We start from the raw sequence: 57,248 nt of genomic DNA, 5'->3' as shown, positions 1-57,248 counted from the left end.
CGCGACGGCTTGAAGCCCGTGCACCGGCGTGTCCTCTACGCGATGAGCGAACTGGGTAACGACTGGAACAAGCCGTACAAGAAATCCGCCCGTGTGGTCGGTGACGTCATCGGTAAATACCACCCCCACGGTGACACTGCGGTCTACGACACCATCGTGCGTATGGCCCAGCCTTTCTCCCTGCGCTACCTGCTGGTAGACGGTCAGGGCAACTTCGGTTCGGTGGATGGCGACAACGCCGCCGCCATGCGATACACCGAAGTGCGCATGACCAAGCTGGCTCACGAACTGCTCTCGGATCTGCATAAAGAAACCGTCGACTGGGTGCCCAACTACGATGGCACCGAACAGATTCCGGCAGTCATGCCGACCCGTATTCCCAACCTGCTGGTCAACGGTTCCAGCGGTATCGCCGTGGGCATGGCGACCAACATTCCGCCGCACAACCTCGGTGAAGTCATCGATGGTTGCCTGGCCCTCATCGACAACAACAACCTGACCGTCGATGAGTTGATGCAATACATCCCCGGTCCTGATTTCCCGACCGCCGGCATCATCAACGGCCGCGCGGGGATCGTCGAAGCCTACAAGACCGGTCGTGGCCGCATCTATATGCGTGCCCGCTCCGTCGTCGAGGACATCGATAAGGTCGGTGGCCGCCAGCAGATTGTCGTCACCGAGCTGCCGTACCAGTTGAACAAGGCGCGGCTGATCGAGAAGATCGCCGAACTGGTCAAAGAGAAGAAGCTCGAAGGCATCACCGAACTGCGCGATGAGTCCGACAAGGACGGCATGCGCGTGGTGATCGAGTTGCGTCGAGGCGAAGTGCCTGAGGTCATCCTCAACAACCTCTACGCTCAGACCCAGCTGCAAAGCGTCTTCGGCATCAACATCGTCGCGTTGATCGATGGTCGCCCGCGCATCCTGAACCTGAAGGATCTGCTGGAAGCCTTCATTCGCCATCGCCGTGAAGTCGTCACCCGCCGGACCGTGTTCGAACTGCGCAAGGCGCGTGAGCGTGCGCATATTCTCGAAGGTCAGGCGGTGGCCCTGTCTAACATCGATCCGGTGATCGAGCTGATCAAGGCCTCGCCGACCCCGGCCGAAGCCAAGGAAGGGCTGATCAATACGCCTTGGGAGTCGAGCGCGGTGGTCGAGATGATCGAGCGCGCTGGCGCCGAATCGTCCCGTCCGGAAAACCTCGACCCGCAATACGGCCTGCGTGACGGCAAGTATTTCCTTTCACCTGAGCAGGCTCAGGCGATTCTGGAGCTGCGACTGCACCGCCTGACCGGGCTGGAACACGAGAAGCTGCTGACCGAATATCAGGAAATCTTGACCCAGATCGGCGAGCTGATCCGCATCCTCAACAGTTCCACGCGCCTGATGGAAGTCATCCGCGAGGAGCTGGAACTGATCCGTGCCGAATACGGCGACGCCCGCCGCACCGAAATCCTCGATGCGCGCCTGGACCTGACCCTCGGCGACATGATCCCGGAAGAAGAGCGCGTCGTGACCATCTCCCACGGGGGCTACGCCAAGACTCAGCCGCTGGCCGTCTATCAGGCCCAGCGCCGTGGCGGCAAAGGCAAGTCGGCCACCGGTATCAAGGACGAGGACTACATCGCCCATCTGCTGGTCGCCAACAGCCATACCACGCTGTTGATGTTCTCCAGCAAGGGCAAGGTGTATTGGCTCAAGACCTACGAGATTCCGGAGGCGTCACGCGCCGCCCGCGGTCGTCCGCTGGTCAACCTGTTGCCGCTGACCGAAGGTGAGTACATCACCACCATGCTGCCGGTCGATCTCGAAGCCATGCGCAAGCGGGCTGACGAGGAAGAGGCTGAAGGCGTGGACGTGGATGTCGAAGACATCGAGAACGCCAACGAGAGTGAAGAGGAACGCAAGGCGCGTCTCAAGGCCGCGGACAAGAAGAAGGCGCCGTTCATCTTCATGTCCACCGCCAACGGCACCGTCAAGAAGACGCCGCTGGTGGCCTTCAGCCGTCAGCGCAGCTCGGGCCTGATCGCGCTGGAGCTGGACGAAGGCGATATTCTGATTTCCGCCGCCATCACCGATGGCGAGCAGGAAATCATGCTGTTCTCCGACGGCGGCAAGGTGACGCGCTTCAAGGAATCCGAAGTGCGGGCCATGGGGCGTACCGCCCGCGGCGTGCGCGGCATGCGTCTCCAGGAAGGCCAGAAGCTGATCTCCATGTTGATTCCGGAAGAGGGCAGCCAGATCCTTACCGCCTCTGAGCGTGGCTACGGCAAGCGCACGGCGATCACCGAGTTCCCTGAGTACAAGCGTGGCGGACAGGGCGTGATCGCCATGGTCAGCAATGAGCGTAACGGTCGTCTGGTCGGCGCGGTTCAGGTGCAGGACGGTGAGGAGATCATGCTGATTTCCGATCAGGGCACGTTGGTCCGTACCCGTGTCGGCGAAGTGTCGAGCCTGGGGCGTAACACTCAAGGCGTGACCCTGATCAAGCTGGCCAAAGATGAAACGCTGGTGGGGCTGGAGCGGGTTCAGGAGCCGTCGGAAGTCGAGGGCGATGAGCTGGATGGCGAAGGCATCGATGGCGAGACGCTGGAAGGTGAGGCGATCGACCTGGCCGACGCCGACGAGGCCGGTGGTGATCTCCAAGCCGATGGCGCCGCCGACGAAGAAGAGTCGCAGGACTGATAGACGTTGTATGAGAGGGCCCTTCGCGGGCCCTCTTGGCTTTGGCCAGAGCTGCCGCCGCGCCGTGAAGGCCCAGGCTGCAGCCGTTTCGAATTCAACGAGTTGACGAGAGTGGATATGAGCAAGCGAGCCTTTAACTTCTGTGCCGGCCCTGCCGCGCTTCCTGACGCCGTCCTGCAGCGCGCCCAGGCCGAGATGCTGGATTGGCATGGCAAGGGCTTGTCAGTGATGGAGATGAGTCATCGCAGCGACGATTACACCGCCATCGCCGTGAAGGCCGAGCAGGATCTGCGCGAGCTGCTGTCCGTTCCCTCCAACTACCGGATTCTCTTCCTGCAAGGGGGGGCGAGCCAGCAGTTCGCCGAAATCCCGCTCAACCTGCTGCCGGAAAACGGCACGGCGGATTACATCGAAACCGGCATCTGGTCGAAAAAGGCCATCGAGGAAGCTCGCCGATTCGGTAACGTCAACGTGGCCGCCAGCGCCAAGCCCTACGATTACCTGGCGATTCCTGGCCAGAACGAATGGCAACTGACCCAAAACGCTGCCTACGTCCACTACGCCTCCAATGAAACCATCGGTGGCTTGCAATTCGACTGGGTCCCCGAGACGGGTGATGTTCCGTTGGTCGTCGACATGTCTTCGGACATCCTGTCACGCCCTATCGACGTCTCTCAATTCGGGCTGATCTATGCGGGCGCGCAGAAAAACATCGGTCCGAGCGGTCTGGTGGTGGTCATCGTGCGCGAAGACCTGCTAGGGCGAGCCCGCAGCAGTTGCCCGACCATGCTCGACTACAAGATCTCCGCCGACAACGGCTCGATGTACAACACCCCCGCCACCTATTCGTGGTACCTCTCGGGCCTAGTGTTCGAGTGGCTGAAAGAGCAGGGCGGTGTCGAAGCGATGGAGAAACGCAATCGAGCCAAGAAAGACCGCCTCTACGGGTTCATTGACGGCAGCGACTTTTACACCAACCCGATCAGCCCTAACGCCCGGTCCTGGATGAACGTGCCATTCCGTCTGGCGGACGAGCGATTGGACAAGCCGTTCCTGGCCGGTGCCGAGGCCCGCGATCTGCTCAATCTCAAGGGTCACCGCTCGGTCGGCGGCATGCGCGCGTCGATCTACAACGCTTTGGGCCTGGACGCCGTAGAGGCGCTGGTGGCCTACATGGCTGAATTCGAGAAGGAGCACGGCTGATGTCCGAGCAGGAACTCAAAGCGCTGCGGGTGCGCATCGACAGCCTGGACGAAAAGGTTCTGGAACTGATCAGCGAACGCGCTCGCTGCGCCCAGGAAGTGGCTCGGGTCAAGATGGCCGGCCTCGCAGAAGGTGAAGAGCCTGTGTTTTATCGCCCCGAACGTGAAGCGGCGGTGCTCAAGCGGGTCATGGAGCGCAATCGCGGCCCATTGAGCAATGAGGAAATGGCGCGCTTGTTCCGCGAGATCATGTCGTCATGCCTGGCGCTGGAGCAGCCGTTGAAGGTTGCGTATCTCGGTCCGGAAGGCACCTTCACCCAGGCCGCTGCGCTGAAACACTTTGGTCATGCCGTGATCAGCAAACCGATGGCGGCGATCGATGAAGTCTTCCGCGAAGTGGCAGCGGGGGCGGTCAATTTCGGTGTGGTCCCGGTGGAAAACTCCACTGAAGGTGCGGTCAACCACACGCTGGACAGCTTCCTCGAGCATGACATGGTCATCTGTGGCGAAGTCGAGCTGCGTATTCACCATCACTTGCTGGTGGGCGAAAACACCAAGACTGACAGCATCAGTCGAATTTACTCCCACGCCCAGTCGCTGGCCCAATGCCGCAAGTGGCTGGACGCGCATTACCCCAACGTGGAGCGCGTAGCGGTGTCGAGCAACGCCGAGGCCGCGAAGCGGGTCAAGGGCGAATGGAACTCTGCGGCGATCGCGGGTGACATGTCGGCCAGTCTCTACGGTCTGACCCGTATTGCCGAGAAGATCGAAGACCGCCCCGACAACTCGACTCGCTTCTTGATGATCGGCAATCAGGAAGTGCCTCCGACCGGCGATGACAAGACGTCGATCATCGTATCGATGAGCAACAAGCCGGGGGCGTTGCATGAACTGTTGGTGCCTTTCCATGAGAATGGAATCGACCTGACCCGCATCGAGACGCGTCCCTCGCGCAGTGGGAAATGGACCTACGTATTCTTCATCGATTTCGTCGGCCACCACCGTGACCCGTTGATCAAGGCCGTGTTGGAGCGTATCAGCCAGGAAGCTGTTGCCCTGAAGGTATTGGGCTCCTATCCCAAAGCGGTCCTCTGATCTCGGGTGTCGTTCGACAGGTCGGGGCATCTGGATCGAAACCTATGGGAGTGATGTGCTCGCGCTGCGTCAGACCGGCCTCCCAGCGGGTGGCTGACACACTGCGATCGCGAGCGCACCCTGACACGCTCACGGCGACGAACTGAGTCAATTTTTCATGAGGTACAGCGGTAAATGAGCGGCGACTTCCTCGCGCTGGCGCAGCCCGGCGTGCAAAAACTTTCGCCTTACGTTCCCGGCAAGCCGGTGGACGAACTGGCACGTGAGCTGAATATCGATCCGGCCAGCATCATCAAATTGGCCAGCAATGAGAACCCGATGGGCGCAAGCCCCAAGGCACTGCAGGCCATCCGCGATGCACTGGCCGAGTTGACCCGCTATCCCGATGGCAACGGCTTCGATCTCAAGCAGGCGTTGGCCGAGCGATGCGGCGTGCAAGCCAATCAAGTGACGTTGGGCAACGGTTCCAACGACATTCTGGAAATCGTCGCCCGGGCCTATCTGGCTCCGGGCCTGAATGCTGTCTTCAGCGAGCACGCGTTCGCCATTTACCCGATCGTCACGCAAGCCGTTGGCGCCAACGCGCGAGTGGCCAAAGCGAAGGCATGGGGGCATGACCTGCCCGCGATGCTCGCGGCCATCGACAGCAATACCCGCGTGGTATTCATCGCCAACCCGAACAACCCGACCGGCACCTGGTTCGGCCCGCAGGCACTGGCTGATTTCCTCGCCGATGTGCCGAAAGACGTATTGGTGGTGCTGGACGAAGCCTACATTGAATACGCCGAAGGCAGCGATCTGCCGGACGGCCTGGACTTCCTCGACACTTACCCGAATTTGCTGGTGTCGCGCACCTTCTCCAAAGCCTACGGCCTGGCATCGTTGCGTGTGGGTTACGGCCTGTCGTCGCCCGCAGTGGCCGATGTGCTGAACCGCGTGCGTCAGCCATTCAACGTCAACAGCCTCGCGTTGGCGGCGGCCTGCGCTGCGCTGGGCGATGCCGAATACGTAGCTGAAAGCCGTCGCCTGAACGAGGCCGGCATGCAGCAACTGGAAGAGGGCTTGCGTACACTGGGCTTGGGCTGGATCCCGTCGAAGGCCAACTTCATTGCAGTCGACGTCGGACGTGAAGCAGGGGCGGTTTACGATGCCTTGCTGCGTGAGGGTGTCATCGTGCGTCCGGTCGGCGGTTACGGCATGCCTCACCACCTGCGTGTCAGCATCGGCCTGCCTTCGGAGAACAACCGCTTCCTCGAAGCATTGAGCAAGGTCCTGGCGCGTGGTTGATGTCACAGCAGTGCAACCGATTGAACCTATGATCGGCCGCCTGGTGGTGGTCGGCCTCGGTCTGATCGGGGGTTCGTTCGCCAAGGGTTTGAAGCAAAGCGGTCTTTGCCGCGAAGTGGTCGGTGTCGACCTCGACCCGCAATCGCGCAGACTGGCTGTCGAACTGGGTGTTGTCGATCGTTGTGAAGAAGATATTGCTGCAGCCTGTGTCGGTGCCGATGTCATTCAGTTGGCAGTGCCGATCCTGGCCATGGAAAAATTGCTGGGCGTGCTCTCGACGCTCGACCTTGGGAATGCCGTGCTGACGGATGTGGGGAGCGCCAAGGGCAACGTCGTGCGCGCGGCGCGCGAAGCCTTCGGCGCGGTGCCCGTGCGTTTCGTACCGGGGCACCCCATCGCCGGGTCTGAGCAAAGCGGCGTCGAAGCGTCCAATGCCCAGTTGTTCCGCCGTCATAAGGTCATTCTCACGCCCCTGCCGGAAACGGATGCCGCTGCCCTGGCCGTGGTCGACCGCCTGTGGTCCGAACTGGGTGCCGATGTGGAGCATATGCAGGTCGAGCGGCATGACGAAGTGCTGGCTGCCACCAGTCACTTGCCCCACCTGCTTGCGTTCGGCCTGGTGGATTCTCTGGCCAAACGCAACGAGAATCTCGAGATATTCCGCTACGCGGCAGGTGGTTTCCGGGATTTCACCCGCATCGCCGGCAGTGATCCGGTGATGTGGCATGACATCTTCCTCGCCAACCGCGAGGCTGTTTTACGTACTCTCGATACCTTTCGCAGCGACCTGGATGCCCTGCGTGACGCCGTGGACGCTGGGGACGGCCATCAACTGCTCGGTGTCTTCACCCGGGCCCGTGTCGCGCGGGAACATTTCGGCAAGATTCTCGCCCGCCGTGCTTATGTCGACAGAGCCGCTGCGGGGGCTGTGACATTCGTTGCCCAGCCGGGCGGATGCGTCACCGGCCGGCTGCGCGTGCCTGGCGACAAATCGATGTCTCATCGGGCGATCATGCTGGGGTCGCTTGCAGATGGCACGACGGAAGTGGAAGGCTTTCTGGAAGGTGAAGACGCTTTGGCGACCTTGCAAGCGTTTCGCGACATGGGCGTGGTCATCGAGGGTCCGCATCATGGTCGTCTGTCCATCCATGGCGTGGGTCTTCACGGGCTCAAGCCCGCCCCAGGCCCGATCTACCTCGGCAACTCCGGTACCTCCATGCGTTTGTTGGCCGGTTTGCTGGCGGCGCAACGGTTCGACAGTGTCCTGACCGGCGACGCGTCGCTATCCAGGCGATCGATGGGGCGAGTCATCGAACCTCTGCGTGAGATGGGGGCGGTCATCGAAACCGCTGCCGACGGTCGGCCGCCATTGACGATCCGCGGCGGGCAGTCACTCAAGGGCATCGGTTATGTCCTGCCCATGGCCAGCGCCCAGGTGAAGTCCAGCCTGCTGCTGGCGGGGCTGTATGCCCAAGGAACTACAACCGTGACCGAGCCTGCGCCCACGCGCGATCACACCGAGCGTATGCTGCGCGGATTCGGTTACCCGGTCTCCGGCAACGGCGCCACGGCGTCGGTCCAGCCGGGTGGTTCTCTCAAGGCTACCCGCATCGAAGTCCCGGCGGACATTTCCTCGGCTGCCTTTTTCCTGGTCGCCGCGTCGCTCGCGGAGGGTTCGGATCTGCTGCTCGAACATGTCGGCGTCAACCCGACGCGAACGGGAGTCATCGACATCCTGCGTCTAATGGGTGCAGATATCTCGGTGCAGAACCTCCGGGAAGTGGGCGGCGAACCGGTCGCTGACTTGCGGGTTCGTCACGCCCGGCTCAAGGGCGTCGTCATTCCAGAAGCACTCGTGCCGCTGGCCATCGACGAATTTCCGGTGCTGTTTGTCGCGGCAGCCTGTGCCGAGGGGCGGACGGTGCTGCGAGGGGCGCAGGCGTTGCGCGTCAAGGAGTCCGATCGCATTCAGGCCATGGCCGACGGTCTGACAACGTTGGGCGTACCGGTTGAAGCCAGTGCCGATGGCCTCATTATTGAAGGCGCAAGCCTCAGTGGTGGTGAAGTCGACAGTCACGGCGATCATCGCATCGCCATGGCGTTCAGTATCGCGTCGCTGCGCGCGGCAGCCCCGATTCGTATTCGGGACTGCGCCAATGTGGCGACATCTTTTCCCAATTTCCTGGCGCTGTGTGGCCAGGCGGGTATTCGTGTAGCGCAAGAGGGGCAATCGTGAAAGCTCAAGCTCCGGTCATTACGATCGACGGACCAAGCGGTTCCGGAAAGGGGACGGTAGCCGGTTTGCTGGCCAAGCGTCTGGGGTGGTGCCTGCTGGATTCGGGCGCGCTGTACCGACTGCTTGCCTTCGCGGCGGGCAACCATGGTGTCGACCTGACCAACGAAGAGTCGCTGAAGCTGCTGGCTGCGCATCTGGATGTGCAGTTCGAGGCGGCGACCGATGACCACGGTCAGCGCATCATTCTCGAAGGCGAAGAGGTGACGATGGCCATCCGCAATGAGCGGGTCGGCAGCGGCGCGTCGCAGGTCGCATCCCTGCCCGCCGTCCGTGAAGCCCTGCTGCAGCGGCAGCGGGCATTTCAGGAGTTTCCGGGGTTGATCGCCGATGGGCGGGACATGGGCACCGTCGTGTTCCCGGCCGCGCCATTGAAGATTTTCCTGACCGCCAGCGCCGAGGAACGGGCCCGTCGCCGATATTTGCAGTTGAAGGCCAAAGGTGACGATGTTAGTCTGTCGAGTCTGCTAGATGAGATACGTGTCCGCGACGAGCGCGACACCCAGCGAGCGGTTGCCCCGCTCAAGCCGGCGCCTGACGCCATTCAGCTGGATTCCACCGAATTGTCCATCGAACAGGTGTTGGAACGCATCATGAGTGAAGTCGCGCTTCGCGACCTCGCCGGGTGATTTGAAAGCCATGTGGGAAGACCAGTCGAAGTCCCGCAGGCTTTCTTTCATATGAACGAAACCCACGTTGTCTGGAGCGTGGCAGATAGGCGGATACTTCGCCTTTATCAACAGGAATTAAAATGAGCGAAAGCTTTGCAGAACTCTTTGAAGAAAGCCTGAAAACCCTCAATCTTCAGCCGGGCGCTATCATCACCGGTATCGTTGTCGACATCGACGGCGACTGGGTTACCGTACACGCTGGCCTGAAGTCCGAGGGCGTCATCCCGCTCGAGCAGTTCTACAACGACGCTGGCGAGCTGACCATCAAGGTCGGTGACGAAGTTCACGTTGCGCTGGACGCGGTCGAAGATGGCTTTGGCGAAACCAAACTGTCCCGCGAAAAAGCCAAGCGCGCCGAGTGCTGGATCGTTCTGGAAGCCGCTTTCGCAGCCGAAGAAGTGGTCAAGGGCGTTATCAACGGTAAGGTTAAGGGCGGCTTCACTGTCGACGTTAACGGCATCCGTGCGTTCCTGCCAGGTTCTCTGGTTGACGTCCGTCCAGTGCGCGACACCACGCACCTGGAAGGCAAAGAGCTGGAATTCAAGGTCATCAAGCTGGACCAGAAGCGCAACAACGTTGTCGTTTCCCGTCGCAGTGTCCTGGAAGCCGAGAACAGCGCCGAGCGCGAAGCGCTGCTGGAATCGCTGCAGGAAGGCCAGCAAGTCAAGGGTATCGTCAAGAACCTCACCGACTACGGTGCATTCGTGGATCTGGGCGGCGTCGATGGCCTGCTGCACATCACCGACATGGCTTGGAAACGCATCAAGCATCCATCGGAAATCGTCAACGTTGGCGATGAGATCGATGTAAAAGTCCTGAAATACGATCGCGAGCGCAACCGTGTTTCCCTGGGCCTGAAGCAACTGGGTGAAGACCCATGGGTCGCTATCAAGGCACGTTACCCAGAAGGTACCCGCGTGACTGCGCGTGTCACCAACCTGACCGACTACGGCTGCTTCGCTGAGCTGGAAGAAGGCGTCGAAGGTCTGGTTCACGTTTCCGAAATGGACTGGACCAACAAGAACATCCACCCATCGAAAGTCGTTCAGGTTGGCGATGAAGTGGAAGTCATGGTTTTGGACATCGACGAAGAGCGTCGTCGTATCTCCCTGGGCATCAAACAGTGCAAGTCGAACCCATGGGAAGACTTCTCTGGCCAGTTCAACAAGGGCGACAAGATCTCCGGTACCATCAAGTCGATCACCGATTTCGGTATCTTCATCGGTCTGGACGGCGGCATCGACGGTCTGGTTCACCTGTCGGACATCTCTTGGAACGAAGTCGGCGAAGAAGCCGTACGTCGCTTCAAGAAGGGCGACGAGCTGGACACCGTCATCCTCTCTGTTGACCCAGAGCGTGAGCGCATCTCCCTGGGCATCAAGCAACTGGAAAGCGATCCGTTCTCCGAGTACGTCACTGTCAATGACAAGGGCGCAGTCGTTCGCGGTACCGTGAAAGAAGTTGATGCCAAAGGCGCGATCATCACCCTGGCCGACGACATCGAAGCGACTCTGAAAGCTTCCGAAATCAGCCGTGACCGCGTTGAAGACGCGCGTAACGTGTTGAAAGAAGGCGAAGAGATCGAAGCGAAGATCATCAGCGTTGACCGTAAGAGCCGCGTGATCAGCTTGTCCATCAAGTCGAAAGACGTTGAAGACGAGAAAGAAGCGATTCAGAGCCTGCGTAGCAAGCCTGACACCGCTGAGAACACCGGTCCTACCACGCTGGGTGACCTGTTGCGTGCGCAGATGGAAAAGCAGAACTGAGTTCTGATTAACCATTGAAGAAGGGCGACTTCGGTCGCCCTTTTTTGTGCGCGCTCGGTTTGTCAGAAGGAAGCTGGGCGTCGTATTCGGCCGGTGCAGTTGCCTGTAAGCCCCGGCTGGCTTGGGCTGCAAAAAATAATGGCCTCTTGCCTGGACTTCCCGTTCACATATGTGCATATACGGGCTGTTCAAATACCTTCCGGCGTGCTAAAACCTTCAAAGCGCTTAACCTAGCTGCTTGAAAAAGAAGGGAAAAATATGACGAAGTCGGAGTTGATCGAACGAATTGTCACCCATCAAGGACTGCTCTCATCCAAGGATGTGGAGTTGGCCATCAAGACCATGCTTGAACAGATGTCGCAATGCCTGGCCACAGGCGACCGTATTGAAATTCGGGGCTTTGGCAGCTTTTCTCTGCACTATCGCGCTCCACGTGTCGGGCGCAACCCCAAAACCGGGCAATCCGTCAGTCTCGATGGTAAATTCGTGCCTCACTTCAAACCGGGTAAAGAGCTTCGTGACCGAGTGAACGAAGAGGAGGAGCACGGGCTCCAATAGCCGTCCGAGGAGAACCCGATGCGTAATCTGAAACGTCTGCTGTTTTTTGTCGTCGTCGTGCTGATCGCTTCGGCGACGGTAGTCTTCATGCTGGAAAATCAGCAGCCCGCTACCTTGGTGCTGTTTGGCTGGTCGGCCCCCGAGCTCCCCGTGGCCGTGCCGGTGATTCTGGCTTTACTGGTGGGTTTGGCCATCGGTCCTGTGTTGGCTCTGTTTACACGCTCGCGCAAAAAAACAAAACCATCGCGCGTAGTGTGATCAACGCCTTTTCCAGCTGGCCGCTGGAAGAAAAATGTCCCCGAGTGTTTCCGAAAGATCTCGAAAAACTTAACGGCTGAACGCACTGTTCACTCCGGTTAAGCTGCGCCGCTTTCAGAAAGTGGTCGAGAGGGAACCTCATGAAATATCCAGAAGTCATCCATCATGGCGCCGGGGATGGCGTCACTGGATCCTGTCACGAACTGCGCGTTTGCGCCGACCATCGTCTGCTGATCGACTGTGGCGTGTTTCAAGGCGAGGAAGCGGCGTTGATAGGGCGCTTGGGTGGATCCGCCAGCGCAATCGATTTCGATGTATCGCTTCTCAAGCTGCTGATCATCACCCATGTCCATGCCGATCATATCGGTCGTATCCCCGAATTGCTGGCATCCGGATTCAAGGGGCCGATCCTGTGCAGTGAGCCCTCTGCCAAATTGCTGCCGGTCATGCTCGAGGATTCGCTGAGACTCAATCCCCGTTACGACAGTCAGTCCATTGAGCGCTGCCTCAAGCAAGTCGAGCGACGGGTCATCGCACTGCCGTTCGACACCTGGTTCGACGTCATCAAGGCGCCCGAAGCCCGTTGTCGAGTCCGCCTGCAACGCGCCGGTCATGTGCTGGGCTCGGCCTATGTCGAGTGCGATTTGATTTACACACACGCCGAGGCCCCTTATCGCGTCGTCTTTTCGGGGGATCTGGGGTCTTCCCACATGCCCATCCTACCCGAGCCGCGGTCGCCCGAGAGAGCAGATCTTCTGGTATTGGAAAGCACCTATGGGGATCGATTGCACGAGGATCGGGCCACGCGACAGGCACGTCTCGAGGCCGTCATTGACAGGGCTTTGCTCGATCACGGCACGGTGCTGATTCCCGCCTTCAGCATTGGCCGAACCCAGGAGTTGCTGTACGAGATCGAAGATATCCTCCATCAAAGAGCCTTGTCCTGCCGCGTCGAAGACGGCTGCGACGCGTCACTTCCGGTCAACTGGCCTCAGCTCCCGGTCATTCTGGACTCACCGTTGGCCGAGCAGTTGACCCGCATCTACCAGGCTTTCGACGAGCTGTGGGATGAGGAGGGTGCGGCGCGCGTGAAGGAGGGGCGCAAACCTCTGGGCTTCAGACAATTGATCACAGTGGACACCCATGCCAAGCACCTTCAGGTCGTGAATTATCTCGCGAGCACCGGGCGACCCGCCATCGTCATCGCCGGCCACGGTATGTGCGCGGGCGGCCGCGTGGTCAATTACCTCAAAGCGATGCTGGGGGACCCTCGACACAATGTGGTGTTCGTCGGCTACCAGGCGAAGGGGACGCCAGGCGCCGCCATTCAGAAATATGGCGCTGTTGGCGGTTACGTAGAGCTCGACAAGGAGCGCTATCCCATCAAGGCGGGCATCGAGACCCTTGGCGGCTATTCGGCACACGCCGATCAGCACGAGTTGGTGAAGTTCGTCACAGGCATGGCGCAGTGGCCAGCGCGCATTCGGCTGGTTCATGGGGAGAGCGAGGCGAGGAAAAAGCTGGGGCAGGTACTGGAGAGGCAATACCGCGCACAATCGAAAACAGTGAACATCGAATAAACAGAGGCGCTCCGTTGTTCGGCCCATCGCACGCGCTAAGCCGGGAGCGCTCTGGCTCGCAGTATCCCTGCGTGAGGCCGCCGTCTTTTTGGTATCATCCCGCAATTCCCAAGGCCTTCGTTGACCGGATGAACAGGGATCCGGAAGACGAAGAATTTTTATGGGCGCGCGGTTAACTAATCTTCGTTTTCACTGCCTAAACCCTCGCCTCAGCTTTACGCGAGGGTGCGCGCAGCCTGATGGCAGGTTGCTTCATTCTGAGCAAGGAAATCCCTGGATTTCTTTCGTCGCATAGGTTTCTACACATGAATTCCGTCTATCCCGCTATTCAGACACGCTGCTTCAAGGCTTATGACATCCGTGGTCAGGTTCCTGTCGATCTGGATGCCGACATCGCCTACCGCATTGGGCGGGCGATGGTGGTCGAGCTGAGCGCAACCAATATCGTGGTCGGCAGAGACATGCGTCTCGAAAGCCCGTCCTTGGCTCAAGCGCTGATTCAAGGTATTCAGGATGCCGGTGCGGATGTCATCGACATCGGCCTGTGCGGCACCGAAGAAGTCTATTTCGCGACCAGCCACTATGGGGCCTCCGGGGGGGTGATGGTGACAGCCAGCCACAACCCCAAGGGTTACAATGGCATGAAGCTGGTCCAGCGCGAGTCGCGGCCGATCAGCGGTGACACGGGGCTCGACGCGATTCGTCAGCGCGTGGATGCAGGTGATTTCGGCAGCCCCGCCGCGCAACCGGGCAGTGTCAAACAGGCACCCGACAAGTGTGCCTACATCGAGCATCTGCTGGGCTACGTAAAAGGGGCCGACCTTCGCCCACTGAAAATTCTCGCCGATCCTGGCAACGGCGCTGTCGGCCCTGCACTGGAAGCGATCAAATCCCGTTTGCCGTTCGAGTGGGTCATCATCAATGGCGAGCCAGACGGCAATTTCCCTAATGGCGTCCCAAATCCGCTGCTCCCCGAAAACCGCACCATCACGCGTGACGCGCTGATCAAGCATGGTTGCGATCTGGGGCTGGCGTGGGACGGCGACTTCGACCGTTGCTTCTTTTTCGACGAGAAAGGGCGTTTCGTCGAAGGCTATTACCTGGTCGGGCTTCTGGCAGAGATGCTGCTCAAGCAGCACCCAGGCTCCAAGATCATTCATGACCCACGGCTGACCTGGAATACCATCGACCAAGTGCGTCTGGCGGGCGGTACCCCCGTACTGTGCAAGACGGGCCATGCCTTCATCAAAGAACGCATGCGCAAAGAAGACGCGGTGTACGGTGGAGAGATGAGCGCCCACCATTATTTCCGCGATTTCGCCTATTGCGACAGCGGCATGATTCCATGGCTGCTCGTGACTGCCCTGATGTCTGTCTCCGGCAAGTCATTCTCCCAATTGGTCGATGAGCGCATGGCCGCCTATCCATGCAGTGGTGAAATCAACTACAAAGTGAATGACGTCAAAGCTGTCTTGAACAGGGTGCTGGAGCACTACTCCCCATCCTGCTCTAACATCGATAAAACCGATGGCATCAGCCTTGAGTTCGATCAATGGCGTTTCAACTTGCGCGGTTCGAACACCGAGCCGTTGTTGCGTTTGAATGTCGAGAGTCGGCGTGATCCTGAACTGGTGGCGTCGAAAGTCAGGGAAATCGAAGCATTGCTCAACAACCAGTAATCGCTTCTGACGGCACGGCCCTGAGTGCTTCACTCAGGGCCGTGTGCTTTTTGTTGAATGGATGGACTATGACCAGAAAGATCCTGGTGACAGGAAGTGCCGGGTGGGTCGGTCGCGCGCTCGTCGAGGCGCTGGCGGATCTGCCCCACACTCGTGTCGTTGCGGTCTCTAGAAACCGCGGCACGCCTCCTACGGTCCATGTGGATCAAGGCTTCGTGGGGGACATCGGTGCCGATACGCCGTGGCAACCCCTGCTTCAGAACATCGACTGCGTCGTTCATGCGGCCGCTCGAGTGCATGTCATGCAGGAAACGGCAGAAAACCCGCTCGCCTTGTTCCGAGAGGTCAATACTGCCGGGACGCTCAATCTCGCCAGGCAGGCCGCGGAAGCTGGCGTTCGGCGGTTTGTCTTCCTCAGTTCGATCAAGGTCAACGGGGAGTCAACCGAAAAAGGCCGTGCGTTCACGCCGGATGCCGAACCCAATCCCACCGATCCGTACGCCCTTTCAAAACATGAGGCGGAGCAGGGGTTGCTGGCGCTCGCAAGGCAAGGTGGCATGGAGGTCGTCATCATTCGTCCCGTGTTGGTTTACGGGCCGGGGGTGAAGGCTAACTTTGCCCAATTGATGCGGTGGGTGCATCGAGGCGTTCCCCTGCCGTTAGGCGCCATCGCCAACGCCCGCAGCCTGGTGTCGCTGGATAATCTCGTCGACTTCATTCGCGTCTGCATCGACCATCCGGCAGCGGCCAATGAAGTCTTTCTGGTCAGCGACGGCCGGGATTTGTCCACCACCGACCTGATCAAAGGGTTGAGGGCCCACATGCCCTCGTCTGGATGGCTGATACCCGTTCCGTCGGTGGTACTTCGAGTAGGAGCTGCACTGTTGAACCGGCGGGCGGCGGCTCAGCGTGTACTGGGGTCCCTGCAGGTGGATATTTCAAAAAACCAGGCTTTATTGCGCTGGCTGCCCCCTGTAACGGTCGAAGCTGGCCTTAAAAAAACCGTCGACCATTTTTTAGCTATGGATCGAAAATGAATCACTGGTGGTTGGCTGCGCCTCTATTAATCGGCTTTTCATTCGTTCTGACCTACGGTCTGCGCCGATACGCATTGCATAAAAGTCTGCTCGATATTCCAAACGGCAGAAGTTCGCATACGGTCCCAACACCCCGCGGGGGCGGGGTGGCGGTCGTCGTTGGTTACTTGGTGGTTCTGGCCGTGGCATTCGGGGTGGACGCGTTGCCGTTCTCCACGTTCTTGGGGCTGTTTGGCGCGGGCTCGTTTATCGCAGGCTTGGGTTTTCTCGACGATCATGGTCACATCGCCGCACGTTGGCGCTTGTTAGGGCATTTTGTTGCGGCTGGATGGGGACTCTACTGGCTGGGTGGTTTTCCAGCGGTCTCCGTATGGGGAATGACGATGGATCTGGGCATGGTGGGCAATGTGCTCGCCGTGTTTTATCTGGTGTGGCTGCTCAATCTCTACAACTTCATGGATGGCATCGACGGGATTGCCAGCGTCGAGGCGATCACCGTTTGCTTCGGGGCCTCGGTGCTGTACGCAGTTGAAGGCGCGTTCGGGCCTATTTGGCTATTGGTCCTACTGGCCGCTGCGGTGGCGGGGTTTCTGTTATGGAATTTCCCTCCCGCGAAAATCTTCATGGGTGATGCAGGCAGTGGCTTTCTAGGCATCGTTCTGGGGTTGCTGTCGCTTCAGGCTGCGTGGATTTCCTCGCAGTTGTTGTGGGCTTGGCTTATTCTTCTAGGCGTTTTCATCGTTGACGCTACCGTTACCCTCATTCGTCGGCTCGTTCGAGGCGACAAGGTCTATGAGGCTCACAGGAGTCACGCCTACCAATATGCCTCTCGAAGGTTCGGTCGGCATCTCCCTGTGACGTCTGCAGTCGGTGTAATCAATCTGTGCTGGCTTCTGCCAGTAGCGCTCTGCGTCATCCGTTTCGGGTTGGATGGCGCGATCGGCGTGGTCATTGCATATGTGCCGTTGGTCCTTCTTGCCATCAGGTTCAACGCAGGTCAGTTGGAACGGGTCCAGGCCTGACTATCGGGTTTGGGCAAGTGATCGGCTTTTCGCGGCGTTCGGGAATGAACCGGCGGGCTGCTGGTCGATAGAAGGGAGTTTTGAACGCGTGTTCGAGGGAAACATGGACAGATTGCGCGCATTGCTGCTGGGGCTGCCGCGCCGCAGAAAGCGGGTCATACAAGTCGCCACAGACATTTGCCTGGTGTGGCTCGCGCTGTGGATGGCGTTCGTTGTCCGGCTGGGGATCGATGACCTCATCAACCCGTTGGAAGTGCATACGTGGCTGTTCATCAGCGCGCCTATCGTTGCGATCCCTTTGTTCATCCGTATTGGCATGTACCGCGCGGTCATGCGTTATTTCGGCAACGACGCACTGATTGCCATCATCAAGGCGGTCAGCCTCTCCGCGCTGATTCTGGGCGTTGTCGTTTACCTTTACAGCAATCACCAGCATGTCGTGCCCCGCTCGGTCATGTTCAATTACTGGTGGCTCAGCCTGGTCATGATCGGTGGCCTGCGCCTGGCGATGCGTCAATACTTTCTCGGTGACTGGTTTTCCGCGGCACAGCACATGCCATTTGCCGCCCGTGATGACGGCTTGCCGAAAGTCGCGATCTACGGCGCTGGGGCGGCGGGCAATCAATTGGTCGCGGCACTGAGAATGGGCCGCGCAATGCGGCCGGTGGCGTTCATCGATGACGATGACTCGATTTCCAACCGGGTGATCTCCGGCTTGCAGGTCTACAAACCCAAGCACATCCAGCAGATGATCGATGTCACGGGGGCTCAGGAAATCCTCCTGGCGATACCCTCGTCTGCCCGAGCGCGGCGCCGCGAAATTCTCGGGTTCCTGGAGGGGTTCCCCCTGCACGTGCGCAGCGTGCCGAACTTTTCGGATCTGGCCGCCGGGCGGGTGAAAGTCGACGACCTTCAGGAAGTCGATATCGCCGACCTCCTCGGGCGGGACCCTGTGCCGGCGCAAGACGAATTGCTCGAGCGGTGCATCAAGAACCAATGCGTATTGGTGACCGGTGCGGGTGGGTCAATCGGTTCCGAGCTGTGCCGGCAAATCGTCTTGCTCAAGCCCACCACGCTGCTGTTGCTGGACCACAGCGAATTCAACCTCTACACCATTCTCACCGAGCTCGAGCGGCGAGTCGCCCGTGAGTCGCTGAAAGTGAAAGTACTGCCCATTCTGGGGTCGGTGCGTGATCACGGAAAATTGCTCGACGTGATGAAGACATGGCGGGTCGATACGGTTTACCACGCAGCAGCGTACAAGCACGTGCCGATGGTTGAGCACAACATCGAGGAAGGCGTCATCAACAACGTGATGGGCACCCTCCATGCCGCTCAGGCGGCGCTGCAGGCGGGTGTGGCCAACTTTGTGCTGATTTCAACGGACAAGGCCGTGCGCCCGACCAATGTCATGGGCAGCACCAAACGCCTTGCGGAGCTGATCCTGCAGGCGCTGAGTCGCGAAACCGCACCTGTGATGTTCGGCGATCGCGCCAACGTGCATCAGGTCAACAAAACCCGCTTCATCATGGTGCGTTTCGGGAACGTCCTGGGGTCGTCCGGTTCGGTGATTCCGCTGTTTCACCAGCAGATCAAGTCCGGTGGACCGCTGACCGTCACGCACCCGAAGATCACCCGTTATTTCATGACCATTCCTGAAGCCGCTCAACTGGTCATCCAGGCCGGTTCCATGGGGCAGGGGGGGGACGTCTTCGTACTGGATATGGGCGAGCCGGTCCGCATCATCGAATTGGCGGAGAAGATGGTGCATCTGTCCGGCCTGAGCATTCGCTCGGAAAAGAACCCTCACGGCGATATTTCCATCGAGTTCACCGGGTTGCGCCCGGGCGAAAAGCTCTACGAGGAATTGTTGATCGGCGATAACGTCTCCGAAACCCGCCACCCGATGATCATGAGCGCGCAGGAAGACTGCCTGAGCTGGGATGCGTTCAAACACAGCCTGTCCCGGCTGCTCAAAGCACTGGCTGAGGACGACTACGACAAGGTGCGCCAGATTCTCGGTGACACTGTCAGCGGCTATGCCCCCGATGGCGATATCGTGGATTGGATACATCAACAGCGCCGTCAGGAACCTTGATTGTCCAGGCTGCAATGTCCGCTTACGGAGTTTCGACAGTCGATTCCGCGGGCGTAAGCCCCTCGATTAGGCGCGATCCGGATCGGTACACATGCTGTCACCGAAGCCTTGATTGACGCGGCATCTCCATCGTCTAGGTTTGGGAAGCAGCTCAGGAATGCTGCTTTCCAAATCCACGATGTCATGGAGCATGAATCGATGCGTATGCCTTACCTCTCATCTTTGCTGTTTGCCCTTATCGCAAGTACGTCGATCGCTGCCACCGCCGCCCCCGCGGCCGTTCCGTCACAACCGCCTGCCGCCGCCACCACCGCTGCCGAGCAGTCCGGTAAGGTCAACCTCAACAGCGCTAATGCCGAAACGCTGCAGAAAGAACTCTCCGGGATCGGCGCCTCCAAAGCTGCCGCGATCGTTGCCTATCGCGAAGAGAACGGAGCTTTTACATCAGTAGACGAATTGATTGAGGTCAAGGGCATCGGAAAGGCGCTGTTGGACAAGAACCGCGACAAGCTTGCATTGGATTAACGACTCAAGGAGCCCAAAAAAGACCGATCACCTGATCGGTCTTTTTTTTGAACCCTTCGCCTCGCCCTTCACCTGATTTCTCCGCTTGACATAAAAAATGTCAGTCGACATATAATGAATATATTACGCTTGTAATACCTTGTCTCGCTTCTTTCATTGTCCTCGGAGAACTGCCTCATGAGCACCACCCACACCCTCGGTACCGCCCTTATCACCGGGGCTTCGTCTGGTATCGGCGCCACGTATGCCGACCGCCTGGCCAAGCGCGGCTATGACCTGCTTCTGGTGGCGCGGGATCAGGCGCGACTGGAAACGATCGCGGCTGACTTGCGTGGGAAGACATCGGTCAAGATCGAAGTGGTGAAGGCGGATCTGACCGTGGCATCGGACGTTTCATCGCTGGAGAAGCGCCTGCGTGACGACGCGTCGATCACATTATTGGTCAATAACGCAGGGGTGGCCCTCAGCACGCCACTGTCGGAAGCGAACCTGGGCGAGGTCGATCGGCTGATCCAACTGAACATCGTGGCATTGACCCACCTTGCGTCGGCCGGCGCCGCGGCGTTCGTGGCCCGAGGGAATGGCGCCATTGTGAACATCGCTTCGGTCGTGCCGATGCTTCCGGAACGCTTCAATGCGGTGTACACGGCCAGCAAGGCCTATGTACTTAGCCTGACGCAATCGCTTAGCGCCGAAGTCGGCGAGAAGGGCGTGCAGATCCAGGCGGTGATGCCAGGCGCCACTCGCACCGAGATCTGGGAGCGCTCAGGCATTGACATCGCTGCCTTCCCGCCGGAGATGGTCATGGACGTGAACGAGATGGTGGACGCCGCGCTGAGCGGTTTCGACCAGAAAGAGCAAGTGACCATTCCGTCGCTGCCCAATGCCGCGGATTGGCAGGCTTTCGTCGACGCGCGTCTGGCACTGGGGCCGAATCTTTCATTGCAGCATGCGGCAGCGCGTTACAAGACCACGGGCGCCTGAGCGGTGCGCGTGACAGTCCGGAAAGTGGAAAGGTGAAGGCATGAGCGAACGTCGCATTGTGGTGACGGGGATGGGTTTGGTAACGCCACTGGGCACCGGTGTCGAGGCGGTCTGGCAGCGTCTGCTGCAGGGCCGCTCGGGTATCGTGCAATTGCCCGAAGATACCGTCGCCGATCTGCCGGGCAAGGTCGGCGGCTTGGTCCCTTTATTGGCCGACGACCCGGAGGCGGGCTTCGATGCCGATCTGGCGGCACCACCCAAAGAGCAGAAGAAGATGGACCGCTTCATCCTGTTCGCGCTCGCGGCCGCCCAGCAAGCGATCGCCCAGGCGGGTTGGGCGCCATCCACCGAGGAGCAGCGCGAGCGCACGGCGACGATCATTGGTTCGGGAATCGGCGGTTTTGTGACCATTGCCGATGCGGTGCGCACCACGGATAGCCGCGGCCCGCGCAGGCTTTCGCCTTTCACGGTGCCGGCCTTTCTGGTCAATCTCGCCTCGGGCCATGTGTCGATTCAGCATGGCTTCAAGGGCCCACTCGGCGCGCCGGTCACGGCGTGTGCGGCGGGGGTGCAAGCCATCGGTGATGCCGCGCGACTGATTCGCGCCGGTGAAGCCGATATTGCCATCTGTGGTGGCGCGGAGGCCTGTGTGGACCGTGTTTCGTTGGGCGGTTTTGCCGCCGCTCGGGCGTTGTCCAGCGGCTTCAACGAAACGCCTGAGCGGGCTTCCCGTCCGTTCGATCGGGATCGTGACGGTTTCGTGATGGGGGAAGGGGCCGGTATCGTCGTGATCGAAACCCTGGAGCATGCCCTTGCGCGAGGCGCGACGCCCATCGTCGAACTGGTGGGCTACGGCACCAGCGCCGATGCCTATCACCTGACGGCAGGACCGGAAGACGGCAGCGGTGCCCGTCGTGCGATGCAGGCAGCGATTCGGCAGGCCGGGATCGAGCCCTCGGACATTCAGCACTTGAATGCTCATGCGACCTCGACCCCTGTCGGGGACAAAGGCGAAATGGCGGCGATCAAGACGGTGTTTGGCGATCAAAACAGGGTGGCCGTCACGGCGACCAAATCGGCTACGGGTCATTTGTTGGGCGCAGCAGGCGGGATCGAGGCCATCTTCACTGCGTTGGCGATCCGCGACCAGATCGCGCCCGCGACGTTGAACCTGGAACATCCCGATGAGGCTGCCGAAGGCATCGATCTCGTTCGCGGTCAGCCCCGGCCGATGACGATCGATTACGCGTTATCCAACGGTTTCGGGTTTGGAGGGGTTAACGCCAGCATCATCTTCCGTCGCTGGCAGGCATGATACGAAAACGCCCCTGACGTCAAGGGCGTTTCATTTCAGACGGGCGCAGGCGTATCAGACAAGCGCGATTTGCTGTTTGAGCTGTGCGCAGGTGGTCTCCAGAATACGTTCAGCCAGTGCGGGATCCTTTGTGCTGCGGGCGAGGGTGATCGCCCCCACCAGGCTGGACATGATCATCACGCACATGTCGCGATCTTGCTGTTCGCTGGTCTGGCGTCCAGCGGGCAGGCCAGCCTCCAGCTTGGCCAACATGCGGTGAATCACTTCGTCGGTGATCTCGCTGGGCTGACCACGCTGGCCCAGCTCCGAGGACATCGTCGGCAGAGGGCAGCCGTTTTCAGGGGCCGCGCAGTGCCCCGCGGACAGGTATTTCTCGATGAACGTTTCTGCCGGAAGGGGAGCCTTCTCAACGGCAGCCGACTGATCCGCCGCGCAACGCAGCGCCTTTTCGACCAGATCGTCCTTGGATTTGAAATGGGCATAGAACCCGCCATGGGTCAGGCCCAGTGCCTTCATCAGTGGCTGCAAACCGGTCGCGCCAATGCCGTCACGGCGGAAGCGAGCGGCCGCCTCGTGAAGGATGCGCTGATGGGTCTGGGCTTTGTGATCTTCGGCGTAACGCATTGAACGAGCCTCCCGACTTGGCTCTTGAAATGGTAGTCGACATTCTTACATGGATGACACGACTGTGCAGTATCCACGTTTGGAGCAAGGTTGCCATCGGTCAGAACGTCACAGGTGCGTCGCTTACTTGGGACCCATCATTTTCGCCAGCACATCCGGCCTGGGCGCACCCTGTTGTTGCTTCACATGACCGTTCACGTCCTTGTAGAAAATCGAGGGCGTGGCCGACAGTCCCATGTCGTCCATGAGTTTCATGTTGGCATCGAGTTTGGCCTGGATGTCCTTCGGAATTGTGGCCATGGCCTTGAGCGTGCTGCTTTTGCCTGCCTGTTCGTGTTTCTGCAGGGCGACCTCGGGATTGGCGTCGCTCAGCAGCGTGGCGGCTTTGGCGGCGCTGTCTTCACGGATGACGCCGACCATGATGTGGCGCAACTGCACTTTGCCTGCTTTGACCCACGGCCGGGCCTGCTCCCAGAACAGGTTGCAGTAAGGGCAATTGGCGTCGCTGAACAGATAGATGACCCGGGGTGCGGTCTTGGCGCCATCGGGGATCCAGGTGCTGTTCTCCATCTGGCTCCACATGGCTTGGGTCATGGGTTCATAGACGAGCTTTTGCAGCGGCGCTTCGCTGAGGTCTTCGCCCTTTTCGTCGAACAGGTTACCTGCCAGCACATGCTTGCCATCGGGAGTGAGGTAGAGCGCCATGCCCTGCTTCTGATACTCGGCGGCGTAGCCTTTGAGCCCACCGGGGGCATCGAAGGCTCCACGAATGGTTGCACCCTTGGCTTCCAGCGCCTTGATCGGCGCGGGCAGGTCTTCAGCCAAGGCGAGCGCGCTGCTCAGGGTCAGCAGACCTGCCACCGGGAACATGGAAAAGCGCGTGAAACTCATTGAATGCTCCTTGAGTATGAATCGGCCCACGATACCTCGGCAGCCATGGCGTAGCCGCCTGGATGAGCAGCAAGGCCGGCCGGTGAAAGACGTGGATCACCTGTCGAAGACCGTCCTTTGCATAAGAGGCTCGAGCGTGACGTGAGGCGATTAAGGCCTGATTAACCGCCTTCAGTACCTCGCCGGGTGGAGTCTGTGCATAATCGCGCCTTAATCCCGCATTGCTTCAATTGCCTTTTTTTCGGGGCCGCCCCATGCACGTACTGGTTTGTGAAGACGACGACCTGATCGCCAGCGGCATCGTTGCCGGGCTGGACGCGCAGGGGCTGACCGTGGACCGGGTGGCCACGGCGTCGGCTGCCCGCGCGATGCTGTCGGCAGCGCACTTCGATGTCATGGTGCTCGACCTGGGGCTGCCTGACGAAGACGGCCTGAAGCTCCTGAGGCAACTGCGTCAACAGGGGCATGACATCCCCGTGCTCATCCTGACGGCGCGCGACACCGTCACCGATCGCGTCGACGGGCTGCAGGCCGGGGCCGACGATTACCTGCTCAAACCCTTTGACCTGCGTGAGCTCAGCGCCCGTCTGCACACATTGGTCCGGCGCATGGCCGGGCGCAGTGTCAATGTCATCGAGCATGGTCTGCTCACCTATGATCCGAGCAGCCGCGAAACCCGCCTGGCCGGGCAGCCGGTCGATCTGTCACGACGCGAGCAGGCCCTGCTCCAGGCATTGCTGAACAATCAGGGACGGGTGCTCTCCAGCGAACAGCTCAAGGATTGCGTGTACGGCTTCGGGGACGAAGTGGAAAGCAACGCGTTGAATGTCCATATTCACCACCTGCGCCGCAAGCTCGGCGGGCGAATCATTGAAACCGTGCGCGGGCTTGGCTATCGCCTGGGGCCGGCAGGCGAGGCGTTGGAGCGTCGCCCATGATGAGTCTTCGAACCCGCCTGAGTCTGATCCTGGGTTCGGCCTTCATCGTGATCTGGGTATTGGCGGCGGCCTGGATGCTGCGCGACTTGCGCACCCAGATGATGCAATCGCTCGATCAGCGTCTGGAAGCATCGGCGCGCATGGTCGCCGGCCTGCTGGAGCAGATGCAGATGCCCGAGCGCCAGGGCGAAGGCCAGCCGCTCAGGGCTGCGGACCTGGGCATTCCCAATGGCATGGCTTGCCAACTCAGTTCATCGCGCGGGCAGGTCTTGGCGCGCACCGAAAGTTCGCCTGCCGAGCCGTTGAAAGCGGACTCCAGCGGCTTCGTCGATCAGATGATCAACGGCGAGCACTGGCGTGTGTACACCATGATGCACGGCAGTGTGCGGGTGAGTACCGCTGATCGGCAGATCGAACGCGATCTGCTAGGGCAGTCGGTATTGTTGGCGGCGTCCGTGCCGGTGCTGGTTGCATTGTTCGGCAGCCTGATCCTTGTCTGGTTCGGGATCGGTCGCGGCTTGGCGCCGCTGAACCGGATGCGTGATGCGCTGAACAGGCACAGCGCCGATTCGGTCGAGCCGCTGGACGTGCCCAATCTCCCCAGCGAACTGCAGCCGCTGCTGATCAGCCAGAACCAGCTGTTTGGGCGCATCGCTCAAACCCTGGAGCGCGAGCGTCGGCTGACCGGCGATGCGGCCCATGAGTTGCGCAGCCCATTGACCGCCATCAAGACTCACCTGCAAGTCGCGCGCATGACCGAGGGCGACAAGCGTGACCGGGCGCTGGCCCATGCCGAGGAAGGGGCTGATCGGATGCACCGGACCCTTGAACAGCTTTTGCTGCTTGCGCGCGTGGAAGGCAGCCTGTCGTTCGATGATGGGGTGCAATGTGACGCGCAGAAAGTTGCTCGCCTGGCCATCCACGATGCCAGTCATGGCGAAGAACACCGGATCGAGTTGAAGTTGGCCGCGCCGTTGTCCGCGGCACCTGTGGCAATGCCTGCGGCGCTGGCCGTGGCAGCGTTGCGTAACCTTCTGGACAACGCCCTGCGGCATACGCAGGCCGGAACACAGGTGGAACTGAGTGTCGCCACGGTCGACGGACATGCTCGTTTTTGCGTGCGGGATCACGGGCCAGGCATCGCGCACGCCGATCTGGACAAGCTCACCCAGCGTTTCTGGCGCAACGGCAAGAGCCCTGGCGCGGGACTGGGGCTGGCGATCGTTCAAGCGATCGTGCAACGCTGCGGCTGTTCGCTGACATTCGACAGCCTGGACGACGGCTTAAAAGTGGACCTGAGCATGCCGCTCCGGCCTAGGGTTTGAAGGGGCTACGAATTGAAGGAGCCCGAGTTGAAGGAGCAACGAGCTTTCAGTTGCCCCGAGCGCCCATGGTGCCGCGGCCCACGGGGGGCCGTGGCAGCATGGAGCTTATTCTCGACGCTGTTCAGCGTCAGCGCAGTGCTTCAAGGTTCAGTTGCCGTCGGCAACCTTTCTTTCGATCTCATCCGTCGCGCGCTGGAGCTCTTCCGCTTCCTGCTCTTTTGTGCGGATTGACGACGGCGTCACCGTCTCGTCGATGCCACGCGTCTTACCCGCGCGATCTGCCAGGTCTCTTTCCACGACATCGACAGGCTTGCCCGCTGCATCTTTGACAGGTGCATTGGCAGGGGGCGTGCTCGCGTGAGTCTTATGATCATCGTTCATTTCGGACCTCCATGGGTTTAACGCCGGTGATTTCAAGATTGGAGAGCCCGCGCCCCATCGAGTTCGCTCTTTCTGCGGGCGAAACAGCTCGATGGAACGGCAAAGCACCATTTGTCCGGTCGACGAAACGGGCCATCCCTGACCGTTACTAAGCATGCATATCGCTGCGGATTTGAACGATGGCCATTACTGCTCTGCTGGTCGAAGACGAAGAGGCACTCCGGACGCTCATTACCGAAGCGCTGACGCTGATCGAAGTTGAAACGGTCGAGTGCGTCAGTGCTGACGACGCGCTGCGCCTGCTCGGTCAGCCCCATGCTTTCAACCTAGTGATTACGGACATCTGCATGCCAGGCGCATGCGATGGTCTTGAGCTGGCCCGGACCATATGGGCGAAATGGCCGAACTTGCCGGTGATTCTTTCTTCCGGTAATCGCATCGTTCTCGATAGCCATCTCCCCGACAACGCCTCATTTCTACGCAAACCCTGGTCGCTCGATGATCTGCATCAGGTCGTTGGTTCACATTTGAAGCGTTGAACCTCTCATGCCGGGAAAGCGCCGTAGAAACGCTGCCCTGGCGGATAGAAAGAGTGGTCATGTTGGGGGCAGGTCCTTGAGAGCGCGAGGGCAGGCGCCCTGCGACGGATGAGGTCATCCTCAGCTGATACCGACTGCCCCTCGGTGTTTTCCGAGCCGAATGAATGGCTGTGATGCCGTACGAGGAAACGAAACGTGAAACAGCTTGAACGTCTAGAAACGGGAGTTCCTGGTCTTGATACGTTGCTCAAGGGAGGGCTCATTTCGGGGGCCTCCTACATCATTCAGGGGCGACCTGGGTCAGGGAAAACCATCCTCGCCAACCAGATTGGCTTCAACCATGTGAAGCGCGGTGGGCGTATGCTGTTCGCCTCTCTGCTCGCCGAGCCTCATGACCGTCTCTTTCAGTTCTTGTCCACGTTGACGTTTTTCGACAGTTGCGCATTGGGCGACAGCATCCAATTCGTCAGCGCCTTCGATACCTTGGAGAATGACGGGCTGGACGAAGTGGTCAAGTTGTTGCGCCGAGAAATTTCGCGCCAGAAGTCATCCCTGTTGATCCTCGACGGGCTCTTGAACGCTCGCTCCAAAGCCGAGGCCCCGATCGATACCAAGAAATTCATCGCCGCGTTGCAGGGGCATGCGGCTTTCGCGGGCTGCACCGTGCTCTTTCTTACCAGCTCGCAGCTCGACGAGGGCAGCCCTGAGCACACCATGGTCGATGGCGTCATCGAGATGAGTGAGGAGAGCATCAGCGCGGTGCCCATCAGGCGCTTAAAACTCAGAAAGACCCGCGGCAGTGGTGCCATTGCCGGGGCACACGAATTCGAAATCACCGATAAGGGAATAGCGATCTACCCACGTCTGGACAGCCAGGCGGCAACGTCATCAGTGGCAGCTGAGGTGCCGCTTGGGCGTGTCACGTCTGGCAGTGCCGCGCTCGATGTCAGCCTGGGTGGCGGCTTGATGGAGTCGTCCATCTCGCTACTGATTGGGCCGTCGGGTGCTGGCAAGACGTCGTTGGGGCTTCAGTTTCTGTCCGCCAGCACACCTGATGAGCCTGGCTTGCATTTCGGGTTTCATGAGTCCCCATACCGCCTCCGGATGAAGGCGACTGCGTTGGGCCTCGCGTCTGATCAGCTCGAATCCCGAGGCGCGTTGCATATGCTTTGGCGCCCGTCTGCGCCGGCGATTATTGATCGAGTCGCCTACGAGTTACTGGAAGCAGTCGAGCGTCACGGTATCAAGCGCGTCTTTCTGGACAGCTTGCGCGGGTTAGGCAAAGTCTCGGCTGATCCTGGCCGGGTGCAAGGCGTTACCGTGGCCTTGCTCGAAGCCCTTCGGGCCCAAGGGGTGACCGTTCTGGCCAGCTATGAACTCAGCCACATGGCAGTCACCGGCCCTCACTACCTGACTCCGGATTTCGCGAGTACTGCAGATAACCTGCTGCTCGTCGAGATCAGCCGCAGCCAGGCTGAACTCCAACGGCAACTGAGAATTCTCAAGGTCAGAGACAGCGCGTTCGACCCCTCGCTGCTAGAGGTGGTGATGTCCCGGGACGGGATCGAGGTTAAAAGGGTGTGAAGAAATGCGGGTAATAACAATGAACGGGCCTTCAGCGCTATTCGGAAAGTTTCCATGGCCTTTGAGCGCTCGTCGGCTATGAAGACCGTCTTGATCGTCGACGACGAATACCTGATTGCAGACATCCTGAGCTTCGCGCTGGAAGAGGAGGGTTTCCTGCCGGTCACTGCGGCAAGCGCGTTGAGGGCGCTGGATATCCTTGAACGGGAAAGGCCTGACCTCATCATCACGGATTTCATGATGCCTGGGATGACGGGCGTCGAATTCGCGGAGAAGGTCAAATCCACTCCGGGCTTCGAGAGGACCCCGATGATGCTTATGAGCGGCGCTCAAGCGCATTTGGGCATTGCCCGGCCTGACCTGTTTACCGCCGTGTTCTTGAAACCCTTCGATACACCGGCCGTGGTCCGACAGATCCGGCTGGCCCTCGATTCAAAACGCCCTTGATGCAGAGAGAGCAAAGTGCCCTCTCATTGTTGCCGCAGTGCAAGGCCGGTTCAGCGCTGCGCAGCGCGCCCTGAACGGCCTGCAGGGGTGAGGGTCGTTACGCGGGCACGCTCACTGAATCGTCAGGTTCCGTGAGCGGGATCGCACTGGTGCCGGGTGTCAGAATGACCTTTCGGCAATCCTCCTGTTTTTTGTCGAAGATCTTGTAGCCTTCGGCCGCCTGCTCCAGCGACATTCGATGCGTGATGATCGCCTCCGGGGCAAGGCGGCCGGCTTCGATGTGCTCGAGCAGTTCAGGAAGAAAGCGCTGCACATGGGTCTGGCCCATCTTGAACGTCAACCCTTTGTCGAAGGCATCGCCAAACATGAAGCCATGGATGAAACCGGCATACACCCCTGGCACGCTCACCGTGCCCCCACGCCGGACGGCGGCGATGCACTGACGCAGCGCCTTGCCGCTGCTGCCCTCCAGTTTCAACGTGGCGAGCACGGTTTCGGTGGTGCTGCCCTTGGCTTCGAAACCTACCGCGTCCACCACGCCGTCGACCCCACGCATCCCCGGTGTCTGCCGGATGATGGTGTCGGCCGGATCATCATCCTCATCGAAGTTGATCGGTATCACGCCGTAGGTCGCTTGTGCGTAGGCGAGGCGGTAGGGATGGTGATCGACCATGAAGACACGCTCGGCGCCCAGCATCCGCGCCACCGCCGCGCACAGTAGACCGACCGGGCCTGCGCCATAGATGGCGATACTCGACCCTTGTCCGATACCGGTGTTGGTGACTGCCTGATAGGCAGTGGGCAGGATGTCAGAGAGGAAGAGCACCTTCTCATCGGCGAGCGTGCCTGGCACTTTGAACGGGCCTGTGTTGGCCTTCGGCACCCTGACGTATTCGGCCTGTCCGCCCGGCACACCGCCGTACAGATGGCTGAAACCGAACAGCGCGGCGCCTGGCGGAATGGCCTTCTTATTGAGAATGGCGCCACGCCCGGTGTTGGTCGTCTCGCACGCGGCAAAGAGATCCTGGTGGCAGAAAAAACACTGCCCACAGGCGATCACGAAAGGAATCACAACGCGATCCCCCGGCTGCACGGCCGTCACTGCCGAGCCGGTTTCTTCGACGATGCCCATGAACTCATGCCCGAAGATGTCACCGTGTTCCACAGTTGGGATCTTGCCGCGGTAGAGGTGCAAGTCCGAGCCACAGATGGCCGTCGCAGTGACCCGCAGAACGATGTCGTCAGGCTGTTCGATCACCGGGTCGGGAACCGTATCCACCTTGACGTTGTGGGCGCCGTGATAAGTGAGTGCTCGCATGAAATATCTCCGCTGCTTTAGGGGGTGTACACAGCGGAGCCCCTGCGGCAGACGTTAGTTCAGGGCATTGTCCGCAGCGGGGACAAGCGGTGGGCAACGCGCCTTTCATGCTGCATGGGCGATGAAATCCGAGAGGAACGCAATCCGGTTCTGTCATACCCACAATCACGAAACCTATGGGATGAGGTGCCCGATGATCGTTGAAGAGACGGTGGAGTATTTGAACGAGCACGCATTGGTCGTGACTACGGCCGAGTCCTGCACGGCCGGCCGTATCGTCGCACTGCTCGCCGAGATTCCGGGAAGCGGCGCATTGGTCGAATGCGGGTACGTGGTGTATTCCCCGGAGGCGAAGCAGCGATTGCTCGGGGTACGTTCAACGACGATCAAGACCTTCAATCTGACCAGCGTCGAGGTTGCCAGAGAAATGGCCATCGGCGCGCTCCGGGACAGTCCGGCCAAGGTTGCGATTGCCACCACGGGCTTGTGTGGTAACGAGGATATGGACGGCATTCCGGCAGGGACAGTGTGTTTCGCGTGGGCCTTCATGAACGATGGACAGTTGAGCGTATTCACCCGACGGCACCGGTTCTTCGGCGACCGCACCGCCATGCAACAGGATGCTGCGCTCCACGCACTGGAGCATTTACCGGTGTTTCATCGGCGTGTGCTTGCAGGCGAGACCGCCTGAAGCGCCAGTTCCCGCATTCGGCGCTTGATGCTCCCCACTCGGCGGCTTCAGTGTTTGAACGGCACCAGGTGGATGAGCGCCGAAAAGCCCCCGAGGATGATCCACAGGGTTGAAAAGATCCACGGCGAACGCATGGAAAACTTAAGTGCGTCGCGGTACCCGCGCTGATTGGATTCCCGCTTGGCGAACAGCGGAGAATCGTCGTACACGTCGCCCATTCGCGGCTGGCTCTGCAACAGGTGGCTTTGTTTCAGGTACCAGTGATCGATGATTTCATAAGCGGCCTTGATGCCCGACCAGGCGTGCAGCGAGGTGATCAGCCCCAGCACGGAGAGCAGCACCGAAACGACCAGGGAAAACAGGCTACCCCAGTCCGGGTTGACGTTGGCCATGGAAGACGCGTACGCGATCACCAGAAACGACTGGGCACCCAAGTAGGCGTTGGTCCGGTTCGACAGCATGGTCGTTTCGTACTGGATTTCCTTGCGATAGAAATCCAGTCGGTCCTTGAGCGACCCGAACATGATCGCATCAGCAGCGTTCTGCGCATCGATATCAGAGCGCTGGGTGATGATAGTGGTCATGAGGTTCGAGTGACCGTAAGCACCACAGCGGCGATGCGCTCGGCGCTGACATAGGTTTCGGTATCCAGTTCCTCGCCGAATACGTCGGGGTCCATTTCGCGGTAGGACCAACTCAACCCAGGCTTGTCTACCAGTGGCCGCGCGTGTTCGAGGAACAGGTCGACGCCTTCGACCCACGGCGAACCGGTATAGAGCACCAGGCTCCCGCCCACTGTGAGACGTCCGATGGCCTGCTCGACGATCCGCACCGACAGTTCCGAACCCAGTCGCTCACCGCCGTGGCGATAGGCGCGCTTCTGGGTGTCTTGCATGTAAGGCGGGTTGGCGACGATCAGGTCGAACTCGCCAGAGGCACTGGCAAGCAGGTCGCTGTGCCATGCCGACACGTTATCCACTTCGGCCAGCGCGGCATTGACGGCGGTGAATCGCAGGGCAGTGGGATTGATATCGAGTGCCAGGACCTGCGCATCATGTCGCGCCTTGGCAATCAGGATGGCCCCCGCGCCACTGCCACAACCGATGTCGACGGCCGTCCGAATCGGATGGGTCGAGGTGCGCAGATGTTCTTCAATGGCTTGAGCAAACCGATACGTATCAGGACCGAAGAACACCGAGTCGTTTGACACAGTGGGAAACGCGGAATGCACGAACAGATGGTCATGCAGGCTGGACCACCGCACTTCGCTGATCCACAGCCCGGCATGGGCGCGGATGATGGCGTGGGAAAGCAGCGCCTGAAGTTCGGCTTCGGGAAGCAGGTCGCTGGCGAAGGGCCGATTCCAGCCAAAGATATCTCGCAAGCTCTGGGCCTGATGGTTTCGCTCGCGCGCATTGTTGCGCTGGTGGGTGAGGGGCGTGACGGTGGTGAATTGATACTGATCCGCCTGAAGGCGCCTGCCCAACTGCACGAGAGCCAGGTCATGGGTCCGATCGTCAGGGTTGACCGTTTCAATCGGCCGAGAAGGAAGAGTGGCTTGGCTCATCGGACTTAAAATCCTTTTACGAGTTGACGGGAAAAGAGTCGGGTGGCCTTCAGGCCTTCAGGCGTGGCATGCAGCGCAGGCGACAACAGCGCGATGAGGTGCTCGCCCGCGACGGGTCCATTGCTGTCCGTGGGCACAGTCGCGGCTGCGGTGCGCCTGCGAAAATGCGCCCGGAAAGGGTCGTGCGTTTCTCCCGATTGCCAGTCACCCGCGATCCAGTCCCCGAGCAGCTGCATTTCGTAGCCGCTGAACACGCCGAACATGACGGCCTTGGGGCCAGCGATGAGCTGCCAGAACCGGCTTTCTTCAGGAGGGTGATTGCGCTTGATCCAACCCCGGTTTTCTAGGGCGGTCAGGAAGTCCTTGCTGCGGCCCGGTTCGCTGAGCCACTCGTTGACGGTCAGACCTTCGAGGCGGCAGTAGTCGGAGTGCATGTATTGGCCGAACGTACGTTTGCGCTCGAGCATGGCGACGACGGCTTTTTCCAGATCGAAATCCGCAATCACTGCCTGAGTGCCTTTGCCCAATTCGTTCAGCCGGTAGCCAGCCTTGACGCGTTCGATGAACTCAGCGCGGGAGGCGTCCTTTGGCATGAGGTTCAGCACGGTCTCAACCGCCTTGTGCGCATGCCCGCTACTGGCGTTGTCTACGGTCACATGGAGCGTGAAGTAATAGGGATCGATGCGCAGCTCGTTGAGTTCGAACGCGGTGATAAGCAGATGCAGCGGGAGCTGTTCGTAACCGAGGTTGTAGCCGAGCAGCTCGGGAAGAAATTCGTCAGCCATGCAGCCGAGCGTCAACTGAATCGCACCTTGGACGTACAGCGCGTCTTCAAGCTGTTCGGTGGGCGCGCAGTCGTGATCCGCCAGCAGTTGTTGGTAGAGCACCACGTGGTTGAGCGTGGGATCACCGTCGCCCAATTCCTCCAAATACGTGCGAATAAGGTGGTGGTAGCGCCAGTCACCCACGTGGTTCAGCGCTCCGTATAGCCAGGCGCCGTCAACCAGCTTGGTCGGAGAGACCTGCTGCAAAAAGTTCAGCGCATGGGCCTTGCTGCTGAAGAAACGCCTTCCGGCCCCGGCGCGGCGCTGTTCCAGATACGCCCGATAGGCTCCCGCAACCGTGCTCGCGTTGCGCTCGATCCAGTCGGCAAGATCGTTCAGATTTTCTGGAAGATCGACCTGCACCGTGCTGGCCTGCTTCAGACGTTCAATGAGAAAGCGGCGAAGTTGATCGCGATCGACTTGATCGGGCGCATGCAATAACGCTCGATACAACGAGGCGGCGTCGGTGACGAGGGGCTGGTCGGGAGTCAGGCGGTCGGTAAGGTTTCGCAGAGAGGTCATGGGCAGCCTACATATTCTTGGTTATGCAGGTGAGAGGCGGGCCGAGCGGGATAAATTCAACCTAATTGCGCTGCGTCGGATAAGTGACCTCCGGCGGTTCACGATACCCGTGCGGGCGCCGATGGATGGCCCGCAAAACCCGTCGCCATGGCGACGGGTGGTATCGGCGGCCGGGCGGCCCGAGTTTCCAGCAGCGGCCAGCCCATGCATCAATTGGCGGCGTCACCACCATGGGCTTTGGCCAAGGCTTTGGCCTGCTCCAGATGCGCTTTCAGTTTGGGCAAGGTTTCCTGGGCAAGCGCCTTGAGCTCCGCGTCCTTGCCGTCGGTGGCTTCCTTCTCGAACAGTTCAATAGTGGCTTCGTGCGCCTTCACCTGATTGTTGGCGTAGGCCTGGTCGAAGGATTTGGCGCTGCGCAGTTCAAGAATCATCGATTTGGCCTTGTCCAGCAGTTCGGCGCTGTCGGAGACCTCCAATTTCTTGGCGTCTGCGATGGATTTGAGTTTGGCGTTCGCAGCGGTATGGTCTTTGACCATCATGTCAGCAAAGCTTTTCACATCCGCGGCCGTGCCCTTTTCCTGGGCGAGCTTACCGGCTTCGACTTCGGCAACGCCTTTCGCCGAGGCATCTTCCACAAAGTCGTCGTTGTCCTGTGCTGCAAAAGCGCCTTGCGCGCCCAATCCCACAAGCAGACTCAGTGCACATACGTTAACGAACTTGGCCATATCCATTTCCTCATTATTTTCAATTGGGCATTAGCGCCCAACCTATACGAAATAGCGCCTTGAGAAACGTTCAATGATATTGGCCAGTTGGTCATTTAAAACGCGGAGCGCTACCACCTGTCGGGCGGCTTGCAGATCGGGAAGAACCGTCGCCGCCTGCACCCGGTCGAGTACATAGCAACGCGCATTACCCACTGCTTTTATCAACCGGACGCCACGAGGCGAGGATTAGAAACATGGCCAGAAAAACGGTAGATGATCTTTTCATTCATGAACTTTCCGATGTCTACAGTGCGGAAAAACAAATTACCAAGGCGTTGCCAAGGCTGGCCCGTGCTGCGACCAATCCGAAACTCGCCGAGGCATTCTCGGCTCACCTGGAGGAAACCCAGGGGCAGATCGAGCGCATCGACCAATTGGTGGAGCAAGCAGGGTTGAAGCTCAAACGGATGAAATGCGTGGCCATGGAAGGGCTGGTGGAAGAGAGCAAGGAGCTGCTCGATGAAATCGAGAAGGGCGAAGTGCTGGACGCCGCGTTGATCGGGGCCTGCCAGAAGGTAGAGCACTACGAGATCGCTGCCTACGGCACGCTGATCGCGATGGCCAAGCACTTGGGAATGACCGATGCCGCTGACCTTCTGGCGCAAACGCTGACCGAGGAAAAGTCCGCGGACGAAAAGCTGAGTGCAATCGCTGAGCAAGGGGGCAACCAGGCCGCGACCTTGGCCAAGAAATAAGTTGCCGCCTGTTCGAACATCCCTTTTTTGCCGCCGTTCAGGATTTAAATGATCGTCTGTAACAAGGGCCGCTGACCAACGTAATGATGCTTATTCATTTGAATGATGGCTGGCTCAGTAGGCCTATTCAATTGGATTTGTCTGGAAAGTTTGGTCCAGTCGCTAACTTGCAGTGAAGTATTGGCGTAAACAGCAACTTACCAACGAAGCAAACCGTGAGTAATGGCAGGGTTTGGCTTGCTGTTGCCTAAAAATAGCCAGAAGTGGGAGTCACACTATGTTTCTGCACAATAAACGTCTGCAATATACCGTTCGAGTCGCTGAACCGAATCCGGGGTTGGCCAATTTGCTACTGGAGCAGTTTGGGGGTGCCCAAGGCGAACTTGCTGCCGCTACGCGTTATTTCACCCAGGCATTGAGCGAGGAAGATTCAGGGCGCAAGGACCTGCTTCTGGATGTCGCCACCGAAGAATTGAGCCACCTCGAGATCATCGGTTCGATCATCGTCATGCTCAACAAAGGGGCGAAGGGCAAGGTGGCCGAGGGCGTTCAGGAGGAGGGCGAGCTTTACAGGGACATCAATGGTGCAGGGAACGATTCGCACATCACCAGCCTGCTGTATGGCGGCGGTGCACCGCTGGTTAATTCTGCCGGGGTGCCCTGGACGGCAGCGTACATCGACACGATCGGCGAGCCCACGGCGGACTTTCGCTCGAACATCGCTGCCGAGGCGCGGGCCAAGATCGTCTATGAGCGCCTGATGAACGTGACCACGGACCCTGGGGTGAAAGACGCGTTGGGCTTCCTGATGACCCGAGAGATCGCGCATCAGATTTCCTTCGAAAAAGCCCTGCATTCGATCCAGCCTAACTTCCCGCAGGGCAAATTGCCGGGCATGCCGGAATTCAGCCGCACCTACTACAGCATGTCCAGCGGCGAGCCGAACGTTCGTGGCCCGTGGAACAGCGACGAAGAGTTCGAGTACGTGGAGAACCCGACGCCTGCGGTGGATGGCGGCGACGGGACTGCCTCGGTGACCCTCAACGAGCAGGATTCGGTCACCCTGACCATGATGAAAGAGCGTACACAGTCCGATCTGACGGTCGACCCGGTGACCGGTGCAGACTTGGGTTCGGGCTTGGCGCAGGGCACACCCGAGTGACAGGCGACCTTGAGGCTTCCTTTCTGGAAGCCTCTTCATCGAACCCGAAACAGGAGACAGACATGAGCCGATCATCGAGTCATCAGACACCGCGCGGAGCGCTTGCGCCTGTGGAAACGCTGAGCCAGTACGTACAGCGTTTCGAAGCTGAAGCGGCGGTGTTGGGAAAAGGGATGAAAACAGCGTTATTCATTCAGCAGTTTCGCGCAGGCCTGCTGCACAAGATCAATCCACGAGCGTTGGATATCCACTAGATAGCGTCGCGCGGATGAGCGGTCTCCGGGCGTTGAGCTGACCCCGGCCCGCGCGTCTCGACCTTGATTCATCTCCTTTAGCCCGCCTCGTTCGCGGGCTTTTTTTCAGGCTGATTCAGAGCCAACCGCCTTCGACCTTACCTCAACCATGGATGCGCGGCATGATAGGACGCCTCGAATTCCCGAATCTGCGCCGCGCGTTGCAGCGTGCTTCCAATCGCATCCAGGCCTTGCATCAGTGACTGCTTGCGCAAGGCGTCAATGGTGAAGTCGATCTGCGAGCCGTCGCCTAGTCGTATCTGCTGACGGGGCAGGTCGACGCTGATGGTCGGGTTTTGTTCGCTGACGGTGCCAGCGAGCTGGCGCCACTCGCGTTCTGGCAGCTCGATGGCCAGCACTCCATTGCGCTGGCAGTTGTCGAAGAAGATGCCGGCGAAGTGCGTGCCGATGAGCGCACGGATGCCCAATTGCTTCAAGCCCCATACGGCATGCTCCCGGCTGGAGCCGCAGCCGAAGTTCGGCCCGGTTACCAGGAAACGGGCGTCGTGCCATTGCGGCTGGTTGAGCACGAAATCGGGGTTCGGCGCACCCGATTTCAAGAACCGCATGTCAAAGAACACCCCGTTGTCCAGGCCGCTGCGATCAATGCCTTTCAAAAACTGCTTGGGCATGATCACGTCGGTGTCGATGTTCGCGGCGAGCAGCGGGGCAGCGGCGCCAGTGACGGTGTCAAACGGTTGCATGTTCAGGCCTCCTCGGCGAGCAGACGGACGTCGGTCAAGCGACCGCGGATGGCGGCGGCCGCGACCATGGCAGGGCTCATCAGATGCGTGCGTGCGCCCGCGCCCTGGCGGCCTTCGAAATTCCGGTTGGTACTCGATGCGCAGCGATCGCCTGGAGCAAGCACGTCGTCGTTCATCGCCAGGCACATCGAACATCCCGACTGGCGCCATTCGAACCCTGCGTCGATGAAGATGCGTGCCAGTCCTTCTTCTTCCGCCTGAGTGCGGACGAGGGTCGACCCCGGAACGATCATCGCGCGCACCGTCGGCGCGACTTTACGGCCCCTCACGACGCGGGCGACATCCCGTAGGTCCTCGATGCGTGCATTGGTGCATGAACCGATGAACGCATGGCTGATCTCCACTTCGCTCAAGGGCTGCCCGGCTGTCAGGCCCATATAGGTCAGCGCGCGCTGCATACCCTGGCGCAGGATCGGGTCTTCGACCGAGGCCGGATCGGGGACGGTACCGCCCACCGGCGCAGCCTGATCCGGGCTCGTGCCCCAGGTCACCATGGGCGTCAGGGCACTGACGTCGATCTGCACTTCGCGGTCGAACACCGCCTCCTCATCAGTGAACAATTCCCGCCATTTCGTTTCGGCGGCTTCCCAGACGGCCCCTTGAGGAGCCCGTGGGCGGGACTTGAGGTAGGCAAAGACCTTTTCATCAGGTGCCATGAACGCACCTCGCGCGCCGGCTTCCACCGCCATGTTGCACAGGGTCATCCGTGCCTCGACGCTCAGGGCATCGATGACCGGACCGGCGAACTCCATGGCGTACCCGGTCGCCCCGGATGCGCCAATCCTTTCAATCAGCGCCATGATGACGTCCTTTGACGTCACCCCATCACCCAACTTGCCTGTCACCGTCACGCGCAGCGTTTTGAGGCGCTTGTAGACCAGCGTCTGCGTGGCGAGCAGGTGTTCGATTTCGGACGTCCCGATGCCGAAGCCAAACGCGCCCAAGGCGCCATAGGTCGTGGTGTGGCTGTCGCCCGCCGCGACCACCATGCCGGGAAGAATGAAACCTTGTTCAGGGGCGACCACATGCTCGATGCCTTGGCGCTTGTCCAACACGTCGAACAGCTCGATCCCGAAGTCACGGCAGTTCTCTTCGAAATAGGACACCTGCAGCGCGCCGCCGGCATCGGGCATCTCGGCAACGCGGTCAGGTGCGGTCGGGTTGACGTGGTCGACCACGGCAAGGGTCGAAGCGGGGCGCCACACGCTTCGACCGGCTTCCCGCAGGCCGCTGAACGCCTGGGGGCTGGTGTATTCGTTGGCCACTTGGCGATCGATGTAGAGCAACACATGCCCCTGATCGTCCAGTGTGCAGACGGTGTGGCTATCGATGTGTTTCTGGTAAAGGGTCCGAGGGCAGGTCATCGCAGGTCACTGTGCTCATTGTGGGGTGCAGAATCACGGATTGAGGCCCACAGGATAGGTCGCAGCGAAACCCCATCAACGGCTGGCGAGTGATTGCACAAGCCACGTTTCGTGGTCGATGAAGAACGCCTCAGTGCACCTGCGATGCGCTATGAAAAAGGCCAGGCAATCCTCGGCAGCATGGGATACCCTCGAAATCAGTCCTCACCTCGAACCTCTTTCGCTGTCATGAAGAAAATCGTGCGCCTGGATGACCTTCAGGTTTTCGTCACCACCGTCAAGTTGGGCAGCTTTTCAGCGGCCGCCCGGTTTCTGGACACATCGCCGGCATTCGCCAGCGCAGCCATACAACGACTGGAAGGGAGTCTGGGCGTTCGACTGTTCGTCCGTTCGACGCGGCGACTGCGCGTTTCGGACGATGGCGAACGCTACCTTCCACACGCTGAAGCGGCGTTGAACGCACTGACGAACGGCGAAACGGTGTTGGATGAGGGACGGCACGACCTGGCAGGGCCGATCCGTTTATCCATGCCCTCGGACCTTGGCCGCAATGTCCTGCTGCCATGGCTGAACGAGTTTCAGCAGCTTCATCCCGGGGTCCAGTTGCAGTTGCGGATCAGCGACCAGATGGCCGACTTTTTCACGGACCAGATCGACGTCAGCATTCGTTACGGCCAACTGGCCGATTCGAGTCTGATTTCCCTGCCCCTGGCGCCGCTGAACACCCGCACCGTGTGTGCGTCGCCCGATTACATCGCCCGGCACGGCATGCCCGAAGTGCTGGAGGACCTGGCCAACCACAATTGCCTCCGGTTCGTGATGAGCGAACAGACATACGAACGTTGGACCTTCCACACGCCCGAAGGCATCAAGACGGTGGCGGTCACCGGCGACCGCATCAGCGATGACGCGGATATCGTCCGCCGCTGGGGCGTGGCAGGGGCAGGGATCGTCTACAAATCGAGGATCGATGTCACCGCCGATCTCAGGGCCGGAAACCTCGTGGAGCTTTTTCCGGCCGGAGTCGGCCAGCCGGCGCCGTTGCAGATGGTCTGTGCCCACCGTCACTTTCTGACGCCGGCCATTCACAAGCTGCGCAGCTACTTGGCGGCCAGATGCGATGAGATGGTGTTGGCGGCCCCGAAACACCAGGCCGTTTGATACAGGGCGGCCGCGAATCGACTCAAGGCATGAATGCAAACGCCAGGCAATGTGCCTGGCGTTCGGTATCACGCAGAGGGATCAGCCGACAGGGATGGGATTGTCGACCACTGACTGGTTGAAACCGTGGATAAGGGCGTGTTCCTTGGACCCCGGATTGTCCCTGAGTGGACGAATGGCCTCCACGACCACCTCGTGCGCATCGGTGGCCAGGCCTGCCATCGTTTCCTCGATGAAGGCATCGAGCGGCATGGCGCGCGGATCGTCGCCCTTGTGGATCAGGTCGGTATTGACCCACGGTGGCGCGATTTCCTGAACCGTCACCGAGGTGTCGCGCAGCATGAAGCGCTGGGACAGGCTGTAGGAATGCAATGCCGCCTTGGTGGCTGAGTAGACCGCATTGCCCGCGAGCGGGACATAGGCCAGTACTGACGTGTTATTGATGATCACCGAACGAGGCTGGGCCTTCAGATGGTCGATCAAGGCTGAGGTCATTCGAATCGGGCCGTACAGGTTGGTGGTGACCGTGCTAATCATGGTCGCTTCATCGATTTCACCGGCCGCGTCGTCGAAGGGCATGATCCCTGCGTTGTTGATCAGCACGTTGAGTGCCGGATAACGCGCGATCAGCGTCTTGGCGACATTCTGGATGCTCACCGGGTCATTGATGTCCAGTTCAATCGACTCGATGCCAGGGTTGGCTGCCACGACCTCCTCGAGGACTGCTTTGCGACGGCCGGCGATGATGACCTTGTTGCCCAGCTTGTGGAACGCCTCGGCCAAACCGCGGCCGATACCAGACCCGCCGCCTGTGATGAAGATTGTATTGTCGGTGACTTGCATGACCGGTTTCCTCTGAATTCAAGGTCGCATTGAGTTCTCGTGAAGACACGAGAGCGTGGCTTGAAAGGTCGCCGAGTCCCGCGAACCGGTCAATTTATACGATAGGTTAGGTCGGCCGTTTCAACGGCGCTTGCCATTGAGGCGTCAAGGGCCTCACGCAGGACGGGGCGATCTTCCTCGTTGCGCAGAAAGCCTTGCCGCACTCGCTGTTTTTCTGCCTCGCCGGCCCGGTCACGCCTTGGACCATTCGACGTTTGAGATGCCGCACCGCTCCGCCTTGGGCTTGGTGAACCGTTCGACCGGATCGCTGCGGTACTTGGGGATCTGGCCGAACCCAGCATCCACCGCCGCCCAGTGCCAAGCTTCGGCGTTGTCCATTTTCGACGTGCGGATGAAGAAGGTCTTGTAAGCGCCGTCGAGCAAATAATCGATTCGGTAATGATGTTCCTGCGCCATAAACCAGCTCCTTGTGTGGTGAACGTCCACATCAAAGATGCTGCTGAAATGAAAAGATTCCATTTTTAAAACAGTGGGTTGCGACAACTGGTCAATTGACCGTCACCTTCCCGGCGGGACCACTCAACCGAGTGTCCCGCAAGTGCAGGATTGCAGGCGGCCGGCCCAGGTTTCAGGCGATGCCGCTCGGTCCGTCCAGCACTTGCCTGACTTTGCGCGCCAGGTCTTCGGGCATGCACGGCTTGGAAATCACGTCGAACTCGGAGCCACCCATGTCTGTGCGCTCGATGGAGTTTTCGGCGTAGCCAGTGGTGAGCAGCACGCGGATTTTCGGATGCCGCCGGCGCACTTCGCGAGCGAGCATCACGCCATTCATGCCGCCCGGCATGATCAGGTCGGTAAACAGCAAGTCGTACCGTTCGCCGCTTTCGAACTTCTTCAACGCTTCCCGGCCATTGAGCACGATGTCCGCCACATAGCCATAATCCTCCAAGACCATTTTTGCCAGTTCCGCGACGTCCGGCCGATCCTCGACGATCAGTATCCGTTCGCTGCCCGCACGGCTGGCTGGCACACGCGGCTTGTCTATCTGAGTGACACCCGCGTCGTCGACCGGGAAGTACAGCCGAAGCGTGGTGCCTACGCCTTCTTCGGTGTAAATGCGCACGGCGCCACCTGACTGCTTGGCGAAACCGTACACCATCGACAGGCCCAGGCCAGATCCCTTGCCTTCTTCCTTGGTGGTGAAAAACGGGTCCATTACGCGGTCTTTGATGCTGGCGGGCATGCCGATCCCGTTGTCGGTAATGGCGATGCTGACGTAACGGCCAGGCAGCAACCCGTCGTAGGACACGGTGGCGTAGTCATTCACCACCACATTTCGCGTCTCGATCGAAATGGTCGGGTTGGGCCGACCGATCAGGGCGTCTCGTGCGTTGATGAATACATTGAGCAGGGCAACTTCCGCCTGCGTGGGATCGATACGGCAGTTGTTGAGACTGGGTTCCAGGTCAGTGCGAATCGTGATGTCGGGGCCGAACGTGCGCTCGGCCAACGAATAGGATTCATGCACCAGCACATTAAGGTTGAGCACCCGGCCCTGCAGCTTTTGCTTGCGCGAGAAGGCCAGCAGTTGCTTGGTCAGGGTGCTGGCGCGATCCACAGCGGATTTGGCGTGGTGAACGCTTCGCTGCAACCGGTCGCGATCGACCACCGGCTTGTCCAGGCCCGTGCCGATCAGGTTGATATAGCCGCCCATCACCTGCAACAGGTTGTTGAAATCATGGGCGATGCCTCCAGTCAGTTGCCCCAGCGCTTCCATTTTCTGAGCTTGCCTGAGTGCGTCCTCGGCATCGCGTCGACGGCTGACATCCAGCTGGGAGGCAAAGAAATAGATCAGTTCGCCGTCGTCATTCAGGATCGGCGAGATGAAGAGCGCGTTCCAGAAAGACGAGCCGTCTTTGCGATAATTCAGAATTTCGGTCGACACGTCGACGCGTTCTTCAATGCTCCGGCGGATCTCGGCGACCACCGACCGGTCCGTGTCCGGCCCCTGCAGGAAGCGACAGTTATGGCCGAGGATCTCGTCTTGTTCATACCCAGTCATCTCCAGAAACGCCCGGTTGGCAAAGATGATCGGGTTATCGTCCCTGTTCGGATCGGTCACGATCATGGGCATGCGGGTGGTTTCGACCGCTGCGAAAAAGATGTTTTTCCCCGAATGGCTGATGTCGCCGGTGGCGGCGTTATCGACTCGGGCTTTTTCTTTCGACATGCTCATGGTCACTCAAAACATTGATGGGATTAAGCCGCTGACCGGCAGCGAATCATTCGCACCGAGTAGGTGGCGTCATGCTGGGAGCTGTAGGGCAAGTCTCGCGCGACCTCGCCTTCGAATCCCTACCCATGAGCCTTTCAACCCGTGCAGTACTGGCACGAAAGCTATGACCGAGTCGGTTGTGCCGGGTTCACCCGAGGTATGAGCAGCCCGGTTACCGAGAAAAGACAGGCTCTGTTCGACGTCCTCGACGACGAGGGATAACACCCGCCCTTGTGGTGAGCGGGGATGGTAGACGGCGCAGCGCAGGGGCCGTTCCGACCGAGGCTGTGCGGCCGTCAGCCAGGGTTTGCTCTCGGCGCAGAGGGGGGCGGCGCCCGCCCGTGCAGGCCGTGGCAGTCGACGCCACCCCGGCGCTGTTTCGTTAACGTGATGGTTTACCACTGAGCGTGGTCGTCGTAAGGCATCCCTGGGGGGAGCTGGGCGGAGGAATCAGACGACTCGTCTTCCATCTCAACCGCGGGTCCAAGCAAGTGGTAATAGCGCATATGAAAGTCGGCTTCGCTTGTTTTGCCTTCCAGCTTCGCTCGCAAAGCCATGCTCAAATGCCAGTCGCGGGCGTGCCGTAAACTTTCCTGTTGACGTCGTGACCTCGTGTTCAACTTTTCGGTCTCCATTTCCGAAGGAATTGAGTAGATGGTCAGTTTTATCCACCGCGAATGTGTCGGCAAGCGTCAGCCGAATGGATCACATTGATCGGAAGTTGCCAAATGGAGGGTAGTTCAACTGTCGTGCTGTGGTTTCATTTAACAGCACTTTCCGCGCGCTCCGAATTAACTGTGAATTCCGTAGCTCACGCAGGCGGCGTTTATCTGGGGCAGTTCGATACCCTGTATCATCCCGCTGCGCAATGCCTGGTGCGGGTCGAGTATGCGGGGCGATGCCTTCAGGTAAGTTTCGGTTTCAAGCGATTCCTGCCCTCCGGACGTTCGCTCAGCCACAATCCGCGCATAGAGCATCAGGTCATAGTCCAGACTCATTGCATATTCTGACATTCGGGAATGGTCGATCGAACCGTTCAGATGCCAATGGAAAGGATGGAATAGAAACTTGCTGTGCAGACAGGCTGTGCGTCGCTCGCCGCCAAGGAACATGATATTGCCCATCGATTCCACGGTCCCCAGGTTGTGGGTGTGCACGGGGATAGGCAATGAAAGCAGAAAGTTGTAGAAAGTGAATCCATAGCTGCATTCTCCTCCCATGGTGGCAATGTTCAGCACCAGAGAAGATGCATTGCGTTCAATGGCCAGCGATGCTTTTTCAATCACTTGGCCGCATGTGGACGAATTGATAAGGCCGGTGAAGTTGATGATATGAACAGTCATGCGTGCCTCCTGTTCACGACGACAAGTCAGGACGGCAAGGTCAGGGCCTGAATGACGTTGGCGTATTGATTGGGTCGGATGATATGACGGGCGGATCGGACATCGAACAGCACTCAAAAAATGCCGCAACGAACCTCCAGGTGCGTCTGGCGTCGTCGCGGCATCTCGTCAATTCAGCGTACAAGAGACTATGGCTCTCCTGCGCATGAATCAGGAGTCACTGCGCCCGCCGCCGTGGCTATGCTGTCCGCCTTTTCTCCCTGCTTCAGATGCCTTTTCACGATCGTTGGCGAAATTTCCTCCAGATGCCTGACCTCCCTTGCGGCCGGCTTCAGACGCTTTCTGACGATCGTTAGCGAAGTTGCCTGGATTCTTGTTACTGGTAGTCATCATAGACCCCTCATGCTGTTTAGGTTTTATTTGTCATCCATCACGCACGATGGATACTGTTTCCGATAACAGCGGAAGCGAAATGACGTTTATAAACTTTGAAAAGGCCGATGAACGGTGATTATCATTTAAAAGTTGTACAAATAGCCTATTCGATTGGCGGCTTTGTATAAGTTTTTCCAAGATTTTGAATGGTTGTATATCGCCATGTTGTGTAAGTATCCAGTGCCAAGTGAGTGTGCTAACTATTCCGCGGTCTGTTTATTGGCAGGCCAGGTTCGTCAGGAGACATGTTGCGCTGAGTTGGCGAACGAACGTCGCTCGTTGAAGGGCATGTTTGAAAGGACTGGTCGATAGGCCGAACGGTAATGTCCGCGTGCGCTGAATCAGAGGCCTGAGTCGCCTGGCCCACCTTCACTGTGATTGTGTGTCTCGGCGCAAGCCGCCTCCACCAAGCGGCTCCCTGTTCTGCATCACGTCGCCATCAATCGAGCGTTAGCCGCACTCCGCCCGAGCAGAGTGCGGTTGGCGTGACGCGGTTCAGTCCGCCGGCGCCCCTCGCGAGACCATCGCCCGCCAAGTCTGAACGCTGGGACGCTCCTGTACCTTGGCGTGCCATGCCCGTAACGCTTGGCATTCCTCAGGGATCGGCAGCTTCACCAGCGAAGCGAAAATCATCCCGCCCAGCAACGCGATATCCGCCATCGAGAAAGTAGGCCCGGCCACATAAGCCTGAGTCTGCAGCAAGCCGTCGAAATAGCGCATGCCCCTGACGGCTTTTTCCTTCATTTTCTCGCCCCATTCGGCATTCTGGTAAAGCTCGACTTTAGGGCCCAGTCCAGGTGTAGCGTGATGGAAATAGACGCTCACCGCATCCAACACTTCGATCTCGGCGCGTTTGGTCATCATGTGGATCAACCCTTTTTCCAGGGGGGTTGCGCCGGTGAGCGTGGGGTTGCCGTCCAAGGCATCCAAGTATTGGGTAATGGCGGTGCACTCCGCGATCAGCGTGCCGTCTCCCAAAGCCAGGACGGGCAGGGTGCCGGAGTAATTGATCGCAAGAAATTCCGGCGTCTTGTGCTCGCCCGTCCACAGGTTGATCGAGACGAACCGAGTGTTCGATAACAGCCCTTTTTCCGCCAGGGCGATGCGTACTCGTGCCGGGTAAGGGCCGTCGAACCAGTCGTAGATGGTGAGCAGAGAAGCGTTCGATGCTTCCAGAGAGGGTGATGAGGATGTCATGGGGTGGTACCTGCCTGTCAATTGGTAGGTAGCAGAGTGCGCATTTAAATTGCCCGCGTCAATACCCTACCTGTCAATTGGCAGGTAAATCATTTTCCCGTAGACTCGCGTCAATTCAACCAGTCATGCATGAGGGGGGCCTGTGAGCGAAAACGCCCGAGAAGCCATCTTGGCTGCCGCAAAATCAGCGGCGCAGTTACACGGCTACAGTGGGATCAATTTCCGTAGCATTGCCGATGAGGTCGGCATCAAGAACGCCAGCATCTACTACCACTTCCCCAGCAAGGCCGAATTGGGTGCTGCCGTGGCGCAGCGTTACTGGCAAGACACTCAGGCAGCGCTAGAGGCCATCGGGGCCGATGAAGCGGATCCTTACCAGTGTTTGCAGCGCTACCCTTCGGTCTTCCGCAAAACGCTGAAGGACGAGAACAGGCTGTGCCTGTCCAGCTTCATGGCGGCGGAACATGAAGACCTGCCTGAACAGGTTTCCAAGGAGGTCCAGGCGTTTGCAGAAGTGAACGTGAAGTGGCTTGCCGAGGTGCTGGCGCGAGCCGGTTTGGGCGACCCCCAGCAATGCGCGCGACGCGCCAGGGCCATCTACACGGCGGTGGCCGGAGCGCAATTGATTGCGCGCACACAAGCGAATGTCGAGGTGTTCGACGATCTGATCCTGAGCTACCAGGAAGCGGGCCTGATTCCCGTTGGCCCCTCCGCGTAGGCGCCCAGGCGCTCACGGCCCTCGCTGCGCTTCGGCCACTGCCGTGGCGCGAGCCGTAACCTGCAACTGACTGCTCAGGGGGAAGGCGACGCAGCCGAAGGGGCCGGCGCTGCCTGGGCGGGCTGGGCTTCGCCGCGCACGACCAGCCAGATGCCCACCGCGCTTATCGCCATGCCGGACGCCATTTGCCAGGACAATGCTTCATCGAACATCGCCCAGGCCCACAGCAAGGTGATCGAAGGGCTGAGGTACAGCACGCTGGCGACGCGAGTCGCCGTGCTGCGGCGCAGGCAGACCCAGTACAGTCCGTAGCCGCCGAAGGTCGCCAGGACGACTGTCCATAGCACGCTGAGCGCAAAACCCGCGGTGGGAATGGGGGCCAGGCTGCCCTGACTGCCCTGAATGGCGGCAAAGGCGAAACTGGAGACGAAACATTGCCACCAGAGATTAGGCAGCAAACCCATCGACAGCGATGTGCCCGCTTTTTTCTGCCATAAGGTCGCAATCGCCAACGACAGCATGCCGGCCACTGGCAATCCGTAGGCCCACAACGGCGCATCGCCCAACGCCAAGGCACCCTGGGTGACCCAGATCACGCCGGCCAATCCGATGATCAGGCCCAGCCAAACCTGACGCACCAGTCGCTCGCCGAGAAACACGGCAGCCAGCACCGCCATCCCCAGCGGTAACAGGTCCGCGCACAGTGCCGCCAGACCTGCGGGAACGCCGAGCTGGATCCCCTGCGTCACGCCGGTCAGGTAACCGGCCATCGCCAGCAGGCCGATCCCCGCATTGCACAGCAGCACCCGCGGTGGGGTGTTCAGCAGCGCTTTGTAGACGAAGGGCAGCAGCACCAGGCACACGACGATGCAACGCCAGAACACCACGAGTAACGCCGGGGCGTAATCGATGGAAAATCGTGCGCCGATGAACCCGGAGCTCCAAGTCAGCAGAAGCCCAGCCTCTAACAGAGGCAGGGGCAGCCGCCGGTGCTTGGGTGGAGGGGTGAGATCGTCGTGTCGTGCTTGTGGGAATGTGTTCATTTCCACAGGCTACAAAACAGGCGTAATCTAATAAATCAAAATATCATGCAGAAGTTATTTAAGGATATTGAATCATGACAGCCATCCTCGACATCGATCTGCTGCGTACCTTTCATGCGGTCGTGCGCATCGGGAAATTCAGCGCCGCGGCCGAGCACCTGCATAAAAGCGCGGCGGCGGTCAGCGTTCACATCCAGCGCCTTGAGGCGGTTGCAGGGGGACGGCTGCTCAATCGTGACAATCAGTCGGTTTCCCTGACCGTACTCGGCAAACGTCTGCTGCTCTCGACGACTGAACTGTTGCGCACCCATGACCAGGCCGTGGCCGAGCTGCACGGCACCCGCCTCGCGGGACGGATCACACTGGGCGTCCCGGACGAATACGCCGCCCATGTCATTCGGGACATCCTGCCAGCGTTCAACGCCGCTTGGCCGAACGTGGTCCTGGAGCTGCAGACTGGCCCGAGTTCCGCATTGCGAGACAGGGTCCGGCGGGGCAAATTGCAAGCGGCTGTCGTCGCGCAGCCCAAGGCAACGCTGGAGGCTGACAGCGTGCATCTGACATCGACCACACCCGTCTGGGTGGGGCCGACGCATTCCGCCCTGACGCTTATCGACCCATTACCCCTGGCAGTTCACGCTGTGGATTGTCCTTATCGCGAAGCGATGACCGACGCGCTGAAAATGTCGGGTCGATCATCGCGGATCGTTCTCGAAAGTCATTCGAATCAGGCGGTGAAAGCCTGCGTCGAAGCGGGTTTGGCGATCAGCCTGATCGACCGGGCCAAGGTGACTTCGCACATGCAGATTCTCGAGGGCCTGCCACCCATTCCCGATTACGACATCGTTTTCGTGCGCCATCCTGGCTGCCGAGAGGACGAAGCGGTGGGGTTACTTTCGCGCGCCATGCAACAGTCATTTAGGTTGTAACGGATGGAACCGTTCTACGAATCCGCCTGCGTGCTCAATCCCCAGTGCGACCGGTTTGGCGACGCCATCCTCGATCCACTACCATTGATGCTCATGTGCGATCAAAAGAGCCGAGCAGCGGGTGAGCATCCACTTTGATTTGAACGACCTCGTGGCGTTTCGCGGCGTCGTGGAACAAGGCAGTTTCCGACGGGCCGCCGATTCGATTGGGATCACCCAATCCGCGCTGAGCCGACGCGTCGAGAAGCTTGAGTCGGCCTTGGGCGTCAAGCTGTTCGAAAGAACCACGCGCAAGGTCTCGTTGACCAACGTCGGACGGGCTTTTCTGCCACAGGTGGAACGCCTGCTGGACGATCTCGATCTGGCACTGTTGAGTGTGGGGGAGGGCGCTGCGTTGCGCACCGGAACGCTGACCATCGCTTGCGTGCCTTCCGCCGCGTATTACTTCATGCCCCATGCGATTCGCAGCTTCAATGCGCAGTACCCGAAGATCAAGCTCAAGCTGATCGACGCCTCTGCAAATGAGGTGAGCGCGGCCGTGACATCGGGCGAGGCGGATCTGGGCGTGAGTTTCACCGGCAATCTCGCGCCCGAGGTGGAATTCGACCTGCTGATGGAAGAGCGGTACGTCATCGCCTGTCGCAATGATCATCCCTTGGCGGGGCGAACGTCGGTCACCTGGGCCGAGGCCTACCAGCACGACTACATCACGCTCGATCGTTCGTCGGGAAACCGGCTGGTGATGGACCGCGCGTTGCCCGGCCTGAGGGCCGCGAAGGAGAGTATCTGCGAAGCACGGCATGTGACCACGGTGCTGGGACTGGTCGAGGCGGGTCTGGGCGTGGCGGCAGTGCCGTCGATTGCGATGCCCGTTTCCCCTCACCCCATACTCGCCAGTGTGGCGCTGACCGAGCCGGAAGTGGTGCGTCAGATGGGCTTGTTGAAACGCCGCGGGCGTACGCTGACACCCGCGGCGCTGGAGCTGGAACGCTTGATTCGGGAACTGCCCGAGCGGTTAGCGAGGCACTGAGTCCAGGCCGGTGGCGCGCACGGTGGCTTGCGCTTCAGGGGAGGCCAGGTAAGCCAGCAGCTTTTTCGCCTCGGCCGGATGCTCGGCGTTTTTCGGGATGCCCGCCGCGTAGCGAGTCACCGACTGAACGTCTTCCGGAATCTTGCCAACGAAGGTGATACCTGGAATCGGGAGCAATTCGGCGACCTGCTGGAAGCCGATTTCGTAATCACCCTTGGCCACGACAGAGGCGACCGGGATGCGTTCGATCATGCTGCTCTTGGGCGCCAGTTGTGCCTCGACCCCCAGCTTTTTGAACAACTGGTTCTGGATGTAGACGCCGCTCGCGCTGTCGGAATAAGCGACGGATTTGGCAGACAGCAGCACCTGTTTGAGTTCTGCATCCGTTGCGATCGAAGGCTTCTGAGCCCCGGCTTTGACGGCCATGCCGATCCGCGAATCCGCGAGTTCGACGCGGGAAGCCGGGTCGACCTTGCCTTGCTTGATCAACTCATCCAGCGCGTATCCAACCATGATCACTACGTCGGCGTGCTCGCCCCGAGCCAGGCGATTCGGGATGGCTTCCTGCGCCTTGCCCATGGACGGGCCCAGAACGGTCTTGAGGGTGTCGCCAGTGGTTTTCGCGTACTGCGGCGCTAGCCCCTGGTAGGCCGCGGTAAAGCCTCCCGAGGTCATGACGGTCAATTCTTCTGCCTGCGCTGCGGCACTGAATACGCCTGCCATCAGCAAGGCAGTGAGGGGTTTCATCAACGGTTTCATAACGACTTCCTTCATTTCAAACAGGGGTCATGCAGCGACGGGAGAACGGGTCGCCAGGCGGCGGTAGAGCACCAGCGTTGCTGCGAGCGCGCAGGCGGCGGCGAAGATCATCCAGTACGCAGGCGCGGCTTTATCGCCGGTGGTGTGGATGAGCCAAGTGGAGACGGCGGGGGTGAAGCCCCCAAACACCGCGGTCGCCAGGCTGTATGCGAGCGAGAAGCCCGCGACCCGGACTTCGGCAGGCATGATTTCCGTCAGGGCTGGAATCATCGCGCCGTTGTACAGGCCGTAGAGGAACGAAAACCACAACAGCACCTCCAGCATGTGCGAGAAGCTGGGGGCTTGCGCGAGAAACGAGAGGGCTGGATAGGCCGTCAGCAAGGTCAACAGCGACATGGCCATCAGCAAGGGTTTGCGGCCGAAGCGGTCACTTAAGGCGCCGCCGATTGGCAGCCAGAAGAAATTGGAAACGCCCACCAGCAGGGTGACGATCAGCGCGTCACTGGTCGAGAGTTGCAAGACCGATTTGCCGAACGTCGGCGCGTAGACGGTGATCATGTAGAACGCAGTGGTGGTCATCGCCACCATCAGCATGCCCAGGATCACGATGGCGGCATTGCTGTAGAGCGTAGCGAACACGGCTTTCATCGTCGGTCGATGGGTGCGGGCTTCGAATGCTTCGGTTTCCTGCAGGCTGCGGCGCAAAAGAAAGATGAACGGGATGATCAGGCACCCGACGGCGAACGGAATCCGCCAGCCCCACTCAGACAGGGCCGCGGGTGCCAGCCACAGGTTGAGCATGTAACCGAGGGCCGCCGCTGCGACGATGGCGACTTGTTGGCTCGCGGACTGCCAACTGGCGAAGAAGCCCTTGCGGCCTGGCGTCGCCATTTCGGCCAGGTAGACCGACACGCCGCCCATTTCCGCTCCCGCGGAGAAGCCCTGGAGCAACCGCCCCAGCAACACGAGCGCGGGTGCCCAGAGGCCGATGGTCGAGTACCCCGGCACCAACACGATAAGTAAAGTGCCACTGGCCATGATCGCCAGCGTGACGATCAAGCCTTTGCGACGGCCGACGTCATCGATGTACGCCCCGAGGATCACCGCGCCGAGCGGGCGCATCAGGAACCCGGCTCCGAACACCGCGAAGGTCATCATCAGCGAGGCAAATTCGTTGGTCGCCGGAAAGAAGGCGGCGGCGATCTGCGTGGCGTAGAAGCCGAAGAGGAAGAAGTCGAACTGTTCGAGGAAGTTGCCAGACGTGACCCGAAAGACCATTCCGGCCTTGGACGTCCCTTTAGCAGATAGGCTTGGGTGAGACATATTGTTCTCCAGCGTTTTTTAGAGTGTTTTGTAAGCGCTTGTAACCGGAGATTTTCATGGAAAAAGAGCCCAGCGATAAACGTTGATTTTTCATCGATTGATGCGCATCTGCGATCAATTGTCGCAGGTGCTTGGAAAGGGCAGCCTCCTCCCAAGCCCACGTCATGGATTAAATTGGCCGCTTGCCCAGAACATGCCACGCCCAGCAAGCACGATGACCGTTGCTCCGACAAGCCTTTGATTCTGCACGCCAATCCCGGACAATCGCGCCCCTTTCCCTGTAGAGAACCGGTCAGGAGCGCTGACTGCCGAGCTTTTCGACGCGCTTTTGACCTTGTAGCTATCACCGGCAACGGAGAAATCGACCGGATGAACGATCAGGCCAACAGCGTCGAGCCACGCCTCGACACCGCGCCCGAGTGCGTAACGACGAGCACCCCCCAATGGCAGCGCCAGGACACCACCTGGATGCTTGGTCTGTTCGGGACCGCCATCGGCGCAGGCACGCTGTTTCTGCCCATCAATGCAGGCATCGGTGGCTTCTGGCCGTTGTTGATCCTGGCGGTGCTGGCATTCCCCATGACGTTTTATGCCCACCGTGGCCTGACCCGTTTCGTGCTGTCCGGTCGGGAAGGCGCGGACATCACCGAGGTGGTGGAGCAGCATTTCGGCAAAAAGGCCGGCGCCCTGATCACCCTGCTGTACTTCTTCGCGGTGTTTCCGATTCTGCTCATCTACAGCGTGGCGCTGACCAACACCGTCAGCAGTTTTCTGGAGCATCAATTGCACATCCAGCCCCCGCCTCGCGCGCTGCTGGCCTTCTTGCTGATCATGGGGCTGCTGACTGTCGTGCGATGCGGCGAGCAGATGATCGTCAAGGCGATGAGCCTGATGGTCTATCCCTTCATCGCCGCTTTGTTGTTCCTGGCACTGTTCCTCGTTCCCCACTGGACCGGCGGTATCCTCGCCACGGCCACCCACATCCCAGCGCCCTCGGCCTTCGTGCACACGCTGTGGCTGGCGATCCCGGTCATGGTGTTCTCTTTCAACCATTCTCCGATCATTTCGGCGTTTGCGGTCGATCAGAAGCGTCAGTACGGCGCGCAGGCCGACACGCGCAGCGCGCAGATCCTGGCACGTGCCCATCTGCTGATGGTGGTCATGGTGTTGTTCTTCGTCTTCAGTTGCGTGTTGACCCTGTCACCCGACCAACTGGCGCAAGCCAAGGCGCAGAATCTGTCGATCCTGTCCTACCTGGCCAATCACTTCAGTAACCCGACCATCGCCTTCGCCGCGCCACTGATTGCCTTCGTGGCGATCACCAAGTCGTTCCTAGGCCACTACATCGGCGCCAGCGAAGGCCTGAAAGGCCTGGTGATCAAGGCGGGTCGTCAGCCTTCGCCCCGTGCGCTGGATCGCCTCACGGCAGGCTTCATGCTCGTGGTCTGTTGGCTGGTAGCCACCCTCAACCCGAGCATTCTGGGGATGATCGAAACCCTGGGCGGCCCGGTCATCGCCGCGCTGCTCTTCCTGATGCCCATGTACGCCGTGCGCAAGGTGCCTGCCATGCGTCGGTACGCGGGCACGTTGTCCAACGTCTTCGTCGTCGGCGTCGGTCTGGTGTCGATTTCGGCACTGGTCTACTCGCTGATCCCTTGACCCGCTGCGCGGCAGTGCCCCTGCGTCACTGCCGCCTTGCTCACTGAGTCTCGGAGCTCTGCACTGAAACGCACTTGCACATACGTTGTAGGAGCGCGCTTGCCCGCGATTGAGTGTCGTCAGCAACGATTAGTGGAATCATGACCAGCCACCGCGGGCAAGTGCGCTCCTACGAAATCAGGCGGCAATCCCAAAGCCGTATTCGGCGCTCGCAACCCGGGGACGCCATACTTGCGCGCCCTGAAGGATGGCAACATGCTGTCATCACTTCTTTTCACTGAGCGAGCGTGATCGTCCATGAGTGATGAATCCCTGCCGTCAGGCACTGACAGCGACGTGTACAAGACACTCCTTGAGTCAACCAAGGCCATCCCATGGCGTATCGATTGGCAGACACTCACGTTCAGCTATATCGGGCCGCAGATTGAAAGCCTGCTGGGGTGGGAGCAGGGGAGTTGGGTGGGGATCAATGACTGGGTGGAGCGCATGCACCCGGATGACCGGGATTACGTGGTCAACTTTTGCGTCTCCCAGTCCAAGGCCGGGGTCGATCATGAAGCGGACTATCGGGCTCTGACCAAGGATGGCGAATACGTGTGGATCCGCGACGTGGTGCATGTCGTGCGCAAGGATGGTGAGGTTGAAGCTTTGATCGGTTTCATGTTCGACATCAGCGAACGCAAGAAAACCGAAGAGCACCTCAGTCGCCTGCAGAAGCAGCTTGAAGCGTTTTCCTACCAGGACGGCCTGACCGGCATTGCCAACCGGCGGATGTTCGACACCGTATTGGAACGCGAATGGACGCGCGCTCAGGAGACCGGCCAGCCGTTGACACTGATCATGATGGATATCGATTACTTCAAGCAGTACAACGACCACTACGGCCATATCAAGGGTGACGAAGCGCTGCGCACCGTTGCCAAGGCGCTGTCGGAGGCGGCCAACGACCCGGCCGATTTCATCGCCCGCATCGGTGGCGAAGAGTTCGTCTGGCTGTTGCCCGAAACCGCTCAAGACAAAGCGCATCGCGTAGCGGAAAAGTGCATGCAGTTGGTTCGTCAGCAGCAGATTGCCCATGAGAAATCCGAGGTGTCGCCGCTGATGACACTCAGCCTCGGCGTCGGCACCGTTGTGCCCTCTGCGGGCCAAAGCGCGCTTTCCTTCGTCGAGAAAGTCGATGGCCTGCTTTACCACGTCAAGCGCAACGGGCGTATGCGCGCCGAGTATGGCGAGTTCTAACGAGCGGAGTGCATTGAAACCCTGTTCACCCTGGTGGACGACGAGGAAGAAGAGGAGGAATAGGCACCTTGATATCGCCGGGAAAGGCCAGGGGTATCACGCGTGTGGTCCCCTGGTCACCGACGGTGACTGCCCGCTGTCAGGCGATGGTATCCACCACACCGCCGTCCACGCGCAAGGCTGCGCCGGTTGTCGCAGAGGCCTGTGTCGACGACACGTAAACCACCATGTTCGCCACCTCCTCGATCGTGGCAGCACGCTGGATGATCGAGGTCGGGCGATGTTCCTTCACAAAGGCAGCTGCGCTTTCTTCCAGCGTTTTTCCGGATTTCTCCACTTCATCCTTGAGCATGTCCGCCACCCCTTCGGACAGCGTCGGCCCCGGTAGAACGGCATTCACCGTCACCCCCGTGCCTGCCAGACGTTTGGCCAGGCCCCGGGAGATCGACAGGTTGGAGGTCTTGGTGAAGCCGTAGTGGATCATGTCCGAGGGAATGTTCAGTCCCGATTCCGAAGAAATGAACACGATGCGTCCCCACCCGCGGTTGGCCATATCCTCGGCGTAGGCGCGAGACAAGCGAATACCGGACATCACATTGACGTCGAAGAACCGCTGCCAGACCTCGTCCGGGGTGTCGAAAAAGTCCTGCTGGCCGTAGATGCCCACGTTATTGATCAAGATGTCGACCTGAGGGACTGCCTTGACCAATGCTTCGCAGCCTTCGGCGGTGCCGACATCCGTGGCGACCCCGCGCAATCGTGCGCCAGGCACTTCTTTCTTGATGCGCGCGATCGTCGCGTCGATGGCCTCTTGTTTACGACCATTGACGATCACATCGGCGCCCGTTTCGGCCAGGCCCTTGGCAATGGCGTAGCCGATACCCAGCGTAGAGCCTGTGACAAGTGCCGTTTTGCCGGTCAGATCGATTTTCATGTTGAAACCTCTGTCGGGATCTAGAGAAAGATGGGAGTGCGCCAGTGAACGGGGGTTCAGGCGACTTCATCCGCCATGACGTTTGACATCTCGAGGCGTGACCTCGATGATCCTGCTCGTTTCTGATCGATTCCGCTTGATATCGAGGGCCGTCATGTCTGCCAACCCCGAAGCGTTCCCGGGCGAACGTCAACGTCTGATCACTGAGCGCCTGGCGATGCATGGCCGAGTGATTGCGGCCGATCTGGCCGCCGAATTCAAGGTGTCAGAGCATTCCATTCGTCGTGATCTGGGTGCGCTGGCGGCGTCCGGGGTCTGCAAGCGGGTGTACGGCGGAGCGATTTCATTGGCGTCCGACGGTCCGATCAGCGCCAGGATCGAGCATGAACCTCAGCGTAAACGCACCCTGGGCGTGGCGGGCGCGGGGCTTATCAGTGCGGGACAACACGTCTTCATCGACGGCGGTTCGACCAACCTGGCCATCGCCCGGGCCATTGACCCGCAGATGACGCTGACCGTCACCACCAATGCGCCGGTCATCGCGGTGGAGTTGATGAAACTCCCCTGTGTCGAGGTCATCCTGCTAGGTGGGCGGCTCAGCCCGGTGGCCGGGAGCACCTATGGGCACACGACGATTCAGCAACTGACGCACTTCAACTTCGATCTGTGCTTTCTTGGCGCTTGCGCGTTGGATGCCATGAAAGGGGTGACCGCGTTCGACCTGGATGTGGCCGAGTTCAAGCGTGCGGTCGTGGCGCGCAGCGGGCAAGTGGTGGTCGCGGTGATCAACGAAAAACTGGCCAGCATCGCCCATTATCAGGTGGCATCCTGCGAGGACGTCGGTGCCCTGGTGGTGGAGCATGATGCGCCGGAGGACCGCCTGGAGCTGTTTCGAGGCAAAGTGGCGCAGCTCGTCAAGGCTCAGGCGGGCCACTGAGCCCTCACGCCTCCTGCCACAGCACTGTGCGGTTGCGGCCTTCGTGTTTGGCCCTGTAGAGCGCGGCGTCCGCCCGCTCGATAAACGTCTCCATGGTCGGACACGCCTGGGCAGCACAGCCGTAAACGCCCAGGCTGATACTGACGACACCGCCGGGGTTGCCTTGGTGTTCGAGCCCTCGGGTCAGCACCGCCACGCGGATTTTCTCAGCCAGGGCGTACGCGCCTTGCGCCTCGCTGTAAGGCAGGAACACGGCCATCTCTTCTCCGCCGTACCGGACCGCCAGGTCGCCGGTGCGGTTGAGGTTGCTGCGAATGCATTCGGCCACCGCCACGATGCATTTGTCCCCCGCGACATGCCCGTAGTTGTCGTTATAGCTCTTGAAGAAGTCGATATCGATCATGATCAGGCTCAAAGGGTGCAGGTTGGCCCCCCCGTTGGCGAACTCCAGTCCGAGAATCTCTTGAAAGTGACGTCGGTTGGCCAACCCGGTCAGGCCGTCCTGCAACGCCAGCTTTTCCAACGAATGGCTGGCAATGCGCAGCTGCGATTCGGCGTTCAACCCAAAGCGGATCTGTTGAAACAGCAGCACGCCGAACAGCAGATTGGCGACCACCACGCAGACAATGATCGCCAGTGAGCGCCACGCGTACTGCCGCCACTCGTCCAGCA

General features: G+C 59.8%; 54 protein-coding genes (2 of these 54 running past the window's edge). 33 read left to right on the top strand and 21 right to left on the bottom strand.

All coding sequences use genetic code 11. The features are described from left to right. From gyrA to fabF, 17 genes are all read left to right on the top strand, one after another. A protein-coding gene (gene gyrA / locus DBP26_RS07480; protein ID WP_108237242.1) for a DNA gyrase subunit A crosses the window boundary here: on the top strand, window positions 1-2,685 show its 3' portion. Its footprint begins 111 nt before the window's first position; 2,685 of the gene's 2,796 nt are visible here — the last part of the coding sequence; its start codon lies beyond the left edge, outside the window; it ends in the stop codon at window positions 2,683-2,685. A 117-nt stretch (window positions 2,686-2,802) separates the two neighbouring features. Beyond that, window positions 2,803-3,888 carry a 3-phosphoserine/phosphohydroxythreonine transaminase gene (serC, locus tag DBP26_RS07475; protein WP_108237241.1) on the top strand — a complete coding sequence of 362 codons (1,086 nt, stop codon included), beginning with the start codon at window positions 2,803-2,805 and terminating at the stop codon, window positions 3,886-3,888. Next, a complete protein-coding gene (gene pheA / locus DBP26_RS07470) occupies window positions 3,888-4,982 on the top strand; it encodes a prephenate dehydratase (RefSeq protein ID WP_108237240.1) in 1,095 nt (364 codons plus the stop codon). The genes serC and pheA overlap by 1 nt, the downstream gene beginning before the upstream one ends. Before the next feature lie 174 nt (window positions 4,983-5,156). Continuing rightward, a complete protein-coding gene (gene hisC, locus DBP26_RS07465; protein WP_108237239.1) occupies window positions 5,157-6,269 on the top strand; it encodes a histidinol-phosphate transaminase in 1,113 nt (370 codons plus the stop codon). A 28-nt stretch (window positions 6,270-6,297) separates the two neighbouring features. Beyond that, complete coding sequence (locus DBP26_RS07460; protein WP_256601627.1) at window positions 6,298-8,505, top strand: bifunctional prephenate dehydrogenase/3-phosphoshikimate 1-carboxyvinyltransferase; 2,208 nt, start codon at window positions 6,298-6,300, stop codon at window positions 8,503-8,505. Continuing rightward, a complete protein-coding gene (gene cmk, locus DBP26_RS07455; RefSeq protein ID WP_108237237.1) occupies window positions 8,502-9,191 on the top strand; it encodes a (d)CMP kinase in 690 nt (229 codons plus the stop codon). The genes DBP26_RS07460 and cmk overlap by 4 nt, the downstream gene beginning before the upstream one ends. Window positions 9,192-9,313: 122 nt before the next feature. Next, window positions 9,314-10,999 (top strand): 30S ribosomal protein S1, encoded by a 1,686-nt coding sequence (gene rpsA / locus DBP26_RS07450; protein WP_108237236.1) that lies wholly within the window; start codon window positions 9,314-9,316, stop codon window positions 10,997-10,999. Window positions 11,000-11,257: 258 nt separating this feature from the next. Next, complete coding sequence (gene ihfB, locus DBP26_RS07445) at window positions 11,258-11,557, top strand: integration host factor subunit beta (RefSeq protein ID WP_108237235.1); 300 nt, start codon at window positions 11,258-11,260, stop codon at window positions 11,555-11,557. An 18-nt stretch (window positions 11,558-11,575) separates the two neighbouring features. Beyond that, the gene (locus DBP26_RS07440) at window positions 11,576-11,815 is read left to right on the top strand and encodes a lipopolysaccharide assembly protein LapA domain-containing protein (RefSeq protein ID WP_108237234.1); all 240 of its coding nucleotides are present in this window, start codon (window positions 11,576-11,578) and stop codon (window positions 11,813-11,815) included. A gap of 140 nt (window positions 11,816-11,955) precedes the next feature. Further along, on the top strand, window positions 11,956-13,395 hold the full coding sequence (locus tag DBP26_RS07435) for an MBL fold metallo-hydrolase (protein WP_108237233.1): 1,440 nt from the start codon (window positions 11,956-11,958) through the stop codon (window positions 13,393-13,395). Window positions 13,396-13,700: 305 nt separating this feature from the next. After that, window positions 13,701-15,074, top strand: coding sequence for a phosphomannomutase (locus DBP26_RS07430; RefSeq protein WP_108237232.1), 1,374 nt, complete (start codon window positions 13,701-13,703; stop codon window positions 15,072-15,074). 68 nt (window positions 15,075-15,142) lie between these two features. Beyond that, on the top strand, window positions 15,143-16,111 hold the full coding sequence (locus DBP26_RS07425) for an SDR family oxidoreductase (protein WP_108237231.1): 969 nt from the start codon (window positions 15,143-15,145) through the stop codon (window positions 16,109-16,111). After that, window positions 16,108-17,133 (top strand): glycosyltransferase family 4 protein, encoded by a 1,026-nt coding sequence (locus tag DBP26_RS07420; RefSeq protein ID WP_108237230.1) that lies wholly within the window; start codon window positions 16,108-16,110, stop codon window positions 17,131-17,133. The genes DBP26_RS07425 and DBP26_RS07420 overlap by 4 nt, the downstream gene beginning before the upstream one ends. A 103-nt stretch (window positions 17,134-17,236) precedes the next feature. Further along, window positions 17,237-19,231, top strand: coding sequence for a nucleoside-diphosphate sugar epimerase/dehydratase (locus DBP26_RS07415; RefSeq protein WP_108237229.1), 1,995 nt, complete (start codon window positions 17,237-17,239; stop codon window positions 19,229-19,231). A gap of 198 nt (window positions 19,232-19,429) precedes the next feature. Further along, window positions 19,430-19,756, top strand: a complete 327-nt coding sequence (locus DBP26_RS07410) for a helix-hairpin-helix domain-containing protein (RefSeq protein WP_108237322.1) — start codon at window positions 19,430-19,432, stop codon at window positions 19,754-19,756. Window positions 19,757-19,933: 177 nt separating this feature from the next. Beyond that, entirely contained in the window at window positions 19,934-20,740 is an 807-nt protein-coding gene (locus tag DBP26_RS07405; protein ID WP_108237228.1) for an SDR family oxidoreductase, read from the top strand. Between the two features lie 40 nt (window positions 20,741-20,780). Continuing rightward, a complete protein-coding gene (gene fabF / locus DBP26_RS07400; protein WP_108237227.1) occupies window positions 20,781-22,055 on the top strand; it encodes a beta-ketoacyl-ACP synthase II in 1,275 nt (424 codons plus the stop codon). A gap of 54 nt (window positions 22,056-22,109) precedes the next feature. On the opposite strand, the gene DBP26_RS07395 is transcribed toward fabF, so the two are convergent. Together DBP26_RS07395 and dsbG are read right to left on the bottom strand one after the other, a co-directional pair. After that, window positions 22,110-22,679, bottom strand: a complete 570-nt coding sequence (locus DBP26_RS07395; protein WP_108237226.1) for a TetR/AcrR family transcriptional regulator — start codon at window positions 22,677-22,679, stop codon at window positions 22,110-22,112. 123 nt (window positions 22,680-22,802) lie between these two features. Continuing rightward, window positions 22,803-23,549, bottom strand: coding sequence for a thiol:disulfide interchange protein DsbG (gene dsbG / locus DBP26_RS07390; RefSeq protein WP_108237321.1), 747 nt, complete (start codon window positions 23,547-23,549; stop codon window positions 22,803-22,805). A 275-nt stretch (window positions 23,550-23,824) separates the two neighbouring features. Between dsbG and DBP26_RS07385 the strand changes: the two genes are divergently transcribed. Together DBP26_RS07385 and DBP26_RS07380 are read left to right on the top strand one after the other, a co-directional pair. Further along, window positions 23,825-24,508, top strand: a complete 684-nt coding sequence (locus DBP26_RS07385) for a response regulator (RefSeq protein WP_108237225.1) — start codon at window positions 23,825-23,827, stop codon at window positions 24,506-24,508. Further along, the gene (locus DBP26_RS07380; RefSeq protein WP_108237224.1) at window positions 24,505-25,833 is read left to right on the top strand and encodes an ATP-binding protein; all 1,329 of its coding nucleotides are present in this window, start codon (window positions 24,505-24,507) and stop codon (window positions 25,831-25,833) included. The genes DBP26_RS07385 and DBP26_RS07380 overlap by 4 nt, the downstream gene beginning before the upstream one ends. 147 nt (window positions 25,834-25,980) lie before the next feature. Here the strand turns inward: DBP26_RS07380 and DBP26_RS07375 are convergent, their stop codons facing one another. Then, the gene (locus DBP26_RS07375; protein ID WP_108237223.1) at window positions 25,981-26,214 is read right to left on the bottom strand and encodes a hypothetical protein; all 234 of its coding nucleotides are present in this window, start codon (window positions 26,212-26,214) and stop codon (window positions 25,981-25,983) included. Between the two features lie 179 nt (window positions 26,215-26,393). Between DBP26_RS07375 and DBP26_RS07370 the strand changes: the two genes are divergently transcribed. The 3 genes from DBP26_RS07370 (at window position 26,394) to DBP26_RS07360 (ending at window position 28,784) form a co-directional block, all read left to right on the top strand. After that, window positions 26,394-26,753: a response regulator gene (locus DBP26_RS07370; protein ID WP_108237222.1), complete on the top strand. Its 360-nt coding sequence runs from the start codon at window positions 26,394-26,396 to the stop codon at window positions 26,751-26,753. 195 nt (window positions 26,754-26,948) lie between these two features. Then, on the top strand, window positions 26,949-28,337 hold the full coding sequence (locus DBP26_RS07365) for an ATPase domain-containing protein (RefSeq protein WP_108237221.1): 1,389 nt from the start codon (window positions 26,949-26,951) through the stop codon (window positions 28,335-28,337). Window positions 28,338-28,427: 90 nt separating this feature from the next. Beyond that, on the top strand, window positions 28,428-28,784 hold the full coding sequence (locus DBP26_RS07360; protein ID WP_349254548.1) for a response regulator: 357 nt from the start codon (window positions 28,428-28,430) through the stop codon (window positions 28,782-28,784). 97 nt (window positions 28,785-28,881) lie between these two features. Here the strand turns inward: DBP26_RS07360 and DBP26_RS07355 are convergent, their stop codons facing one another. Next, window positions 28,882-30,102: a zinc-dependent alcohol dehydrogenase gene (locus DBP26_RS07355; protein ID WP_108237220.1), complete on the bottom strand. Its 1,221-nt coding sequence runs from the start codon at window positions 30,100-30,102 to the stop codon at window positions 28,882-28,884. Between the two features lie 193 nt (window positions 30,103-30,295). On the opposite strand from DBP26_RS07355, the gene DBP26_RS07350 reads away from it, so the two are divergent. Continuing rightward, on the top strand, window positions 30,296-30,793 hold the full coding sequence (locus tag DBP26_RS07350; protein ID WP_108237219.1) for a CinA family protein: 498 nt from the start codon (window positions 30,296-30,298) through the stop codon (window positions 30,791-30,793). A gap of 47 nt (window positions 30,794-30,840) precedes the next feature. Here DBP26_RS07350 and DBP26_RS07345 read toward each other — a convergent pair whose 3' ends face one another. From DBP26_RS07345 to DBP26_RS07330, 4 genes are all read right to left on the bottom strand, one after another. Then, window positions 30,841-31,377, bottom strand: coding sequence for a hypothetical protein (locus DBP26_RS07345; protein WP_108237218.1), 537 nt, complete (start codon window positions 31,375-31,377; stop codon window positions 30,841-30,843). After that, complete coding sequence (locus DBP26_RS07340; protein ID WP_108237217.1) at window positions 31,374-32,360, bottom strand: class I SAM-dependent methyltransferase; 987 nt, start codon at window positions 32,358-32,360, stop codon at window positions 31,374-31,376. The genes DBP26_RS07345 and DBP26_RS07340 overlap by 4 nt, the downstream gene beginning before the upstream one ends. Before the next feature lie 5 nt (window positions 32,361-32,365). Beyond that, window positions 32,366-33,706 carry an iron-containing redox enzyme family protein gene (locus DBP26_RS07335; protein ID WP_108237216.1) on the bottom strand — a complete coding sequence of 447 codons (1,341 nt, stop codon included), beginning with the start codon at window positions 33,704-33,706 and terminating at the stop codon, window positions 32,366-32,368. Between the two features lie 209 nt (window positions 33,707-33,915). Beyond that, window positions 33,916-34,431, bottom strand: coding sequence for a DUF4142 domain-containing protein (locus DBP26_RS07330; RefSeq protein WP_108237215.1), 516 nt, complete (start codon window positions 34,429-34,431; stop codon window positions 33,916-33,918). Window positions 34,432-34,667: 236 nt separating this feature from the next. Here DBP26_RS07330 and DBP26_RS07325 point away from each other — a divergent pair, with 236 nt between their 5' ends. From DBP26_RS07325 to DBP26_RS07315, 3 genes are all read left to right on the top strand, one after another. Beyond that, window positions 34,668-35,168: a ferritin-like domain-containing protein gene (locus DBP26_RS07325; RefSeq protein ID WP_108237214.1), complete on the top strand. Its 501-nt coding sequence runs from the start codon at window positions 34,668-34,670 to the stop codon at window positions 35,166-35,168. A 277-nt stretch (window positions 35,169-35,445) separates the two neighbouring features. Next, entirely contained in the window at window positions 35,446-36,330 is an 885-nt protein-coding gene (locus DBP26_RS07320; RefSeq protein ID WP_108237213.1) for a manganese catalase family protein, read from the top strand. A 62-nt stretch (window positions 36,331-36,392) separates the two neighbouring features. Then, on the top strand, window positions 36,393-36,584 hold the full coding sequence (locus DBP26_RS07315; RefSeq protein ID WP_108237212.1) for a hypothetical protein: 192 nt from the start codon (window positions 36,393-36,395) through the stop codon (window positions 36,582-36,584). 137 nt (window positions 36,585-36,721) lie between these two features. Here DBP26_RS07315 and leuD read toward each other — a convergent pair whose 3' ends face one another. After that, a complete protein-coding gene (gene leuD / locus DBP26_RS07310; protein WP_108237211.1) occupies window positions 36,722-37,327 on the bottom strand; it encodes a 3-isopropylmalate dehydratase small subunit in 606 nt (201 codons plus the stop codon). Between the two features lie 2 nt (window positions 37,328-37,329). Continuing rightward, window positions 37,330-38,751: a 3-isopropylmalate dehydratase large subunit gene (gene leuC / locus DBP26_RS07305; RefSeq protein ID WP_108237210.1), complete on the bottom strand. Its 1,422-nt coding sequence runs from the start codon at window positions 38,749-38,751 to the stop codon at window positions 37,330-37,332. 237 nt (window positions 38,752-38,988) lie between these two features. On the opposite strand from leuC, the gene DBP26_RS07300 reads away from it, so the two are divergent. Then, window positions 38,989-39,912, top strand: a complete 924-nt coding sequence (locus DBP26_RS07300; protein ID WP_218565125.1) for a LysR family transcriptional regulator — start codon at window positions 38,989-38,991, stop codon at window positions 39,910-39,912. Between the two features lie 81 nt (window positions 39,913-39,993). Here DBP26_RS07300 and DBP26_RS07295 read toward each other — a convergent pair whose 3' ends face one another. From DBP26_RS07295 to DBP26_RS07270, 6 genes are all read right to left on the bottom strand, one after another. Then, window positions 39,994-40,755, bottom strand: a complete 762-nt coding sequence (locus DBP26_RS07295) for an SDR family NAD(P)-dependent oxidoreductase (protein WP_108237209.1) — start codon at window positions 40,753-40,755, stop codon at window positions 39,994-39,996. Between the two features lie 231 nt (window positions 40,756-40,986). Then, entirely contained in the window at window positions 40,987-41,211 is a 225-nt protein-coding gene (locus DBP26_RS07290; protein WP_108237208.1) for a DUF6555 family protein, read from the bottom strand. 172 nt (window positions 41,212-41,383) lie between these two features. Then, a complete protein-coding gene (locus DBP26_RS07285) occupies window positions 41,384-42,985 on the bottom strand; it encodes a hybrid sensor histidine kinase/response regulator (protein ID WP_108237318.1) in 1,602 nt (533 codons plus the stop codon). An 836-nt stretch (window positions 42,986-43,821) separates the two neighbouring features. Then, window positions 43,822-44,373 (bottom strand): ATP-dependent Clp protease proteolytic subunit, encoded by a 552-nt coding sequence (locus tag DBP26_RS07280; protein WP_108237207.1) that lies wholly within the window; start codon window positions 44,371-44,373, stop codon window positions 43,822-43,824. A gap of 210 nt (window positions 44,374-44,583) precedes the next feature. Next, complete coding sequence (locus DBP26_RS07275) at window positions 44,584-44,763, bottom strand: general stress protein (protein WP_108237317.1); 180 nt, start codon at window positions 44,761-44,763, stop codon at window positions 44,584-44,586. A gap of 540 nt (window positions 44,764-45,303) precedes the next feature. Further along, window positions 45,304-46,005 (bottom strand): glutathione S-transferase, encoded by a 702-nt coding sequence (locus DBP26_RS07270; protein ID WP_108237206.1) that lies wholly within the window; start codon window positions 46,003-46,005, stop codon window positions 45,304-45,306. A 142-nt stretch (window positions 46,006-46,147) separates the two neighbouring features. Here DBP26_RS07270 and DBP26_RS07265 point away from each other — a divergent pair, with 142 nt between their 5' ends. Continuing rightward, complete coding sequence (locus DBP26_RS07265; RefSeq protein ID WP_108237205.1) at window positions 46,148-46,723, top strand: TetR/AcrR family transcriptional regulator; 576 nt, start codon at window positions 46,148-46,150, stop codon at window positions 46,721-46,723. Between the two features lie 74 nt (window positions 46,724-46,797). Here DBP26_RS07265 and DBP26_RS07260 read toward each other — a convergent pair whose 3' ends face one another. Beyond that, window positions 46,798-47,766, bottom strand: a complete 969-nt coding sequence (locus DBP26_RS07260) for a DMT family transporter (protein ID WP_108237204.1) — start codon at window positions 47,764-47,766, stop codon at window positions 46,798-46,800. A gap of 74 nt (window positions 47,767-47,840) precedes the next feature. Between DBP26_RS07260 and DBP26_RS07255 the strand changes: the two genes are divergently transcribed. Both DBP26_RS07255 and DBP26_RS07250 read left to right on the top strand, forming a co-directional pair. After that, window positions 47,841-48,695, top strand: a complete 855-nt coding sequence (locus tag DBP26_RS07255) for a LysR family transcriptional regulator (protein WP_108237203.1) — start codon at window positions 47,841-47,843, stop codon at window positions 48,693-48,695. A 121-nt stretch (window positions 48,696-48,816) separates the two neighbouring features. Further along, the gene (locus DBP26_RS07250; RefSeq protein ID WP_108237202.1) at window positions 48,817-49,725 is read left to right on the top strand and encodes a LysR family transcriptional regulator; all 909 of its coding nucleotides are present in this window, start codon (window positions 48,817-48,819) and stop codon (window positions 49,723-49,725) included. Here DBP26_RS07250 and DBP26_RS07245 read toward each other — a convergent pair. Both DBP26_RS07245 and DBP26_RS07240 read right to left on the bottom strand, forming a co-directional pair. Continuing rightward, window positions 49,711-50,484, bottom strand: a complete 774-nt coding sequence (locus tag DBP26_RS07245) for a substrate-binding domain-containing protein (RefSeq protein WP_108237201.1) — start codon at window positions 50,482-50,484, stop codon at window positions 49,711-49,713. The two genes, DBP26_RS07250 and DBP26_RS07245, sit on opposite strands and share 15 nt — an antisense overlap. A gap of 27 nt (window positions 50,485-50,511) precedes the next feature. Next, on the bottom strand, window positions 50,512-51,807 hold the full coding sequence (locus DBP26_RS07240; protein WP_108237200.1) for an MFS transporter: 1,296 nt from the start codon (window positions 51,805-51,807) through the stop codon (window positions 50,512-50,514). Between the two features lie 369 nt (window positions 51,808-52,176). Here DBP26_RS07240 and DBP26_RS07235 point away from each other — a divergent pair, with 369 nt between their 5' ends. Continuing rightward, window positions 52,177-53,466: a serine/threonine transporter gene (locus DBP26_RS07235; RefSeq protein ID WP_108237199.1), complete on the top strand. Its 1,290-nt coding sequence runs from the start codon at window positions 52,177-52,179 to the stop codon at window positions 53,464-53,466. Between the two features lie 297 nt (window positions 53,467-53,763). Next, window positions 53,764-54,705, top strand: a complete 942-nt coding sequence (locus DBP26_RS07230; RefSeq protein ID WP_108237198.1) for a sensor domain-containing diguanylate cyclase — start codon at window positions 53,764-53,766, stop codon at window positions 54,703-54,705. A 139-nt stretch (window positions 54,706-54,844) separates the two neighbouring features. Here the strand turns inward: DBP26_RS07230 and DBP26_RS07225 are convergent, their stop codons facing one another. Then, on the bottom strand, window positions 54,845-55,639 hold the full coding sequence (locus DBP26_RS07225; protein ID WP_108237197.1) for an SDR family oxidoreductase: 795 nt from the start codon (window positions 55,637-55,639) through the stop codon (window positions 54,845-54,847). Window positions 55,640-55,793: 154 nt separating this feature from the next. On the opposite strand from DBP26_RS07225, the gene DBP26_RS07220 reads away from it, so the two are divergent. Continuing rightward, window positions 55,794-56,576 (top strand): DeoR/GlpR family DNA-binding transcription regulator, encoded by a 783-nt coding sequence (locus DBP26_RS07220; RefSeq protein ID WP_108237196.1) that lies wholly within the window; start codon window positions 55,794-55,796, stop codon window positions 56,574-56,576. A gap of 4 nt (window positions 56,577-56,580) precedes the next feature. Here DBP26_RS07220 and DBP26_RS07215 read toward each other — a convergent pair whose 3' ends face one another. Continuing rightward, on the bottom strand, window positions 56,581-57,248 hold the 3' end of the coding sequence (locus DBP26_RS07215) for a diguanylate cyclase (RefSeq protein ID WP_108237195.1). The gene runs 817 nt beyond the window's last position; the window shows 668 of its 1,485 coding nt (coding positions 818-1,485); the start codon falls outside the window, past its right edge; the stop codon is at window positions 56,581-56,583.

The sequence above is a fragment of the Pseudomonas sp. RIT409 genome (assembly GCF_003052515.2).
In the GTDB taxonomy this organism is placed as follows: Bacteria; Pseudomonadota; Gammaproteobacteria; order Pseudomonadales; family Pseudomonadaceae; genus Aquipseudomonas.
This window is presented reverse-complemented; position numbering and strand designations above follow the sequence as displayed.

Coding starts and splice junctions, on each gene's coding strand:
- DBP26_RS07260 (WP_108237204.1), bottom strand. CDS start 47,766: ATGAACACATTCCCACAAGCACGACACGACGATCTCACCCCTCCACCC.
- DBP26_RS07330 (WP_108237215.1), bottom strand. CDS start 34,431: ATGGCCAAGTTCGTTAACGTATGTGCACTGAGTCTGCTTGTGGGATTG.
- DBP26_RS07315 (WP_108237212.1), top strand. CDS start 36,393: ATGAGCCGATCATCGAGTCATCAGACACCGCGCGGAGCGCTTGCGCCT.
- DBP26_RS07270 (WP_108237206.1), bottom strand. CDS start 46,005: ATGACATCCTCATCACCCTCTCTGGAAGCATCGAACGCTTCTCTGCTC.
- DBP26_RS07245 (WP_108237201.1), bottom strand. CDS start 50,484: ATGAAACCGTTGATGAAACCCCTCACTGCCTTGCTGATGGCAGGCGTA.
- hisC (WP_108237239.1), top strand. CDS start 5,157: ATGAGCGGCGACTTCCTCGCGCTGGCGCAGCCCGGCGTGCAAAAACTT.
- DBP26_RS07285 (WP_108237318.1), bottom strand. CDS start 42,985: ATGTCGAAAGAAAAAGCCCGAGTCGATAACGCCGCCACCGGCGACATC.
- DBP26_RS07255 (WP_108237203.1), top strand. CDS start 47,841: ATGACAGCCATCCTCGACATCGATCTGCTGCGTACCTTTCATGCGGTC.
- leuD (WP_108237211.1), bottom strand. CDS start 37,327: ATGCAACCGTTTGACACCGTCACTGGCGCCGCTGCCCCGCTGCTCGCC.
- pheA (WP_108237240.1), top strand. CDS start 3,888: ATGTCCGAGCAGGAACTCAAAGCGCTGCGGGTGCGCATCGACAGCCTG.
- DBP26_RS07425 (WP_108237231.1), top strand. CDS start 15,143: ATGACCAGAAAGATCCTGGTGACAGGAAGTGCCGGGTGGGTCGGTCGC.
- fabF (WP_108237227.1), top strand. CDS start 20,781: ATGAGCGAACGTCGCATTGTGGTGACGGGGATGGGTTTGGTAACGCCA.
- DBP26_RS07280 (WP_108237207.1), bottom strand. CDS start 44,373: ATGACTGTTCATATCATCAACTTCACCGGCCTTATCAATTCGTCCACA.
- DBP26_RS07440 (WP_108237234.1), top strand. CDS start 11,576: ATGCGTAATCTGAAACGTCTGCTGTTTTTTGTCGTCGTCGTGCTGATC.
- dsbG (WP_108237321.1), bottom strand. CDS start 23,549: ATGTTCCCGGTGGCAGGTCTGCTGACCCTGAGCAGCGCGCTCGCCTTG.
- DBP26_RS07325 (WP_108237214.1), top strand. CDS start 34,668: ATGGCCAGAAAAACGGTAGATGATCTTTTCATTCATGAACTTTCCGAT.
- DBP26_RS07395 (WP_108237226.1), bottom strand. CDS start 22,679: ATGCGTTACGCCGAAGATCACAAAGCCCAGACCCATCAGCGCATCCTT.
- DBP26_RS07345 (WP_108237218.1), bottom strand. CDS start 31,377: ATGACCACTATCATCACCCAGCGCTCTGATATCGATGCGCAGAACGCT.
- rpsA (WP_108237236.1), top strand. CDS start 9,314: ATGAGCGAAAGCTTTGCAGAACTCTTTGAAGAAAGCCTGAAAACCCTC.
- ihfB (WP_108237235.1), top strand. CDS start 11,258: ATGACGAAGTCGGAGTTGATCGAACGAATTGTCACCCATCAAGGACTG.
- DBP26_RS07435 (WP_108237233.1), top strand. CDS start 11,956: ATGAAATATCCAGAAGTCATCCATCATGGCGCCGGGGATGGCGTCACT.
- DBP26_RS07225 (WP_108237197.1), bottom strand. CDS start 55,639: ATGAAAATCGATCTGACCGGCAAAACGGCACTTGTCACAGGCTCTACG.
- leuC (WP_108237210.1), bottom strand. CDS start 38,751: ATGACCTGCCCTCGGACCCTTTACCAGAAACACATCGATAGCCACACC.
- DBP26_RS07420 (WP_108237230.1), top strand. CDS start 16,108: ATGAATCACTGGTGGTTGGCTGCGCCTCTATTAATCGGCTTTTCATTC.
- DBP26_RS07240 (WP_108237200.1), bottom strand. CDS start 51,807: ATGTCTCACCCAAGCCTATCTGCTAAAGGGACGTCCAAGGCCGGAATG.
- DBP26_RS07275 (WP_108237317.1), bottom strand. CDS start 44,763: ATGACTACCAGTAACAAGAATCCAGGCAACTTCGCTAACGATCGTCAG.
- DBP26_RS07235 (WP_108237199.1), top strand. CDS start 52,177: ATGAACGATCAGGCCAACAGCGTCGAGCCACGCCTCGACACCGCGCCC.
- DBP26_RS07460 (WP_256601627.1), top strand. CDS start 6,298: ATGATCGGCCGCCTGGTGGTGGTCGGCCTCGGTCTGATCGGGGGTTCG.
- DBP26_RS07320 (WP_108237213.1), top strand. CDS start 35,446: ATGTTTCTGCACAATAAACGTCTGCAATATACCGTTCGAGTCGCTGAA.
- DBP26_RS07335 (WP_108237216.1), bottom strand. CDS start 33,706: ATGACCTCTCTGCGAAACCTTACCGACCGCCTGACTCCCGACCAGCCC.
- DBP26_RS07430 (WP_108237232.1), top strand. CDS start 13,701: ATGAATTCCGTCTATCCCGCTATTCAGACACGCTGCTTCAAGGCTTAT.
- DBP26_RS07380 (WP_108237224.1), top strand. CDS start 24,505: ATGATGAGTCTTCGAACCCGCCTGAGTCTGATCCTGGGTTCGGCCTTC.
- DBP26_RS07350 (WP_108237219.1), top strand. CDS start 30,296: ATGATCGTTGAAGAGACGGTGGAGTATTTGAACGAGCACGCATTGGTC.
- DBP26_RS07410 (WP_108237322.1), top strand. CDS start 19,430: ATGCGTATGCCTTACCTCTCATCTTTGCTGTTTGCCCTTATCGCAAGT.
- DBP26_RS07355 (WP_108237220.1), bottom strand. CDS start 30,102: ATGCGAGCACTCACTTATCACGGCGCCCACAACGTCAAGGTGGATACG.
- DBP26_RS07230 (WP_108237198.1), top strand. CDS start 53,764: ATGAGTGATGAATCCCTGCCGTCAGGCACTGACAGCGACGTGTACAAG.
- DBP26_RS07405 (WP_108237228.1), top strand. CDS start 19,934: ATGAGCACCACCCACACCCTCGGTACCGCCCTTATCACCGGGGCTTCG.
- DBP26_RS07290 (WP_108237208.1), bottom strand. CDS start 41,211: ATGGCGCAGGAACATCATTACCGAATCGATTATTTGCTCGACGGCGCT.
- DBP26_RS07370 (WP_108237222.1), top strand. CDS start 26,394: ATGGCCATTACTGCTCTGCTGGTCGAAGACGAAGAGGCACTCCGGACG.
- DBP26_RS07375 (WP_108237223.1), bottom strand. CDS start 26,214: ATGAACGATGATCATAAGACTCACGCGAGCACGCCCCCTGCCAATGCA.
- DBP26_RS07340 (WP_108237217.1), bottom strand. CDS start 32,360: ATGAGCCAAGCCACTCTTCCTTCTCGGCCGATTGAAACGGTCAACCCT.
- DBP26_RS07385 (WP_108237225.1), top strand. CDS start 23,825: ATGCACGTACTGGTTTGTGAAGACGACGACCTGATCGCCAGCGGCATC.
- DBP26_RS07415 (WP_108237229.1), top strand. CDS start 17,237: ATGGACAGATTGCGCGCATTGCTGCTGGGGCTGCCGCGCCGCAGAAAG.
- DBP26_RS07295 (WP_108237209.1), bottom strand. CDS start 40,755: ATGCAAGTCACCGACAATACAATCTTCATCACAGGCGGCGGGTCTGGT.
- serC (WP_108237241.1), top strand. CDS start 2,803: ATGAGCAAGCGAGCCTTTAACTTCTGTGCCGGCCCTGCCGCGCTTCCT.
- DBP26_RS07220 (WP_108237196.1), top strand. CDS start 55,794: ATGTCTGCCAACCCCGAAGCGTTCCCGGGCGAACGTCAACGTCTGATC.